Source organism: Paraflavitalea devenefica (genome assembly GCF_011759375.1).
Classification (GTDB): Bacteria; Bacteroidota; Bacteroidia; order Chitinophagales; family Chitinophagaceae; genus Paraflavitalea; species Paraflavitalea devenefica.
The window spans coordinates 1845486-1903156 of sequence record NZ_JAARML010000001.1 but is presented as its reverse complement, the minus strand read 5'-3'; the positions used below and the strand labels follow the sequence as shown (position 1 = coordinate 1903156).

The following is a 57671-nucleotide window of genomic DNA, read 5'->3' as shown; positions in this document are numbered from 1 at the left end:
TCCTTGCCCATGTTCTGCTTTTTATTGCTTTGTGTAAGGTTGGCTTCACTCAGGGTTTCAAAGCCGACAAATACACTGCGCATGCCTGCCCGCGCAGCCTGTTCAATGAGATCGCCCCGCAGGATCGCATCTATGGTAGAAGCGCCCTGGAATACGCGATTCATGCCGCGCATGCCTTCAAACAATGCCCCGGAAAATTTCTTATTGCCCAGTAAATGATCGTCGAGGAAGTACAGGTGGCGGCCGGGCAAGCGTTCTATTTCTGCCAGTGCAGCATCTACCCGTTGTGTATAGAAGGATTTACCGCCTTCGAAAAAAGCATCTTTATAGCAAAAGTCGCAATGATGCGGGCAGCCTCTTGATACCACAATTGAATTGGGTACGAGGTACAGGTTACGTTTGATCAGGTCGCGCCGTACGGGCGGTATGGTTTCAATGCTGCGTTGTTTATTGGTATAGATCTTCTGTGCCCGTTTTTCTTTGAAGTCCTGCAGGAATTGCGGAAAGGTATCTTCGCCCGGCCCGATGAAGATACTATCGGCATGGGGCATTGCTTCATCGGGGAGGGAGCTCACGTGCAGACCACCCAGGCACACATAGCATCCTTTGGCCCGGTAATGATCGGCTATGCCGTAGGCCCGGAAAGCATTGGTGATGTATACCTGGATGATGACAAGGTCGGGCTCATCTTCTATATTGAGCGTTTCCACATGCTCATCCTGTAATGTTATGTCATCCTCCGGTGAGCAGTAGGCCGCCAGGGTGGCCAATCCCAAAGGAGGGAACAGGGAGTATTTGATGGGCCGCCAGTAAGGGCTTTTAGCCTCTGTAAGCGCCGGTAAGATCATTTTTATTTTCATGGCTGTATGGTTTCAAAAGATTCTTCGCGCTCCACTATACGTTTAAAAGACCGGTATTGGGTAGACGTAGCGCTGACACCTGAAAAGATGGCGAGCCATAAGAAATGGAGATCTCCATAGCTGCCCCTGGAAAAGAACGCCGTAAATAATATCCATGCTACTACCGACATGATTAAGGCAGTGATCAATGCTGCCCGGAAAAGTACCATGTGCTTAGTTTCCGAGGTTACATAATAATCAATCATTGCATACATAACTACCAGTGCAGGAATTGAAACGGGTACGCCGAAGAGCAGGCCATAAAAAAAGATTAGTGGGGCCATATCTGTCATTCCATCAAAGGCGGTCAACATGATGGTTCCCCCTAATGTGTTGATAGCAACAGCTATGATCCAGATTTTGAAGGCTAAAGCGAATTTCATATTGTATAGGTTTAAAAAGTGCTTTGCATTTCAAAGTGCAAGGGCAAAAAAAATATTACCGTACTCCCTTGATCATATTCTCCAATGCTTCAATATGTTCCTTAAAAGCTTTTTCACCGGCCTTTGTAATTGAATAGGTTGTATTGGTTTTACGGCCTATGAACCCTTTGTGTACCTTGATAAAACCGTTCTCTTCCAGGTTTACAATGTGCGATGCCAGGTTGCCGTCGGTCACTTCCATCATTTGCTTAAGGTCATTAAAGCTCACCTCCTCATTCACCATGAGGATGCTCATGACCCCCAGGCGTATGCGGCTGTCAAATATTTTATTCAGATTTTCAATCGGGTTCTTCATACATCACAAATAATTTTAAGCTATGAACGGCGAGCTACGAGCTGTGAGCCGTTTGCTTCGATAGGGGTACTCACCACTGACCACTCACTACTCACCTTTCATATTTCCACCACATTACAGCGCCATAGACGATGTGCAATATGCCAAAACCGGCGGCCCAAAAATACAATCCCTCATTAATTATCCAGAGATTAAGTATACCCAATATGATTTGCCCATAACCCAGGTACCGCACTTCACCCAGCGTATACTTGGAAGCATTGACCAGCGCCAGGCCATAGAATATAAGGCAGCCGGGCGCCACCATTTCATAGTAACCCAACTCCAGTGCCCGCAGGATGACGATACCACCCACCGCCATCGGCAATATGGTATTCCAGGCCAACCGTTGCACGGTACGGTCCCACATAGGCACCCCATTACGCCTGGTACGTATATACGTAAAGAAAAAAGCTGATATAAGGGCCGCCGCAAAGGTAATGGCGGCAATGATCATAAGGTCTATGAACAAGTTGTACGAAGCAGATTCTTCTGCATATATTCCCTGGTGTGTACGCCCGGAATGGTATACCAGGAAACCCTTAAGTCGCAGGTAAGCTGCCCAGGCTCCCATTAAGGCGCAAATCCCTGCCGAGATACCACTCCATCCACTCAGGGAAATAAAACGGGACGAACGCTCCATCATGCGTTTAATGTCCTGCAAGGTTTCTAATGGTTGGTGTTGGCTATCCATATAAAGCGCTTTGTAATACAAAGTAGGGGTAATTTTTTCATATTTGCAAACTTTTGACGTTATATACCTGATATTTTGGTGTTTTTAACAATACCGAATAGGGGTCTTAATCGTATTTTTGGTCATATTAGTTCAAATCGCGCCCGTGAAGCAAATTTTATTTAGTATAGCCAGGCTTTGTTTCTTTTTATTGCTACTTCAAACTGCACAAGGACAAACCAAAATCCTGCGGGGTATTATTAAGGATGCCCACAGTGATGAACGTATTCCTTTTGCCTCTATGCAATTCCAGGTGGCCGGAACCGGAAAACTCAGCGACTCCGCCGGTGCATTTACCTTCCGTTTTGACCAATGGCCTACCGATACCATCAAGATTACATATGTAGGCTACCAGGACTTTTTCCTGGCCATTGACTCCAACCTGGCCAAAAAGGCCCAAAACAATGTCATAGATATTACCATCCTGCTGGAAAGGGGGAAATTCACTTCCGAAGTAGTGGTGCGGCAAAAGATTGACCGTGGCCTGCTGATGTGGAAGCGCATTGTACGCCATAAGGCCCGCAATGACCGCTACCGGTTTAGTAATTTCTCCTATGAGCTGTACAATAAACTGGAAGTAGATATCAAGAATATCAAGAAGGAGAAATGGCAAAACCTGCCTTTTATCAAGCGGTTCAATTTCGTACTGAACAATATTGATACGACCGAAGAAGGCAAGACTTTCCTGCCAGTGTACCTTACGGAGGCCATCTCAGATTATTATTACCAGAAATCACCCCGTAAACGGCGGGAGGTATTCAAGGGTATAAAAACGATGGGTATAAACAATGAGAGTGTTTCCCGTTTCCTGGGCGGCATGGACCAGAATATTAATTTTTACAGCAATTTCATCCCGGTATTCGATAAGCTGTTTGTAAGTCCCATCAGTGATAACGGTGATAATTATTACCGTTACCGGGTGCTGGATACCCAGTATGTAAATGGCCGCCGCCTGATACATATGTCATTTACCCCTAAACGCCAAGGCGAAAATACTTTTGAAGGCGATTGCTGGGCCCATGATACCACCTGGGCGATCCAGAAGATGAACCTCCGGCTTTCCAAGGATGCCAATATCAATTTTGTAGACAAACTGAGCCTGATACAGGAGTTTACCCTGATCAATGATACCACCTGGTTCCTCACGCGTGATAAGTTCGTGGTGGATATGTCGCTGACCGGCGAAAAAACCCTTTCGGCCATTGGCAGGAAAAGCACGACCTATAAAAACATCGTGGTCAATGACCAGTCGGTCATTGATGAGCTCGGCAAGAATAAGCTGATTGAAGAGACGATATTACCGCCAACCGCCCAGCAGGCGCCCGATTCCTTCTGGGTAGAGTCGCGCCATGAAGAGCTCAATAAAAGTGAAAAGGCCATCTACCAAACGATTGACACCCTGCTGAAGATGCCGGCTTTCAAAAGAGTTACGCGCACGCTCAATTTCTTAGCCACCGGGTATTTGAATATTGGCAATTATGAGATCGGTCCCTGGTTCAACTGGGCCACGGCCAACGTACAGGAAGGGTTCAGGACCCGTTTTGACCTGGCTACCAACCGCCATTTCAGCAAGAAATTCCTGTTTCACGGATATCTTGCCTACGGTTTCAAGGATCAGGAGTTCAAGTACCAGATGGATGCCATGTACCTGATCAATAAGAATCCGCGTACCTATATCTCCATCCTGCACCGGCACGACTTTGACCGCGGCCAGCAATATTATGATGAGATCAGCCAGGATAACATTTTTGCCCTTGCCATCCGCAAGAATGGCGTGCCCATCAAGTTCCTGATGATGGATGAAACCAAGGTTGATCTTTTCGGCTCCACCAAGTCAGGCTTCTCCGTTACCCTCAGCGGTTCGCATAAGAATTTTGACCCGGTGCGTAATATACCTTACAAGAAGTTTTTTGTAGATGATAAGGGGGATTCATCCATCCGCACAACGGAAGCCTCTATCCGCATCCGCTATGCTTACCTGGAGAAGTTCCTGGAAAGCACTTTTAACCGTTATAGCCTGGGCAGTGATTATCCTATTGCTGAAATACGCTATACAAGAGGTTTAAGCGGTGTATTGGATGGTAAATATGATTACCATAAGCTGAGTGCCAGCATTTCGGATTATTCCAAGATACCGCCCTTCGGCACCCTTTATTATAATGTGTTTGCGGGCCGTACCTGGGGCACTATTCCTTATATGATGCTGGATGTAGCGCCCGGTAATGAGATCTATTATTATAATAAGTATGCCTTCAACCTGATGAACCGCTATGAGTACCTGCATGACCGGTACGCGGGGATCAACATAGAGCATAATTTCGGCAATGGCCTGTTCCGCTTTATCCCGCTGACGAGGAAGTTAAAGTTCCGCCAGTTCTGGACCGCTAAAGCCCTGGTAGGCAGCCTCAGCGAAGAAAATGCCGCGTATAATATGCCCGCAGGGTCAGATTATAAGTTTGAATCACTCAACGGGAAAACCTATGTGGAAGTAGGCACAGGCGTAGACAATATTTTCAAGCTGTTCCGGGTTGATTTTGTGTGGCGCCTGGCGCCAAGGCCCCTGCCTGTTGAAAAGGTGAAACGTTTTGGGGTATTCTTTAGTTTCAGGTTGGCATTCTAAAGGTGCATACAATATTAAAAAAAGGCCTTCCGTGGGGGAGGCCTTTTTCGTTGGGGGAATGTTCACTGCTTAGCAAGGGCCTTCGACAGGCTCCTTTAGACCAGGGTTAGCCGCCCTTAGGGGCGACCCACCCTTCGACAAGCTGACACTGCAAGCTTATTATTGCTCTTCATATTGCTCCTGTTCTTTCAGGTAAGCTTTCAAATAAGTATCTATTTTGGCGGGGTTGTATTCCTGCTCCCAATAGATACCGGTTGCTTTTGTTTCTGTGACCGGTTTGGCAGGTTTTAATCCATAAGGACCGGCTATGCCGAGATGAATGATCTTTTCATCATCATACGACATATCAACCTTGTAGAGAAAGAATTTCTTACGAACGCCTTTATAGAGGGCCACCCGTTCGCCAATAAAGGTTATTTTCTTCACTTCATTATCCTCCGAGGCATAATCATGCAGTTCGCTTTGCCCAAAAGCCTGCTCTGTGAGGTACTGCCTGGGAAACAATGCTTCTTTTTTAATTTTGACCAGGTCTTCATACAGGCCAATACGTTGTTCGTTATCGGCCGCCAGCTTCAGCAGTTCCGCTGCCGCTACCGGCTGGCCATGTTCCAATAAGGCGATAACGGCAACCTGCTTCAGGGAAAGATTGGCTTGCAGCAGGAATTTACGTACCCACTGGTTCGCCACCGGCTCCTTCAATCTGGCCAATACCCTGATGAGCGCAAAGTTGGTATACAAACTGTAGTTCTCCACCTGTTGTATCATTTTTAAAGCATGGGCAGTCATTTGATACAATTCACCTTTATAGTTGGCTATAAGTTTTACATCTACGTAGTTACTGTCCAGCATTCGCGCTGCAAGGGTAATTATTTCCGGAGCAGCCAGGGAATCCTTCAGCAAAGGCAGCAATTCAGGGAAAATGGGCTTCAGCAATTCGAGCGTATCCTCTAAGGAACTAAACAGCTCCCAGGCGTTTCCTTCCCGCGGGATATGACGTAATAACAGGTCTTTTGCCAGTGAAACCGAAGCAGCCGTTCTATACCTCCCCAATAAACCCAGCAGGTTGTAACGCAGTTTTTCCTTACCTGCCGGCAGCTTATCCCATACTTCTTGCACAACTGTAAGCGTACTTTCATCCCGCAGGATGGTTATATAGTCGAAAAGCGTTCCGTTGACAGCATTGTATTCTGCCGAGTCCCGGTACCATTCCAGCATCGCTTTGTGCAGCAAGGGCAGATCGGCTTTGGTAAAATTTACCAGTTTCAATGTTGCCTTAGCCTCTTGAAATACTACCGAATCCGGCGATTGCAAGGCTTGCAGCAAGGCGGCAGCTTTATTGGTAAAGATGGTAGGAGGTGTGGTATGATTCACCCGGAAGCCGGTAAACAGCCGGCGGCTGTTATCAAGCGCCAACACCGCCGGCGGTACAATACCATAGATCGTGAATAACGTATCACCTACGATCAATAGCCGCGCTTTTTTTACATTGTGGTTATCGGCCAGCCTGATCACCACTTCCACCCCACGATGATGGCCATTGGCTACCGGAGTATAGCTCAGCAGGCTGTCACTATACCCCACATAATCATCAACGGTGCGCCGCAATAGTGTCGTATCGCTTTCCGCCCAAAAATTACGGGGGTAAGGAGATTTACTAACATAATAGGTACAGGGTGCTGTGGAATCATAGATCTCGAAGTATATCTCTTTGCTGTTGTCGTTTTCCTCCTCCTCATCAACCGGACCTACATAGCGGGTAACAGCACTGGCCGCCCAAGTGGTAAAGCTGTTATCAGGCGCTTCCTGCTGCGACCATTTCCCTTCTTTTGCCGGCAGGAAGGAGAAGGAAGAGAAATAATTGTTGATATGCTGGCGGGCTTTCAGGCTGTCACCGGCGGTTGCAATGATAAAATAAAGGCGGTTGCCGCGGTGCAGGCTCAATACTTTATTGTAGTAAGTATTTTCATCGCGCGTCATCGTAAAGTCGAGCCACATAGCCGGGTACTGTTGCAGGGTGTCCATCCGCCTGCTCAGCAAATGGGTGGCTTCATTACTATCCAGCGCATTCAGGTAAAGTCGGAACACAGTTGTATCGCCGGTGAGGTAGAAACCTTTTTTCATATCCTGCACCAGGCACTGGAAGAAAATGTCGTTTTTTGTATCGATTGAGCTGTAGAGGGTTGAGATCATGGTGCGCTCATCGCCCGGTCCTTTTCTTACAGCAGGTCTTCCCGGGAACTTCAACGAAAACGCGTGGCGGTCGCCGGTAAAGGTAGACCAGGGTATATAGTCTGACTTCACTTTTTTATGCATGACCAGCGATTTAAAAAAGCGTTCTGCATCTGCCGACCTTACCAATGTATCGAGGGGGGAAGTTATGAGGGCTACATACGCCATTGGTGGACGGTAAAAGCACTGCAGGCGGAAAACAGCCTCATCACTCTTTGCAATGATCTCCTTTCCCCGCACACTGTCTCTTTTTATATCATGGCTTTCCACCACACGGGCCTTCTTGTTCATGTTCTTCACCACCTGGGTCATCATGCTGTCAATATCAAGGTTGTCCTTTTTGTCAACACTCATTGCCAGGTAAACGATATTGGAGGTGATGTCAGCATATATTTTCATATCCATGCTCTCATCTACCAGCCCTGTTTCCTGTGGCTCGCCAGGCAACTGAACGGTGAAGGCGCCTGAACTGGCTGTCACCGTTACCCAAGGCACTTCTTTTACAGGAAAGTGCCAGGTATCAGCAGGAATGCGTTTGGACGAGCTGACCGGCTGCACCGTATAGCCTTTCCTGCGCAAGTAGCTGATGACACCGGAATCGCCGGGCAGGTGACCTGCTCCTACTGCAAAAAACATACTGCGTATATGCGCCAGGCTGTCCATACGGAATGCCATTTTCCGGTTACGGCGCAGCATGCTATTATTGGCTGCCCCATTGCCTGTAGCTTCTTCGATCATTTCAATCCCCTCCAGGTCTTCCTCTTTATAGATATTGATCATCTGATCGAGCATCTGCTTACTTGAGCGGTGATCATTCAAAAAATCGTTAACGTAAAAAGAGAAGGAGAGATTACCGCCAATGTCCCTTTGGTCTTCTGTATCCTCAATACCACCCACCCATTTACCCTGACGACGCGCCGCGCTATAGAACCACGCATCCATGATCACAGGCATGGCATCTTTATTATTGGGGTTGTTTATTTTTTTGGTAAAGTAGGCCTTGAACTCTTTCACCGTCACTTCTTCCGGTTTTTTGTCAAACTGTTCCTTCAGCTTCTTTTTCAGACGGTCAAAAGTTTTAGCGTCCACCACCTGTTTTAACGTTTTTCCATCCCTGGTATCGTTTAAATAGAACGTCGCCATAGAATCGGGCACCAGTTCCATGGCATAGCCTTCGCAGGCTTCGAGTGCGGCATAGAGCGAATCGCCAAAATTAAAGACCCGCTTATCCACGAGGTGAATGGTGCCGTATAACCAGGAGGGCTTGGACAATCCGTTCCCTGAGATGCGCCATAACAGGCTGTTCTTGTCTTTGTTTTGCTGTGCGGAAAGGGCTAAAGGGTACAGGGCTGTGAGCAACAGGGCCAACTGCGCATATAGTAAAAATCGCTTCATATAGGGGAAATAACTTACAACGAAGAAACGAATTGATTAGTACAAGATAAAAAGAAAAAAGGACCCCGCTTACACAGGGTCCTTTACAGGATAAACTCATTGGCTGCGAGGTTCGTCTTACTCTTTAATTCCTGTCGTATTCGCCGGTTTTTCAAATGTCCATTCACTACGTTCCAGCTTACGCGTGGTGGGGTACACTTCGTCGAGTGTGTTGCCGTTATACAAGCGGCCGTTCTTCATTACCATATTGATGGTGTTGGTATTACGGATGTTTTCCAGGGGGTTCTTGTCCATAATGATCAGGTCGGCCAGTTTACCGGCCTGAATACTGCCAATATCGCCATCCAGTCCCAATGCCTGGGCACCCAGGATGGTAGCCGTTTTCAAGGCATCGTGCGTAGTCATGCCACCGCTTTGCATAGACCATAACTCCCAATGGTATCCCAGACCCTGTAACTGACCGTGGCTGCCTATACCGGCCAGCGCACCACTCTCTACCATGGACTTCATTGATTTTGCATGCTTCACAAACATGTGCTCTTCGGGCATGAACCAACCGCCGCGGCGGCGTGTTTTAGGCGCCAGTTCATCATAGGGCGTAAAGAACTGCAGTTTGGGATCATTGTAAGGCATCTCTGTTTCATAGAAATAGTTCTCTGCCCAGGGGCCACCATAAGCTACCAGCAGGGTGGGCGTCACTGCCATTTTCGATTCAGCGATGGCCTTGTATACATCTTTATATAAGGGGAATACCGGGATCGTATGCTCGTGGCCGGGGTAGCCATCGAGCAAGTTCGTCATATTCAGCTTATAGTTCAGGCCGCCTTCCGTGGTAGGCATGAGGCCCTGGTCTTTGGCTGCTTTGATGATCCATTGACGTACCTGGCGCGGCCCGGTGAGGTACATTTTAATGTACTTCGTATGGTAATATTTGCTGTATTGCTGCAAGATGGTGCTGGCCTGTGCTGAATCACGGATGTTGTACATCCAGAAACCAACGCCGGGCCCGGTGGAATATACACGCGGACCTGCCATTTTACCCGCATCTACCATATCGCTATAAGTAAGTACATCGGTGGTAGCGGTTTGCGGATCGCGGGTGGCCGTAACGCCATAGGCCAGGTTGGCGGCATAGATCCAGCACTGGTTTTTCTGAATGCCCCACTGCGGCCACATGTGCGCATGGGTATCTATAAAGCCCGGCACAATGGTCTTCCCGGCCACATCCCTCACTTTTGTATTGGCCGGAACCTGTAAGGTGCCGCTTTTGCCCACCGCTTTGATACGGTTGTTTACGATGAGGATATCGCCATTCTCTATGACTTCATTGCCATTCATGGTAATGATGCGGGCGCCTTTCAACAATACAGACGATTTGGGGAAGTCTTTTTCAAAGTATACTTTGATCGCTACTTCCTGTGGCTTGTATTTAAATTCGTCTTTCTTCTCTACCACTTTCTTTGCCAGCGTGTCTACCAGTTTTTTGGTAGTGTCGGTTTGTATCTTAATCACCGCAGTGATCGCTTTGGCCAGGGAATCAGCTTTTCTTTTAGCTTCTGCTTTTTTTGCCTGCTTTACACTGTCTTCCTGGAATAATGCTTTATCCACATCATATACAAAGTGGGCATTGCCCAGTGACCAGTGTACTTTTTTCCCGTCTGCCTCCCAGGAAGCAAACTCGCCGCCCAGCTCTGTTAACTTCCGGGCAGGAAAGGCCGAGGCGGAAGCTTCTGCCACCGATATAGAAGCTGTTTTGCCGGTGCGGGGGATGGTAATGACATAGATATCATTGTTCACCTGTGCCAGCGCACGGTCGCCATTGGGTGATATATTGATCTGGGCCGCATTGGAGGGCGTTTGCACTTCCATGGCCTGTGCAACTTTTTCCGTGAGCAGGCAAAACTCTGTAGCATTCAGTTCATGCTGGTGGGCTTCATCTTTCAGGTTGCTGATACCATAGGTGGTAACGCCCGAAACACGGGCATGCACTTTCTCATCTGTTCCATCCCAGCGGATAGAGATAAGGCTGCCACCCTGGTTGAGGTAGATGCGGTCTTCATTTTTTACAAAATGGGGATTGCTGCGGAAGTTGGCTTTTTCTATCACGGTAATATCACCGCCATTAACCCCTATCCAGCACAATTCATTTTCACCACCATTGGCTACGGGGCCTATAGACTCCCTGTACCGTTGCATTTTACCACGTATGAAAACAATGCGGTCATTTTTTAAACTGAATACAGCCGAAGAATAGAAGCCTGGTTCTTTGGTCAGTTTCTGTACGGCGGTTTTGCCATTCACATTTACTTTGAACAGGTTGCCGCCTTCGGGTGTCCAGGTGGTGAAAATAATCGTATTACCATCCGGCGACCAGGCAGGTTCTGCTTCTGTGAACTCATGGTTGGTTAACCGTTTGGGCGTACCATTGGGCCAATCCATTACATACAAACGGTTCAATACGGTAAAGGCCAGTTTCTTTCCATCAGGAGAAGGAACAGCATCCCGTATCTGGGTAGCCAATGCATGGGAAGTATCAGATACCGGGTACTTGAAATCAAGCCTTGGGCCCAGCTCCAGTTCCATATCAGCCGTAAAAGGTATTTCAGTGGGCTTGCCGCCATCTACCGGGATGCGGTAGATCTTGCCGCCATAGGAAGCCACCAGGGCTTTACTGTCTGGTGTAAAAGCCATCCCCGGCATTACACCCATGGTGGCCATGGATTCCTGCTCATCACGCTGTACCGGGTAAGCCAGCCACCTTTCATCGCCGGTGGCCAGGTTGCGGATCACGAGGCCGGTCTTGTCCTCAAACCTCGACCCGTATACGATCCATTTACCGTCTTTGGACAATACCGGCGTAAAGGCCGATCCATAACGGGAAGTGATGGTTGAAGTACGTGCATCCTCCCGGTCATATACGCTGATCTGGTATTGGGGCATCGGGGCATTATAGGTCCAGGCGCCATTGCGGGAAGAGAAATAAATATACCGGCCGTCGGCGCTTACTGCAGGATCAATGGTTTTAAAACCGGTAGCTTCTATCAGTTGCACGCCACTGCCTGCATCTTTATGCATCATCCAGAGTTTAATGTCCAGCCGGCCACGTGCAGCAATTACATAATTGCCGTCGGGAGTCCAGGCGGCGCCGGGGAAGTTCTGGTCGCGGTCTTTGGTCAGTTGCACCGTATCTTCTTTCTCAAAGTCTATATACCATATATTCTCACCACCACTTCTGTCGGAGGTAAAAAGGAGTTTTTTACCATCCGGACTATAGCGGGGATGTGTGTCAAATGCCAGTCCTTTGGTCAGCGGTTTTGCTTTGCCACCGGTAATGGGGACCGTATAAATATCGCCCATCAGGTCGAACGCAATCGATTGACCATCGGGACTTACATCTACCGACATCCATGTTCCCTCATTGGTAGTGAATGCAATTTTGCGTTCCGGTTTTAGTGGAAGGCTTTTGTATTCCGTGTACTTCACAGTATCCTTACGGGTTGTATCCGCAGGCATTTCATTCGTTCCTGATACAGGACCGGGGTGGTTTTCCGCAGCAGCCCACACAGTGCCGATCAGCAATACAGCCGGCACAACCAGTAAGCCACGGTTGCGGTTTTTTAAAAAGGAAAAGCTCATAAAAGGTGTGTTTTTAGACTTTACATGCAGAAAATTACAACACTACCTGTAATCTGTTTCTTAATTATTATGAATGGTTAATACATGAGCGATATTTTTATAATTGCGTTTGTAAAATGATTTTGTCAAAGGTTTATTTTCTTATCTTTTGCCTTCAAACCGATTGCATGTCTGATAAGTATATTCTCGCCCTTGATCAGGGCACTACCAGTTCCCGCGCTATCCTGTTTGATCATGCCGGCAGTATTGTTACCGTAGCCCAGAAAGAGTTTAAGCAATGGTATCCCCAACCCGGCTGGGTAGAACATGACCCCGAAGAGATATGGTCATCACAGTTCAGTGTGCTGGCCGAAGTGATGGCCAAGAAAAGTATTACCACCGACCAGGTGGCAGCCATTGGCATCACCAACCAACGTGAAACAACAATTGTATGGGACCGGGAGACCGGCAAGCCTGTGCATAATGCCATTGTATGGCAGGACCGCAGGACGGCTGAGTTTTGTGATCACCTCAAAGCTTCCGGCCATGCTGCTTTGGTACAACAAAAAACAGGATTGATTATTGACGCCTATTTCTCTGCCACCAAGTTAAAATGGATATTGGATAATGTACCTGGCGTCCGTGAAAAAGCCAGTCGCGGCAAACTAGCCTTCGGCACGGTAGATAGCTGGCTGATCTGGAAGCTCACCGGCGGTAAGCTGCATGTGACCGATGTTACGAATGCTTCCCGTACGATGTTGCTGAATATCCATACCTGTGAGTGGGATGAAGAACTGTTGCGCCTGTTTGATATCCCGGCCGGCATTTTACCCGAAGTAAAACCTTCGAGCAAGATCTATGGGGTAACCGAAACGGTGGTAAAACATGCCAATATACCCATCGCAGGTATTGCCGGCGACCAGCAGGCAGCACTTTTTGGACAAATGTGTACCCAACCGGGCATGGTAAAGAATACGTATGGCACCGGCTGCTTTATGCTGATGAATACAGGCACAAAAGCGGTGGTATCTACCAATAACCTGTTGACAACAATAGCGTGGAAGGTGCACAACAAGGTAGAGTACGCACTGGAAGGAAGTATATTTATTGCCGGCGCGGTAGTACAATGGCTGCGCGATGGATTACATATTATACGCGCTTCATCGGAAGTAGAAGCCCTGGCTGCCAGCGTACCGGATACCAATGGCGTTTATATGGTGCCTGCTTTTGCAGGACTTGGCGCTCCCCACTGGAACCAACATGCGAGAGGCTCTTTATTTGGGCTTACCCGTGGCATTACCGATGCACATATTGCCCGCGCTGCACTGGAAAGCATTGCCTACCAAACGAATGATGTATTGAAAGCCATGGAATCGGATGCGGGTATTTCCATCACCGAATTGCGGGTAGATGGCGGGGCTACGATCAATAATGCCCTGATGCAATTCCAAAGCAATATGCTGCAGGTGCCGGTATTACGTCCTAAAGTATATGAGACTACGGCCCTTGGCGCCGCCTACCTGGCAGGACTGGCCGTTGGCTATTGGGATAGCATTGAAGAATTACAAAAGCAATGGCAGGTAGATGCAAAGTTCACACCTGTTATGCCGTCTGATGAAGCACAGCAATTGTTAAAAGGATGGCACCGTGCTGTAAAAGCAGCAGTGGCCTGGGCGGATGATAAGTAAAGAGTGTTAGCTGTCAGCCTTTGGGTATTAGCAATAATCTGTAATCTATATTAATGAAGCGTACTGATCTGATACAACAACTTGAAGCCGATCCTTTTTCCTGGGATATTATCATCATCGGAGGTGGAGCTACCGGCCTGGGTGCAGCCGTAGATGCTGCCGCCAGAGGCTACCGTACTATTCTATTTGAACAGGTGGATTTTGCCAAAGGCACTTCATCCCGCTCTACGAAGCTGGTGCATGGGGGGGTACGCTACCTGCAGCAAGGCAATATTAAGCTGGTGATGGACGCCCTGAAAGAAAGGGGCATTATGAAACAGAATGCACCGCACCTGGTGAAAAACCAGTCGTTTATAGTACCCAATTATAAATGGTGGGAAGGCCCTTATTATGGCCTCGGCTTAAAGGTATATGATTGGATGAGCGGCAGTCTCGGACTGGGCACTTCCGAATGGCTGTCTACCGAAGAAGTGTTGCAACTGGCCCCTACCCTCGATGCAGAAGGCCTTCGCGGCGGTGTATTGTATCACGACGGGCAGTTTGATGATGCCCGGCTGGCCATTAACCTGGCCCAGACTGCTGTGGAACAAAAAGCGGTGGTACTGAATTATATGAGTGTAACCGGCTTGTTAAAAGCACAAAATAAAGTAGCTGGCGTACAGGTAAAAGATGAGCTCAGCGGCAAGGTTTATGAAGTGCGGGGTAAGGTGGTGATCAATGCCACTGGTGTTTTTTCAGATGCCATACAACAAATGGATGATCCGGAAAAACCCACCAGCATTGCTCCCAGCCAGGGCATTCACGTAGTGCTGGACAAAGAATTTTTACCAGGTGAAGCGGCTATTATGATCCCCCATACTGATGATGGCCGCGTACTGTTTGCCGTTCCCTGGCACCAGAAGATCATTGTAGGCACCACGGATACACCTGTGAGCCAGATATTAGCCGAACCGCTGGCACAGGAAGAGGAGATACAGTTTATCCTGGAGCATGCGGCCCGTTATCTTACCAAAGACCCTTCACGCGATGATGTGAAAAGCATTTTTGCCGGCCTGCGGCCGTTGGTAAAAAGCACAGCCAAGAAAACAGCCGAAATATCCCGTGACCATTCTATCCTGGTATCTGACAGTGGCCTTGTCAGTATCCTCGGCGGCAAGTGGACCACTTACCGTAAGATGGCGGCCGATGTGATCAATATTGCTGCTGTGCAGGGTTCCTTACCTTACCAGGAACCAGTGACCAAAGAACTGGCTATTCACGGCGCCATGCCTACTTCTGATTACTCCACAACAGATTATTATTACGGCACTGATAAAACGAATGTTGATCAACTGGTAGCCGGCAACCCTGAACTGGGCGCCCTGCTACACCCTGATCTGCCTTATAAGAAAGCCACGATCGTATGGGCTGTACAGCAGGAAATGTGTATGACTGTGGAAGACGCTTTAAGTCGCCGTACAAGGGCCCTGCTGCTGGATGCCAAAGCGGCCATTGCCGCCGCGCCACTGGTAGCACAACTGATGGCTACTGAAATGAAGCAGGGACAGGATTGGATAGAGCAACAGTTAACAGCATTTTATGCAATAGCAAAACAGTATTTGCCTGAGAAAGTGAGTGGTGAGTAGTGAGTGGTGAGTGGGCGTTTGCTTCGATAGCAGATTTCTCACTCCGCTTCGCTGCGTTCGAAATGACACTAATGGGTGTTACGTTTCACCCTTCAACCTAAAACCTTCAATATTGCCATTATGAATTTATTTATCGGAGAATTTATTGGTACCATGCTCCTTATTATCCTTGGAAGCGGTGTAGTAGCCAATGTATTGCTGAATAAAACAAAGGGGCAGAACAGCGGCCTCCTTGTTATTGCTTTCGGCTGGGCCGTGGCGGTATTTGTAGGCGTGTATGCTTCTGCCAACCTGAAAGGAGAAGGTCACCTCAACCCTGCCGTAACCATCGCACTGGCTTATCTCGGTAAGTTCGACTGGGCCAATGTAGGCATTTATATACTGGCGCAACTGGCCGGGGCCTTTACAGGCGCCGTGATCACCTGGCTGGCTTATCGCCAGCATTTTCAGCAAACAGCCGACGGCAGCCTGAAGCTGGCCGTATTTTGTACAGGCCCTGCCATCCGTAGTACGCCCAATAATATTATTACTGAGATCATCGGCACTTTTGTATTGATGCTGGGCGCTTTACTGATTATTAAAGGTGATTATAAATTAGGCGCCCTTGATGCATTGCCGGTATCCTTGCTGGTATTGGGCATTGGCGTATCCCTGGGTGGGCCTACGGGTTATGCCATCAATCCGGCACGTGATCTTGGTCCGCGCATAGCACATTTTCTATTGCCCATTCCGCAAAAAAGGGACAGTGACTGGAGCTATGCCTGGATACCTGTGGTGGCGCCCATCATCGGGGCACTGCTGGCAGCGATGGTATTTAAATATTTTCTATCTTGAGGATATATGAAAAAGCTCTTTATCCTCCTTATGCTCTTTACTATGGCAGCAGGTCTTCAGGCACAGGATGCCGAACAAAAATTAAAAGAAAAAGGTATCGTACTTACTACTCCTTCTGCACCCGTAGCTAATTATGTGAATGCAGTACGGGTGGGTAATCTCCTGTACCTGAGCGGCAAAGGCCCTACCAAGGCTGATGGTACCCATATCACCGGTAAGGTGGGCAAAGAGCTTACCCTGGAACAGGGTTACCAGGCAGCCCGCCTGGTGGGCATTAATCACCTGGCGGTACTGAAGGCCGAGCTGGGCAGCCTGAATAAGGTAAAACGCATTGTAAAGGTGCTGGGAATGGTGAACTGTGAAAACAGCTTTGGCGACCACCCCAAGGTGATTAACGGTTACTCCGACCTTATGGTAGAGATATTTGGCGATAAAGGCAAACATGCCCGCTCTGCCGTTGGCATGGGTTCCCTTCCCATGAATATTGCGGTGGAAGTAGAAGTCATTGTAGAGATCGAAGATTAATTGCCCCGAGGATCACCTTGCAGGCCCGTTTGATCTCTTTGGGAGATATGGTCAGCGGTGGCACAATGCGCAGGCAGTTGGCAGCAAAGAGGAACCAGTCTGTCAATACCCCTTCGGCTATGCACCTGTCAATAACCTTTTTATTGGTTTCATAGCTGTCAAATTCCACAGCAATCATCAGTCCATTAGAGCGGACGGCCTTAATAGCCGGATGCTGTAATAGTTTTATAAAGAGGGCTTCTTTCTTTTTCACTTCCTGCACCAGCGTTTCTTTCAGCAATACTTTCAGTGCCGCCCCTCCGGCCGCACAGCAAACCGGGTGGCCGCCGAATGTGGTAATATGTCCCAATACAGGATTATCAGTCAGGTGGCCCATGATGTCTTTCCCGGCGATGAAAGCCCCCAGCGGCATGCCGCCGCCCAGGGCCTTACCCAGCAACAGGATATCGGGAGTAATATTAAACTGTTCAAAGGCCCATAAGGTACCGGTACGGCCAAAACCGGTTTGTATCTCATCCAGCACCAGCAGGGCGCCTGTTTCGGTGCATTTTTTACGCAGGGCCTGCATCCATGCTTTGGAGGGTGTATATACCCCCCGTTCAGCCTGTACAGGCTCTGCAATCACGCAGGCGGTACGTTCTGTAATGGCCTCGATTGCCTCCAGGGAATTATGCTCCAGGTGCAATATATCCGGCAGCAGGGGACGGAAAGCCCGCCGCCAGTATTCATCGCCTATAATGCTCAGCGCGCCCTGCGTGGAGCCATGGTAACTTTGGTTAAAGGCAATGACCTGCGTTCTGCCGGTCACCCGTTTGGCCAGTTTCATGGCGCCCTCCACGGCTTCGGCCCCGGAATTGGTAAAATAGACCGAATCCAGGGAGCCCGGCAAATGGTCTGTGAGCAGCTTGGCATATTGCACCTGCGGCGACTCGATCATTTCCCCATACACCAGTATATGCAGGTAATCATCCAGTTGCTTCCGGATGGCCTTAATGACCCGTGGGTGACGGTGGCCCACATTGCAGACACTAATACCCGCAATGAGGTCAATATATTCCTTCCCATCGGCATCCCACAGGCGGCTGCCTTCAGCTTTGACGATCTCCAATGCCAGCGGCGCTGCAGAGGTTTGCGCCACATGACGAAAAAATAACTCCCGTTGATTCATGGAGCAAATATACTGGTTGCTGGCTACTGGTCGCTGGGTACTGGTTGCTGGTTATTGGCCGTATCCGTTGTTAGGTTTAGTATATTTGTATAGGCGTAAAACAGTAAACAATAACTACAAACCATAAACATCAACCTATGCCTGTCATATTACATGTAGATGGAACCTATCCCACCTTTGGCGATAACGTTTTTATAGCCCCCAATGCCACCATCGTAGGTGATGTGGTAATGGGCAATGATTGCAGTATCTGGTTCAATGCCGTTGTACGTGGGGATGTTAACAGCATCCGCATGGGCAATAAGGTAAATATCCAGGATGGCGCAGTGATCCACTGCACGTACAAAAAAACCAAAACCATCATTGGTAATAATGTATCTGTTGGCCATAATGCCATCGTGCACGGCTGCACTATTCACGACAATGTGCTTATTGGTATGGGCGCTATTATTATGGACAATGTGGTCATTGGCAGCCATAGTATCGTTGCCGCCGGCGCCGTCGTACTGGAGGGTACCCAGATACCCGAGGGAACGATCTATGCCGGCGTACCTGCCAAAAGAGTAAAAACTATTGACCAATCTCAAATCCAAGGTGAAATCGACAGAATAGCAAACAATTATGTGAAGTATGCCGACTGGTTTCGCGACCAGGTGACAGAGGAAAAATAGATCGCCTATTGCAACTACGAAATAATATAGTTAGCTTTAAAAAGCGTTTAAAATCCACTGCATTCCAGTTATGAAAATCCATCAAATCGTAATCGTTTTAGTCTGCTCATTCATCATTCTGTTGGGTAGCTCGTGCAGCCTTTTTGGTCCTAAATATGGTTGCCCTTCCAATGGAAAGAATGTAGGCGCTGAACGAATACTAAGTGGAGAGAAGGTACCGAAGGCTAAGAAGTTCAGGTCATAATTCCCGATACGAAGTTTCCTGTTCGTACCCTTTCGATAACATTTAAATCCATACTGTATGAGCCTTACGCTGCGTACCGACTTCGGCTGTACCGAAGCCATCATTGACGACGATTGCGGTCTGAAACGCTTTTATGAAGTGGCCAATATTCTCACCGACGATCTGGCAATACGTTTTACCCAGAAACAGGATGATTTTGATACTTTAACCTGGAACTTCCTGTACAAAGGCCACATTTTAACGCTTCACTACAATATTTACACCGGCATTTCCATTTATCCGTTTAAGTTCCGGGAGGCCCCCCGTAAGGATAATGATGCGGTAATAGAAGTGGCCAAATTCCTGGAGAATAAGTTACTGGTGCACAAGGCAAGGAGATTTGTGTCCTGATCATAATAAGTCTGACAGATCTATTTACACACCAATTTATTAAACAGCGGGGCTCAGCTCAACCTGTCAGATCTTTTCATTCGTTCGCTTACCATACAAAGTTTTACTTCTGAAACGAAAGGGGTCCTGCCATACAGCAGGACTCTTTGTTTTAGTATTCTTTTTCTTCTATGGATTCGAGTATTTTATAGTAGCTGAAGAAACGCTCTTCATAGATAATGCCATCCTCCACCGCTTTTTTTACTGCACAACCCGGCTCATTGATGTGGAGGCAATTGTTGAACTGGCAGTCATTGATGCGCTTAGCCATTTCCGGGAAGTAATGCGACAATTCCTGTTTGGATATATCCACCAGCCCAAATTCCCGCATACCCGGCGTATCAATGATCTTACCGCCAAAAGGCAGGTCAAACATTTCTGCAAAGGTGGTGGTGTGCATCCCCTTACCGCTCCAGCCACTTACATCCTGGGTCTTCAGCTTCAGTTCCGGAAAGATGGAATTGATAAAAGTAGACTTACCTACACCTGAATGCCCACTCATGAGCGTGATCTTATCTTTCAACAGGTCTTTCACTTCTTCTACACCTTCTCCCTTGGGTACCGACATGAGTACAGTGGTATAGCCAATGTCGTTGTACATAGCCTGGAGGACTTCATATTGTTCCTGTTCTTTTTTCTTGTACAGGTCGGCTTTATTAAAGACGATGAGGGCCGGTATATGGTACGCTTCACAGGTGACCAGGAAACGGTCAATAAACCCCTGAGAGGTTTTAGGGTCCCGCAGGGTGGCAAAGAGTAAAGACTGATCCAGGTTGGAAGCTACAATATGGTGCTGTTTTTTATGGGAAGGCGATTGCCGGGTAATGTAGTTCCTGCGGGGCAATATTTCCGTGATCATAACGGTGCCCTCGCCTTCATTTTCTGTTTCCACTTCCACCTCATCGCCCACCGCAATAGGATTGGTGGAAGTAATGCCATCAATTTTAAACACCCCTTTGATACGTGCATTCAATACCTGTCCTGCTTCGGTTTTCACCACATACCAACTGCCTGTTGATTTGTATACTAATGCTTTCATTGTCTCAACCGGAATTGGAGGGATGAATTGAATGTATGAGTTTGAGAATTGTTCATTAAGGGAACTTTCTGAATAGGGTGTAGCGTAATATTATTTCCAGCAAAAGTAAGGCAGCCGCGGCCAATGCAAATGGAAAGAAGCGTTCTGTATAGCGTTTTAAGGTAGTTACCTCAATTTTGGATTTCTCCAGTTTATCAATTTCACCGTAGATGTTCTTCAGGCTTTCATTGTCCCTGGCCCTGAAATACAGTCCGCCGGTTTCTTCAGCAATGAGGCGCATGAGTTTCTCGTCAATGTTCACTTTCTGCCGCCGTATTACGGCCCCACCCATACCATCCGGTACCGGCATAGGTGCATAGCCATCTGTACCCACGCCAATGCTGTACACGCGGATATGGTGCGCCCTGGCCAGGTCTTTACCTGTGAGCGGATCGATCAATCCTCCCTGGTTCTCTCCGTCTGTAAGCAGGATAATGATCTTTGTTTTAGCCGGAGAGCTTTTCAGGCGGTCTACACTCACCCCCAGGCCATCGCCAATGGCTGTTCCATCTTCCAGCATCCCGCGCTGAATGTTGTATATCTGTGATTTTAAGATCTGCTTATCGGTGGTTAAGGGTACCAGCGTAAAGCTCTCTCCCGAAAAGATGACTACCCCGATACGATCGGTGGGGCGCCGGTCTACAAATTCCGCCGCTACCGCCTTGCTGGCTTCCAGCCTGTTGGGCAACAGGTCCTGTGCGAACATACTGCCACTCACATCCAGGCATAATATGATATCAATACCTTCACCCATTTTCAGCTCTTCATCATTGCGGGTTTGCGGGCGCGCCAGGGCAATGATAACACAAGTCACTGCCAATAACCGCAGCACCAGCAAAGCATGCCGGAACGTCTTTTTCCAGGAGCTGCTTTTTCTTATAAATGCGGTGGAAGAAACCATCACGGTAGCCTGCTGTGCAGTATACCTGGTGAGGTACCAATACACCATCAGGGGTAGCAGCAGGAAACCACTGAAAGCCCAGGGATAAGCAAAATCAATATGTTGAAACCAGTCGTATAACAAAGCTTAAGGAATGTTATTAAGTGTTTTAATAGCAGATTCAATGATGGCATAGTTCTTTGCATTGTCCTCAGCGCCTGGTTCATACCGGGCGAACTTTACAAAGTCGGCCATGCGCAAAGCATTTGCCAGCTCACGGAAATAGTCTTCATGCAGGCGTTGCTTCTTCAATTCACTGATCAGCTCTTCATTGGTCTTTTCCAGTGAAGCAATGTTGAGCTTACGGCGCACGAATACCCGCAGAATATCATTGAGACCTGTATAGTAATGTTTTATTTGTCCTTTGCCGGGAAGGTCCTTTTTACGCAAGGCTTCCAGGGCCTGTATGGCCTCGTCGAAAGGTGTAAGCGCTATGGCTACCGGTACAGGCGCCGCTGTTTTTTTCTTCTTCCTGAATAACCAGAACAGGAGAGCGATGGCTACGAGTGTAGCAGCGCCTATGATCCAGGGAATGTAGCCGGTTTCCGTATCAGGTACGTTCTCTATCTCCTTAATGTCCTTATAATCCTGTGAGAGATCGGCATTGGAATAACCCACCTGTACCCCCAGCGAATCAGCATAGTAGGTTTTGTCGCCTACCTTCAGCGATAAAGCGGGTATCTGCCAGTATCCTGAATCATAGCTGGTGATGGTTAGCTGTTGTTGCCATTTTTTTCCATCCACGCCTTCCACCGTGTCTATCTTTCCTTTATCTATAAATTCAAAATGGGGTAGTGTGTCGAGGTTAAACCAGGTAACAGGCTGGCCAAGCGGAGCGCGTACATCGAGCGTGAGGATAATGTCTTCGCCAACGAGTATTTTATCGCGGTCAATATAAGCCTTTACCAATACCTGTGCATTGGTGCCAAGTGTACAGCTCAACAAACAAATCCCAGCTATAATATATCGTACCATCCGGCTCATGTATACTTTAATCCATTACTTATTACGGCCAATAAAGAATTTCTGTAGCACTTTCACATAGTCTTCGTCTGTGCGGATATGCAATAGATCACTACCGGCATGCGTAAAGACGTACTTGCAATAGTTCGTATGCCGGAAGAAAACTTCCTGGTATTGTTGCCGTACCGTAAAATCACTGGTATCAATCCATTGCCGCTCACCAGTCTCCGCATCCTGCAATTCCAGCAGCCCGGCATCCGGCAATTGCATATCCATTTTATCGTATACTTTAATACCTACCAGGTCATGCTTTTTGCCGGCTACTTTCAGGTCATCATTAAAGTCGGGGTCCAGGAAATCACTCAGCAGGAAGGCGATACAACGCTGCCGGGTAGAGTTATTGAGTCGCCGCAAAGCTTCTCCTATTTTCGTTCCCTTCCGGCCGGGCTCCATAGTAAGCAGTGTGCGCACCATGTACAAGACGTGATCGCGTCCCTTCTTGGCAGGAATAAATTTCTCCACCCCGTCGCTGAAAAATATAAGTCCCACCTTATCATTATTACTGATGGCCGAGAAAGCCAGTACAGCCGCCATTTCCGTTACCATATCCTTTTTACGGGCATGGGTAGTACCAAACAATGAACTGGCGCTTACGTCTACCATCAGCATAACCGTCAGTTCCCGCTCTTCTTCAAATACCTTGCTGTAAGGATGGTTGAACCGGGCAGAAACATTCCAGTCAATAAACCGGATATCATCCCCGGCCTGGTAATCCCTCACTTCTTTGAACAGCATACCCCTTCCCTTAAAAGCACTGTGGTATTCACCCGTAAAAATGTGGCGGGTGAGCTTTTTGCTTTTAATTTCCAGCTCCCGGACTTTCTTTAATATTTCTGCTGTTGTCAATGTCATGGAACAGGTATTACACGCAGTACATCATCAATAACGGCTTCTACATTTACGTTTTCAGCTTCTGCCTCATAAGTCAATCCGAGTCGGTGCCGCAGTACGTCTTTGGAAATGCTGCGTACGTCTTCCGGTATGACAAACCCCCGTTTATTCAGGAAGGCATGCGCCTTGGCGGCCAGCGCCAGGTTAATGCTTGCCCGGGGCGATCCGCCATAGGCGATCAAAGGTTTCAGTTTATCCAGTTTATAACGCTCTGGGAAGCGGGTGGCAAAAACGATATCGAGGATGTAGTTCTCCACTTTTTCATCGAGATAAACCTGCCTGGTGAGGTCGCGCGCCTTCAGCACTTCCTGCATGGAAACGACCTGTCCTACTTCGGGCGGTTTTAGTCCCTGCACATTCTGCCGTATGATGATCTGTTCTTCATCTTTGGTAGGATAGTCCACAATTACTTTCATGATAAACCGGTCCTGCTGGGCTTCCGGCAGGGGATATGTTCCTTCCTGTTCCAGCGGGTTCTGGGTGGCCAATACGAGGAAGGGTTCGTCCAGCTTATGAGTAGTGTCGCCAATCGTTACCTGGCGTTCCTGCATGGCTTCGAGCAGGGCACTTTGTACTTTTGCCGGGGCCCGGTTGATCTCATCCGCCAGGATAAAATTGGCAAAAATGGGGCCTTTCCGCACCACAAATTCATTCTTGGGCTGGTTATAGATCATGGTACCGATAAGGTCGGCAGGGAGCAGATCGGGGGTAAACTGGATACGGCTGAACTTTGCGTGCACAGCCTGCGCCAATGATTTAATGGCCAATGTTTTAGCCAGTCCGGGCACACCCTCCAGCAGTACGTGACCATTGCTTAAAAGGCCTATCAGCAGCCTGTCGAGCATATGATGCTGTCCAATGATCACCCGGGCTGTTTCATCCCGCAGGCGGTCAATGAAAGCGCCGTGGTATTGAATTTGATCGTTAAGTTGACGAATATCGTCGGCAGTAGCCACCATATAAAGCTTTTAGCGTGAACGATTGATAATCAGGATATGAAAATACGAACAAAGCCGATGCAAGTTACTTGCCAACTTATTAAAAGCCTTCAAAAAAGCCAAATAAGGCACCTGAAAAACAATAAAATAGGCCTAAAACCGTTATACGGGGAATGATATTACTCACCAAAATCCAACAAATGAAAAAGACCTCTATCCGCCTCCTGCTTATGTTTGCTGTGTCAGCCATTTTATTAGGCGCCTGTAAGAAAGATAAGGACGCTGAGCCGGTGGCCGTTACCAAAGAAAACCTGGCCGGCAAGTACAAAGCAACTGAGATTAAAGGAAAAGCAGCCGGCGTAGACTATGATGTATACAATGAAGTTTTTGAGGCCTGCGAAAGGGATGATATTTATACTTTGAATGCAGACTTCACAGCTAAATATGAAGATGCCGGCACCAAATGTGATGCCAATGGCAGCAGCAGCTACGACACAGAGTGGGAGCTTGATGGAAATAATATCGTGATAAGAGGAAATAGTATGGATTATATAGGAGTCGTTAAGTCCTTTGATGGAACAACACTTGTTATTGAAGGTTCTGCCGACTTTATGGGTATGAGCACATCTTTCCGGGCTGTTCTTAAGAAACAATAACAAATTACTGCTTTTCTAATATAAAAGGCCGGTGTTAAAGCACTGGCCTTTGCGTTTATCTGTCGGTGATACATGGTCATAAGATTTATATAATCAGGCGCTATGTATCATACGTGAAAATTAGTTTTTTTGTGGCCAACCCTCAACTCCTTATACAACATGAAAAACAACTTCGTCCGTTCCCTGTTGGCTTTGCTGTGTATTACCGGTATGCTCACCGGATGCAAAAAAGAGAAAGAAAGCGACTATGATAAGAAGGTAAAATTAATCACCTCAAAGACCTGGAAAATCACCTTCAGGGGATCTGATGCAAACGGAGATGGCACGTTGGACCCCAACGATCTTGATGAGAATATCCTTTGGGGTATAGATTGCATGTTCGATGATATTTATACTTTTAAAACCAACGGGGAGTATACATATGTTACCTATAACAACGAGAACACCAATTGCGGTGTAGGGTCCTATACCAGCCACTGGGAACTAAATGCCAATGGCCAGGATTTTGTTTTGAATACATTGGAAGAAGGCAAACTGGTAACGTTGAATGATACCACCCTGCAGTTTTATGTTCTCCAGGAGGATGGCTCTAAACACTTTTATATTTTCAAGCGCTAATATAACCTCCCCTTCACCTTAGCCGGAGATCATGCTCCGGCTTTTTTATTGCCCGGTTTTCAGGAGAGGTATTTGCCCACGATTGGCACCCGCCTGCCCACGCCAAAGGCCTTGCAGCTTACACGTATGATGGGACAGAACTGGTTACGCTTGTATTCATTGGTATTTACCATTTTCAATATCCTGCTCACCAGGGCTTCATCAATGCCTTTGGCAATGATCTCCTTCGGCCCCTGTCTTCTTTCAATGTACTGGTATAATACTTTATCCAGTAAATGGTATTCGGGGAGGCTATCACTGTCTTTCTGATCAGGGCGCAATTCAGCAGAAGGCGCTTTGTAGATGATGCTTTCTGGGATGACCATGCCATTGCGGTTTATATACCGCGCCAGTGCATATACCTGCATTTTGTATACATCACCCAATACACTTAGGCCGCCCGCCATATCACCATATAAAGTACCGTAACCGGTAGCCAGTTCACTTTTATTAGAGGTATTGAGTAAAATGTAGCCGAATTTATTGGCAATGGCCATGAGCAGGTTGCCCCGCGTACGGCTTTGGATGTTCTCTTCCGCCAGGCTGAAGGGCAAGTCCTTAAATACAGGCTTGAGCGTAGTCAAAAAAGCATCATAGACGTCCTTAATGGGCAGGATGTCATACGGATTGCCCAGTGTTTTACTTAACTGCTCCGCATCGCTTACAGAATGCCCGGTAGAGTATTGTGAAGGCATGAGGATGGCGCGCACGTTTTCTTTTCCCAATGCCTCACAGGCCAGGGCAAGGGTAACAGCGCTGTCAATACCACCCGATGAACCCAGTATGGCTTTGCTGAACCCCATTTTGCGAAAGTAATCACGGATACCCAGTATGAGCGCCTGGTGTATTTCCCGGATATTTTTCTCTGCTGTGAGGTAGTCAATGATCTGTTCAGGATCGCTCACCTTTGACACCCTCATCTCTTTATCGAAGTCATGCGTTGTGAGTGGTGAGTGGTGAGTGGCGGGTTCTGGCTCCGGACTTCTGGCTGCTGACTGCTGACTGCTATATTCCGGTTCGTCCACTATTGCAAAGTCTTCTTCAAAGTATTTCATTTCCTTCACCACTTTGCCCTGCGCATTCATCACGAGGCTGCCGCCATCAAATACAATTTCGGTTTGTGAGCCCACGGCATTGCAAAAGAAGAGGGGCAACTTATATTTTAATACATTGGCGCGGATGATCTCAATACGGTCTACATCGTGATCGTAGTCGAATGGAGAAGCAGATATATTGATGATCAGGTCTGGCTGTTGCTTCACCAGTTCATCCATAGGCGCCATCCGGTATAAGGGATTATCGCCCAGGTTCCACATGTCCTCACAGATCATTAATGCGATCTTTTTCCCTTTAAAAGGAATGACGGCATGCTGATAGGCTGGTTCAAAGTAGCGGTACTCATCAAATACATCATAGTTGGGCAGGAGGGTCTTTTGCGCCACGCCATGTACTTTTTTCTCATACAGCAACCAGGCTGCATTGAAGAGGTCTTTGCCGGCTATTTCCGGGTTGCGTTGCGGGCTGCCTACAATGACGCCAATATCATCGGTATGCTCCTTGATGATATCAAGAGCACGATAGCACTCATTAATAAAATCATTGAATTCGAGGAAGTCGCGGGGGGCATAGCCGCATATACTTAATTCGGAAAATACCACCAGGTCTGCTCCACGCGATTTGGCATATTGAATAGCGCCGATTATTTTCCATGTATTATCTTCAAAATTGCCGATATGATAGTTCTGCTGAGCTAATGCAATCTTCATAGTACAAATTTACGTATTGTGGGCGTAGGCGCAACATTTGGTAAACCTTCCCGGCTAAACGCAAAAGATTGCCTGTTAACGATGTATAACAAAATTTTACATTTATGTTTACAACATAATTACCACTACAACGTTTGTCACACATGAAAAGAACAGGATTTATTGCTTTGCTGTTGTGTACCTTGCTGGCCTGCCGCGATAAAGATACGCCCGATGTATCGGACATTAAAGTAGACCTTACCACACACCGTTTTGACCAGGACTTTTTTGCTGTCGATACCAGTCGACTGATGGCCTCCTTGCAACAACTGGCGCAAAAGTATCCCTGGTTCATAACAGATTATTCCCAGGGCATATTGGGTCTTCCCCCTTTTGCTGATACCAGTACCCAGGCGCCCCAACTGGTAAAGCAATTTTTACGGGACTATCAGCCCATTAAAAAAGCAGTAGATGAAACTTTTGCTTCTACCCGTGCTGCAGAAGCGGAGATTAAGAAGGGATTACAATTTGTGAAGTATTATTTCCCGGCATATAAAACACCGCCACACCTCGTTTTTTACATTGGCCCCCTGGATGCTTATTATGAAACCCCCACAGGCCTGTACGGAGATGCCATTAATCCCGAAAGGTGGCTGGGCGTAGGTTTGCAGCTTCACCTGGGCAAAGATTTCAGCCTGTACCAAAGTGAAATGGGGCGCCAGTTGTTTCCTGCTTATATTTCCCGGCGCTTTACACCGGAAACTATCCCGGTTAACTGCATCAAGAATATCATTGATGATATTTACCCGGAAAAGCTCGCCGGCAAAACATTGGTAGAACAGATGGTAGAGAAAGGAAAGCGCCTGTATGTGCTGGATAAACTGATGCCTGAAACGCCCGACACGTTGAAGATAGGCTATACCGACCGCCAGTTGAAAGGCTGCTATGCTAATGAAGGCAAGATCTGGAATTTCTTCCTGGTCAATAGCCTGTTGATGAATAATGATCCATCCCTTATAAAAGGCTATATGGGAGAAGCGCCCAACACACCAGAACTGGGTGAGGGCTCACCCGGTTATATTGGTCTTTTTACAGGCTGGCAGATCGTGAAGAAGTATATGGAAAAGAATCCCGACCTGAAGCTGCCGGCACTTTTACAAAAGCCTGCCATGGATATTTACCAGCAGAGTAAGTATAAGCCGAAATAGAATACAGAATACAGTATTCAGAATCTTCACTTCTTCCCCATTTTGGTGCGCAGTAACTCACGCACTTCCTGTAGCTCCGTGATGTCTTTAAAGGCTTCTTTGGGCACCAGGAAGAAGGAACGGGGATCAAAGTACAGGTGAAAGAAGTAATGACTTTCTATGAAGTGACTGAAAGCCGACCAGGGCCAGCCTTTGGCGCCGCGCTCTGTTTCCAGTACGACCATATCTTCCTGGAAATGCATAATGAAATGATCCTTGAAGGTAGCAGAACGCCGGTATATGCTGGATGGCAGGATGCGCCAGATGATGAGCATGAGGATGAACCAGAGTATAGAGAATACGAGGAAGGATAATGCCTGGATGTATTTCAGGTACAGCATTATGGCCGATACAATGGTAAATACATTCACGAAAACCAGTAAGATCTTGATCTCAGGACGCATCAGGAAATGATACCGCAAAGCCTGCACCACCTCTTTTTTATCATAGCCGAATTGAATGGTCATTCATACAATGTTAAGGGGGTAAAAATAAGGAATAGAAGGAATACCGCAGTTCCTATAATTTTGAAGCTGCATGAAAAACAGCATGAAATTTTGGTTAATAGCAGCCTTATTCCTGTGTGCCTGCCGGCAGCCTGCTCCCGATCATTCTATTACCCGGGGATTTTACTATTGGAAATCAGCCATCAGCTTATCAGACACGGAGAGAAATGCACTGGAAACATTGCAGGTAAAAAAGCTGTACATCAAGTTCTTTGATGTGGTGTGGGATGCCACTGCCCGGCGCCCCATGCCGGTAGCCAAAATACAATTTACAGATAGTATGGCAGCCTGGCTATCGACCCGTTCCATCGTCATTATTCCTACCGTATTTATTACCAATGAATGTATGCAATCTATTGATAGCAGCGAGGTGCCCGGTCTTGCCAGCCGTGTACAGGAACTGCTGACCGGTATTGCTAATCACTTACCGGCTACCCTGGCCATTCCTGAGGTACAAATGGATTGCGACTGGACCGCCACCAGCAGAAGGAATTATTTTGCTTTTCTCACCAGTTTGCAAACCCTGCCCTTTTTTCAGCAAAAAGAAATATCAGCCACCATCCGCCTGTATCAATGTAAGTATAAACAAAAGACGGGGATTCCGCCTGTACAGAAAGGATTGCTGATGTGCTATAATATGGGCAACCTGAAAAACCAGGCTACCCGTAATTCGATCCTTGAAGTAGCGGAGTTGGAAAAGTATATTGGCAACCTGTCTGAATACCCCCTGCCGCTGGACCTTGCACTGCCGTTGTTTGACTGGAAGGTATTGTACCATGACCGTGTGTATAAGGGACTGATACAGGGCCTGCCCGATTCCCTGCTGCAGCAGGAAGGTATTGCCCGGCAAACCGGTAACACTTTTTCTATGTTGGCAGATACTACCCTGCATGGGTATTCTTTTAAAAAAGGTGACTTTATACGACAGGAAGATGCTAATTTTGAAGAGATTATGCAAGCCACCCGGTTGCTCAGGTCAAAACTGGTTACCCCTCAGATTACAGTAGCGCTTTTTCATCTTGATTCATTAACCCTTCATAAGTACGCAACACATGAACTGGAAGAAATTTTTAATGGTCTGCATTAATGTAGCCTGTCTGGCCATGCCTTATAATATCATTGGCTGTGCAGGCGGCGATCCTGATCCTTACGATTATTTTGTTTCTTTCTTCAACAGGAATAATGCCGGGGTGAAAGGCTATGAGCCCTTTTATTATACCAATTACCGCTTCCTGTACCAGGAAGAAGAACCGGTGAATACCTCCGACCTCACTTCTGCTGAGTGGGTAAAGTATGGGAATAACGGTTTTACTGCCAACGATGCCCGGCAATTTGTAACGGAATATGCCCGTAAAGACCTTTCCAGCCTGTATTATCACCTGGAGAAGAACCAGCCTTTGCAGGTACCTGATTCTGTAAAGAACAATGGTATGACGCAATTTTTTATGACCAGCAAAGACCTGGAAGCACTGGGCTATATTATGTATGCCAAACAGGTGGAGCCCAATGTTACCGGCTACTGGACCTCCTGGGAGCCTATAGAACGTGATACAGCCAGGATGGGTAAGCTCATGAAGAACGGGCAGCAATTGTATGCAGTAGCCAAAAACATTGCCATTAAATTAAGACTGGCCTACCAGGTAATCAGGCTGGCCCATTATAGTAAACGCTATACAGAGTGCCTGCGGTTGTATGATGAGCTGGTGAAACCCAATAACACGCCCGGTGTGTTACAGGACCTGTGCCTGGGCCTGAAGGCAGGCGCCCTGATGCACACGGGCCAGAAGGAAGAAGCAGCCCTTATTTTCAGCCAGCTCTTCAGTAAAAGCGAGCTGAAACGGGTATCCAATTATATGAGCTTTGACTGGTGTGTAAAACGTTTTGAGGAAGAGAACCGTCGCGCCTGCATGGCCCTTGCCCAAACAAATGAGGACAAGGCCAACCTGCTGGGCCTGTTCGTACTTGGCAGTAACAAGGAAGAGTTGAATGCGCTTGAAGAGATCTACGGGTTATCGCCCAATGCCGCCCTGCTGGAAATACTCACGATCCGTGAAGTGAATAAACTGGAAGAATATTATTTCACGCCGGCCCTGGAGTTTGAAAAAGGGAAAAAACAAGCCACTATAAATTATTCTACTGTTGACCCTACAGACAAGACTTTCGTTTCCTGGCAAGAGGAAGGCACAAGCCTTATCCGTTTCTGTCAGGAGGCAGTTGCCAATAAATCGGTCAGCAATAAAGGGCTGTATTCCCTGGCTGCTGCCCATGCCGCCATTATTACCCGCGATTATGCTATGGCCCGTAAGCTGCTGGCTGCCACCAGGAAACTGAAATTGTCGCCCAAACTGGAAGACCAATGGGCTATGAGCAACCTGTTGCTCACCATCAACGCCAAAGACGTCATGGATGACGCCTTTGAAAAACAGCTACTCCCTTCCCTGCAATGGCTGGAAAAGAAAGCTGCGACAGATGCAGAATATGCTAAATTTTACCGTCGTCTCTTTACGGATGTGATCAGCCCCAAGTACCAAAAGAGCAATAATGCCAGGTTTGTACTTTCTGTTGGCGTGGCCGACTGGGTCAATCAACAGTATGTAAAAGAAGGCTGGGGCTATTATGGCAATCATGCACTGACTACGTTGCGTTATAAGATGACGGCACAGCAGGTGGAACAACTGATACAATTGATGGAATCCAAAAAACTGACTGCTTTTGAGCAATACCTGGTAGGCCATAATTCATTTTCCAAAGACGATGTGAATGATGTAGCGGGCACTACCTGGCTGCGCCAGTTTGATTTTGCGGCCGCCCAAAAATGGTTTGCCAAGGTAAGTCCTGCTTATTATCAGGGGGAGACTTACAGCTTTTACCTGGCCGCCAATCCTTTTGCCGACCTGATCCTGGATACCCATGCCTCTACCGAACAGGACACGGCCAAGTATACCAAGCTCAGTTTCTGCCGGAAGATGTGGGGCCTGGAACAGGAAGTGAAGACCAATAACGATCCTGAAAGAAAAGCCAAAGCTTATTATGAACTGGCCAAGGGCCTGTACCAGATGAGCTATTGGGGCAATAGCTGGTTACTGGTACATTATGACTGGAGCGGCAATGACGGCTTGCACCGGGGTGATGATGACCAGCCCGGCGACAAGGAGTATTATGGGGTGTATAAAGCTGAAGAGTATTATATGAAGGCATACAATCTCACCCAGAACAAGAATTTCAAAGCCCGCTGCCTGTTTATGGCGGCCAAGTGTGAGCAGAAGCAAATACCGGTCCCTTCCTGGTCGCAGTTTAAAGATTATAGCGATTATGAGAAAGCCACAGCCGCCTATAGCAAAAGCATTACGCAAAATGCAGCCTATTTCCCTTTACTGGCCAAAGAGTATAGTACGACTGCTTTTTATAAGGAGGCATTTAATACGTGCAGCTACCTGAAAGATTTTGTGAGTAAGAAGAAGTAGTCTTGAAGGCACAAGTATCCTTTGCGTATGGCCCGCCCGACATACTTGCGCCAGTTTTGGTGACATCCGAAGAAACTAAAAGCCCCGGTTTATAAGCCGGGGCTTTTTGATGATAATAAGTTATTCATCCTGTGGTCATAATACGAGTAAGCAACCTCTTAGCGCAATCCGCGACCGCATTTGGCTTTGCCATTGGCAGCCTGATACGGCGTAAGGAAACGATTGCACGAAGTAAAGATCAAAGTAACGATGGCTATTGCCAGTAGTGTTTTCATTTTCATAAACGTCCAGATTGATTGTTGAACAAGGGATAAACGTAACAGCAAATCAAAAAAGTACTTGCCTTATCATAAAACGATGCCAAAATTCCACAAAGTTCTTTTGCTCTTTACAAATGACTGATTGCCCCTTACTTATATTACCCTATTTGACGTATATCAAGTCCCCTTATTGCCTGCCATTCTTCCCTGCAGGGGAAAAGGGTGGGAAAACGCCACCTTACAGGCCTATAAAAAAAAATCCGCCCATGGAAATGAGCGGATGAAGTTTATGATTAATAAACCGTCCAATATTTTTGAGAGACCGACAGGTTTAGGGAAACCTGTCAGGTCTTATCTTTCGCTTTAGCTGCAACCCATGCTGTTGCCACAGTTCAGGCATTTGTAGCAGGTACCACTGCGGATGGTAATATGACCGCAGGTATTACAGGCCGGCGCATCACTCTGCATGCTTTTCGCAGCCGCATTCACTGCATCCAGGCTGGCCTCTGCTTTGGCGGGCGTGGTGCGGTAAGATGATTTAACCGGCTCATTTTCACCGGGCTTATTCGTCTTAGGACCTGCCACGATCCGCACATCACTCAGCTCAGGTGTTTTTTTTTCGTACTCCAATGAGGTGGGGATCTCATCCCAGTCATCCGTGCCTGTATTCTGTACTTCCGGCCTGTCCAGCACATGCACCAGGTCTGTACGGCCCAGGTATTCATACGCCAATGCGCGGAAAATGAAGTCTACAATGGAAGTAGTGCTCTTGATATTCGGGTGGTCCACCATACCGGCTGGTTCAAAGCGGGTGAACACGAATTTCTCTACAAACTCTTCCAGCGGCACGCCATATTGCAGACCAATGGAGATGGAGATAGCAAAGCAGTTGAGCATACTACGCATGGTAGCGCCTTCTTTTGCCATATCAATAAAGATCTCCCCTACTGTTCCATCGGAGTATTCACCCGTGCGCAGGAACATGGCCTGACCGTTGATCTTGGCCTTTTGGGTAAATCCTCTGCGTTTGGCCGGCAAGGTCCTGCGTTCCACGATTGTTGCCAGCTTACGTTTCAGCTTGGTATCGGGTGATGACTGAACACGCTTTTGTACTTCTTCCAACAGTTCCTCGATGGTTAGCTTGCCCAGGTCAACAATGTTGGACTGAGGCGTTTCTTTTACTGAAGTTTCCTCGGACTTTGCTTCTTCGGGACTCTCGGACTTTTTCTTTTTATCGCTCTTATTGCTCAGCGGCTGGCTCAGTTTGGAACCATCGCGGTACAGCGCGCAGGCTTTCAGGCCCAGTTGCCAGCTCATCATATAAGAGTCGGCAATTTCTTCCACGCTGGCCTCATTGGGCAGGTTGATGGTTTTGGAGATAGCACCGCTCAGGAAAGGCTGTGTGCCTGCCATCATGCGGATGTGACCATGCGCATGGATGTAACGCTGACCTTTCTGACCACATTTGTTGGCGCAGTCAAATACCGGCAGGTGTTCGGCTTTCAGGTGAGGCGCTCCTTCTACTGTCATAGTACCGCATACATAGTCATTGGCGGCCTCTATCTGCTCATCGGAGAAGCCCAGTGCTTCCAGCAGGCTCCATTCGAAGTTGAAGTATTGCTCTGGTTTGAAACCAAGGCGCTGCAGGCATTCTTCGCCCAGGTTATATACATTGAATACAAATCCTATTTCGAAAGCGGAACCTACAGCGGTATCCAGCTTTTTGATCTCTTCTGCAATAAATCCTTTTTCACTCAGGGTTTGGTGATTGATGTGCGGCGCACCGGCGAAAGTACCTGCACCCACTGCATATTTTACAATGGCGTCAATTTCTTTGGAACTGTATTTCAAGTTCTTCAGGGCAGTAGGAACAGATTGGTTGATGATCTTAAAATAACCACCACCACTCAGCTTTTTGAATTTCACCAGGGCAAAGTCGGGCTCTACACCGGTAGTATCGCAATCCATTACCAGGCCAATGGTACCGGTAGGCGCAATAACCGTGGTCTGTGCATTGCGGTAGCCATGTTTTTCACCCAGTTGTACGGCATCGTCCCAGGCCTTGGTAGCTGCCTTCAGCAGGTAAGCAGGGCAATACTGTGCTTTAATGCCCACCGGTTTGATGCTTAATTTTTCATACTCACCGGCATCATAGGCTGCCAGGCGGTGATTGCGCATTACGCGCAGCATATCCTGCTTGTTCTCTTCATACTTTGCAAAGGGTCCCATAATGGAAGCCAGCTCTGCAGATGTTTTGTAAGCAATACCCGTCATGATTGCCGTGATAGCGCCGGCAATTCCACGGGCTTCTTCGCTGTCATAGGCAATTCCCATTACCATTAACATAGAACCGAGGTTGGCGTAGCCAAGACCCAGTGTTCTATAATCGTAGCTAAGCTGGGCTACTTCTTTGGAGGGGAATTGTGCCATCAATACGGATACTTCCAACACCACTGTCCACAGGCGGCAGGTGTACTCGAATCCTTCTACATCGAAGGTGTTGGTAGCTTCATCATAGAACTTACGGAGGTTGGCAGAGGCAAGGTTACAGGCCGTATTATCTAAGAACATGTACTCGCTGCAGGGGTTGGACGCATTGATGCGGCCACCCTGCGGGCAGGTATGCCATTCATTGATGGTAGTGTCGTATTGCGTGCCGGGATCAGCGCAACGCCAGGCAGCATAAGAGATCTGGTTCCATACTTCTTTGGAAGGTATGCGCTTCATAACGCGGCCATCTGTTCTTGCCTTCAGTTCCCAATCCTGACCAGCTTCCAGTTTCTCAAAAAATTCATTGGGTATACGTACAGAGTTGTTGGAATTCTGTCCGCTCACCGTGCGGTAAGCCTCTCCTTCATAATCGCTGGCATAGCCGGCATTGATCAGGGCAGCCACCTTCTTTTCTTCCTCTACTTTCCAGTTGATGAAGTCCATGATCTCGGGGTGATCGAGGTCGAGGCACACCATTTTGGCGGCCCGGCGGGTAGTACCACCGCTCTTGATAGCGCCGGCAGCGCGGTCGCCTATTTTCAGGAAGCTCATCAGGCCGCTGGAGGTACCACCGCCACTCAGTTTCTCTCCCTCTCCACGCACCTGGGAGAAGTTGGTACCTACACCACTGCCATATTTGAAAATGCGGGCTTCACGTACCCAGAGGTCCATGAGGCCACCATCATTAACGAGATCGTCACTAACACTTAATATAAAGCAGGCATGCGGCTGTGGACGTTCGTAAGCCGAAGTAGATTTCTTTAATTGACCATCTGCAGGATCTACAAAGTAATGTCCCTGTGGCTTGCCGGTAATACCATAGCTTTCATGCAGGCCGGTATTGAACCATTGGGGACTATTGGGCGTGCAAGCCTGGTTAATAATACAGTACACCAATTCCTCATAAAATACCTGGGCATCTTTGGCGGTTGCGAAGTAACCATAGCGTTCGCCCCATACGCGCCAGCAATTGGCCATACGGTGCGCTACCTGTTTAATAGAAGTTTCACGTCCCAGGGAACCATCGGCCTGGGGAACGCCTGCCTTACGGAAATATTTTTGAGCAAGGATATCAGTAGCAATCTGGCTCCACTGTTTCGGCACCTCTACATTGGTCATTTCGAAGACAACCTCTCCACTCGGATTCCGGATTACCGACGACCGATAATCATACTCAAACTGGTCAAACACACTAATATCATCACGGGTAAAGCGGCGGCTAAACTGCAAGCCCTTTGGAGATTGCTTCTTATTAGTCATAAGGTTAGTAATTAATAAGTTTACAATTAATAAAAATGATTGCTATCAGGCAGGGTAGGGAAACGAAAATATCTTCCTCTACTCAATTTTCAATCCTTGAAATATGCACATCTTGTGGAAAAAGGAGGTGGAAAAATTCATAGTTCACACTGGTATTGCGTTCCTTGATTTTTGCACATCCAATCTGCATTTCAGGATAAATTTTATTTGGTTTTGATCGATAAAAAAAGTATGTTGATAGAGGCTTTTGACCGTAATTTCCCCATACTTCCAGCGTACATTTTCTCGCTTGGTTTTACGATCAGCAACACCAAAGTCTATGAGTAACAACAAGCTCGGGAAAACATAGTTTGATACTTCTTTATGTATATTTTGCCTGTTAGCTTAACACGATTTTAATTTTATCCTTCCTGCTCATTTCACGGCTTTCCTGCTTTTGTTGTTTTTTTGCACGCATGAACTACAGGAACCTTTTCATCATTGGCTTGCTATTGCTCAGCTTTGACCGCACGATTGCACAAACCCAGTTTGCCGGCTGGATAGCAGATTTTAATACATTCAAAATCAATACCAAACTAAGCGTACACGCAGATTTTCAGTTAAGAAGCACTGACCAATTGAAACATGTGCAAACATTGCTATTACGTGCCGGATTAAATTATCATATGAATAAGAAGCTGGTACTTACTACTGGCTATGCGTTTATCCATAACCGGAGTGTACAGGCCGGCATAAGCGGGCATGTTCCTGAGCACCGTATCTGGGAACAAGTGCTGTTTACCCATCCGTTGACCATTAGTCCAGGTATTCATGGTACACTGGCACACCGATTGCGATTGGAACAGCGGTTTCTTCCGAGGCCCTACGTGCAAAATCATGAACTGAAGCACGATGGTAACCTGTATGCCAACCGGTTGCGGTATTTTATCAGGAATGTAACGCCACTGATCTCTTCGGCGACAGGTAAGGCACCTTTCCTGGCCCTGCAAAATGAGGTATTTGTGAATATTGGTGATAAATCGGCCGTCAACCGGAAGTTCTTTGATCAGAACAGGGCTTATATCGCCCTGGGTTATCGATTTAACAAGCAATTTGACGCCGAGCTTGGCTATATGAACCAGTATATCAATGGCCGGAATGAGACTTTTACGAATAATCACATCGTTCAGTTGGCCACTTACGTACGTTTATGAGTGATTATCCACATAGTGAATTAACTGCGTGAAAGCCAAAAACTTTTCGCATTTTTGTACAAGATCCAATAGCTAAGGCATGACGAATCGTATTTACCAATCTCTATTACTACAGAAAGCGAAAGGACACAAGTCGTTTGCCGTACTCATTGATCCTGATAAGGTAACGACAGAAAAGACGGATGAGCTTACCACCCTGGCGGTGGAAGCAGGGGTAGACTACCTGTTTATCGGTGGTAGCTTGGTCATTTCCAACCAGTTAGACGAAGTCGTACAACAGGTAAAGCGGAATTGTGATATACCCGTGATCCTGTTTCCGGGAAGTCCTTCCCAGGTATCCCGTTATGCAGATGCCTTATTATATCTTTCTGTTATTTCAGGCAGGAATCCCGAACTATTGATTGGCCAGCACGTGATATCAGCCCCATTTGTAAAGCAGAGCGGGCTGGAGATCATTTCTACCGGTTATATGGTCATTGATGGCGGTGCTCCTACCACGGTATCTTACATCAGCAATACGGCGCCCATCCCGGCCGACAAGAATGAGATTGCCATGTGTACCGCTATGGCGGGGGAGATGCTCGGCATGAAACTGATCTATATGGATGCAGGCAGCGGCGCCCGCCGGGCCATTACCGAAGACATGATTGAAAAAGTATCTCAGGTTATAGAAACACCCCTGGTTATTGGCGGCGGCATTACCGACCCCGAAAAAGCCTACCGCAATTGCAAGGCCGGCGCCGATGTGATTGTCATTGGCAATGCCATTGAGAAAGATGCTTCCCTCATCAAAGAAATGAGCGCAGCGATCCATTCCGTGCCGGTGAAGGCTTCGCGATAAAGTACAGGGTCTTTGCATAAATTGATCTTATGTGTATTTCATCAGATGTTTCGAAATTACCAGGTTCCTCCGGGTGAAAATAAGAATTCAAGATTCGATTCAGTATCATATAACCACTGATAACCACTTGTTCTATTATTACAGAATGGTTCTATCAGTTCTGCCATCCGAATGTATAACGTATGGGTTAAGTAGCAGATAAAGTTTACATTATTTTCAGTGGTTAGCCCAATATCTGTGTCTGCTAACTGAAGCGTTACTTTGCAATTCTGTGATGTAATGAATTCCAGTTTGCTTAATTCTAATGTTTCACGATCATCCACGATGGTTCGCTGAATTGCCTGCCTCAGCAGACTTGCTTCAGCAGAATCAAAATCATATAAGCGGACCAACTGATTGGCTACAACATTTGTAAAGCGACCACCATCACTTATATCGGAAAGAAATTCAAGTTTCATATTTATTCATCTTTGATCAGATCAGTATAATTCTTTTTAATAAACGCGTACTGCTTTGAGGTAAGGAAAATATGTCCCCCTTCCTGACCATTATCCATGCAATAACGAATTTCCCCATCTATCTTATTCTCTTTCATGGCCTGTCTTAATAAATCAATAAACTTGGGATCGAGCCAGTCGCCATGAAAATCAAGCATGGTCTCATATTTCTTTCCATTCATGGTAAAACCATATTTTACCTTCTTAGCACTATCCCATGATTTTTCAAACTCATCAATAATATCTGTTACCGAAAATACCCCTCTGGAGGCTTTTTCAAATCGCTTTGTTAAGTCCTCATATGGATTTCGCAGGTTGCCAGTCTCCCAATCAAATATTACTACGGTATGGGGGATGCGCATACACACATCCAATGGTGATGTAATATCGCTAGCGAAAATGGAAGCTTTCGTACGGTCAATTTCCTTATTTGATAAATGGGCAAAAAAACCATGATCCGTCAGGTCCTGTATAAACTTATTGATGCCTGCCCGGTTCAGACGTACATCAAAAGTTTCATGGCTTAATACATAGTTTTCTTTGTTGATTACTTCAGCCTCTCCTTTTTTCAATAACAGCAAGCCTACTTTCTTTTCGCCGTATACCATTTCCCCTTCTTCAGGAATATTCACTGTATACAACCTGTAAGATGAATTAATATCTGCCAGCCATTTATTAACGCCTTTATGAAAATCGCGGCTAACCCTCGCAGGAGGATCTTCCGGGTAATTGGGATCAGGTTCAACCTTTACATAATCATAAAAGAAAACATGTTCGTAAAGCTGCCCGTTTATAGTAAAGCTGAGTTTCAGATCCTGCCTGATCATGTCGTCTTCTTTCTGCCGATCTATTACAATATGTAGGTTTTCATATTTAAAATCGGGGATCAACGCTGCAACAGCCTGAAAAATGACCGGATAAGTAATATGGGGATTAGCTTCAAGACGCGTAAGGTCAACAAACCTGTAACGCTCGCTATAAGAAAGTATCTGTGCAATATCCTTCAGCTCATATGGCTTATACGATTCCAATAACGCTTCCTTTTTTTCTTTGGTCAATATGCCCTTGTTTGCGAGATCATCAATATGCTGCTGTTGCTTTTTTAATTCAGTATCATAAGACTTGTAATAGTAACTTCTTTTCAACAGGAATCCTACCAGCGCTAACTCGTCGTCTATAGTAGCATCCTGTATTCCTTTTTTAGCTTCTTCGTATACCATTTCACTGATGAGTCCCAATACCTTGAAGTCTTCAAGGGTCCGCGTCCTTGTACGGCCAATGGTACTTCTTTTGGGATGAATGAGATCTTCGTTACCTCGGCTGCCCAGCGGTGGATAGGCTGTCCACCCTCTTTCAATCACAGCGTCTTCAGCAACAATTTTATCTTCTACTCCTGTCTGGTTGAGCAGGCGATGCATTTGGGAGTCAAAAAAAGCCTGGTTACAAAACCATAGAATGGTTTCTTTTGAAAGTCTCGAAGCGTGGTACATCTTGAGGTCTTCCTGATCATCCGATGTCACGTTTTTATGATGAAAGGCATTCAGCAAGACTTCTTTACCCTTGGTGTTTAAGATCTCTTTCTGTTCCAATTGTGCGGCATAAGCCTCGGCATCCTGGAGGGTGATCGTTTGTGCGTTCATAAGAAAGGGGGAAGAGGTTAAAATGATCAGTAAAACGTTGATTCTCATACCTCCTAAATTTAGCGAACATTCCATAAACTACCAGCATAAAACACCTTGATTATTATTTCCGGCCTGGCTGCCTCCTTTCTCCAATGTTTGAATTTTGCAATAGATGGTTTGAAAACTGTAACTTTCGGGAGGGCGCGGTGTTTTAATTTTGTAGGGTCATTGGATTACTCCGCTTTATCACTGCTAATATCCCGGATTATGGAAAAGACAGAAACCTTAGAGGATTTTTACCAGAAGAAGTTGAATTACCTGCCGCAGAACCTGAAACAGGATATCGGGCATTTTAATGTATTTAAAACCGAGGACTGTGTAGGTCCCGGCTCCACGCCGGTGAAATACAGCCGCCGCGACTTTTACAAGGTAAGCCTGATGCGGGGAGACTTCATTTTCCACTATGCCGATAAAAGCATTCCCGTTTCGGGCAGCACCCTGCTGTTCTTCAATCCCAAAGTGCCCTATACCTGGGAAGGCAATACAGAGACCAATACCGGTTTCTTCTGCATTTTCAAGGAAGGCTTCTTTAGTGAAAAGCTGCGGGGCAGCATCAACGAATTTCCCATGTTTGCCCCGGGCGGCAAGCCAGCTTACCCCCTCAGTAAAGAGCAGGATAAAGACGTAAGTCAGATCTTCCTGAAGATGATGGAAGAGATTGGTTCTGATTATGCCTATAAGTATGACCTGCTGCGGAATTATGTTACGGAAATGATCCACTATGCGTTGAAGATGCAGCCTTCCGAGAATATTCACCAGCATACAAATGCCAAATCGCGCATTACCGCGGTATTTACCGAATTGCTGGAGCGGCAATTTCCGATAGATTCGCCTTCTCAACGCTTTTCCCTGCGTTCAGCCAACGACTTTGCCAAAGAACTGGCCGTACACGTTAATCACCTGAACAGGGCCATTAAAGAAACTACCGGTAAAACCACCACCGAACATATTATGGAAAGGCTGATCAGCGAAGCAAAAGCATTGCTGAAACATACCAACTGGAATATTTCAGAGATCAGTTATTGCCTGGGCTTTGAAGAGCCTTCCCATTTCAATAACTTTTTTAAGAAACAGGTGGCGCTCACCCCTTCTGCCTTCAGAAGCATTTAATACATAGCATTACACTTGTCCATTAGCGGTGACACCTTTCGTTTGCGTTGCAAGCAAAAGGCGTCACCGTTCTTTTTGTGATTATATAAGGCCCCTTGAAAAGCTTATTTTCTCCCGGTTTGAATTTCGTAATTATTGCTTTGAATGCTGCAACAAGATCGGGTGCACCGCACCGTAGCTTTGTGTTATCAAAAACAAATCAATTATGAAACACAGTAAAGTATGGTTCGTAACCGGCGCCTCCAAAGGCTTAGGTTTGTCACTGGTACAACAGTTATTGGCACAGGGCTATAACGTAGCCGCCACCTCAAGAAGCAAAGAAGAATTGATCAGGGCCGTGGGTTATAGCAGCAGCTTTCTGCCCCTTACGGTTGACCTTAACAGTGAAACCAGTATTCAGAAAGCGATTGACGAAACGGTTAATCTTTTCGGTCAGGTAGACGTAGTCGTAAACAATGCAGGTTATGGCCTGGCAGGCAGCCTGGAAGAGCTCACAGATGCAGAAGCCAGGAAGAATTTTGACATCAATGTATTCGGCACCCTGAATGTGATCCGCCGGGTAATGCCTTATTTACGGGCACAACAATCCGGGCATATTTTCAACATCTCTTCCATTGGTGGCTTTATCGGTACTTTCCCTGGCTTTGGTATTTATTGCGCTACCAAGTTTGCCGTAGAAGGATTTACAGAAGCACTGTCGGCCGAGATCAAGTCTTTTGGTATTAAGGCTACCATTGTTTCTCCCGGTTATTTCAGAACGCAATTCCTTGCTGCCAGCTCCCTGAATGTGCCTGCCCATCCGATAGAAGCTTATAAGGAAGTAAGGGAAACACAGGCTTTTCACCAGGAGATCATGAATGGCAACCAACTGGGCGATCCCGATAAAGCAGCCCTTGCCCTGATACAGGTAGCAGAAGCCCCGGAAGCTCCCCTGCATTTATTCCTAGGCAGTGATGCCTATGAACTGGCCTATAACAAGATCAATTCCGTCCGCGAGGAACTGGAAGCCTGGAAATCCGTGACCATTTCCACCGCTTTTGAGCATCAACCGGCAGAAGCATAGTTGCCACCCCAGATAACAGGACCATGAACTATGCGAAGCAATTTTATGTATTCAGGCTGGAAGAAAATGGCAACACCGTCACCCCTCAGCAGCAGGCTGATTATTTCACTATCAGCCTCGTAAGCAACAATACACCGGGCACGAAAACCATGTTGTGTTTTTATGGCCCCCAGGCTCCACAGGCAGCAGGATCATTACCCGGCAACCCGGCGGGATTCTCCTGCCTGTTTAACACCGCTTTTCTGTCTGGTAAAATGCAAAGCATTTTCCGCGCCTTGCCGATGTTCAGGCAGAACGCCAACCCGGTGTATTTTTTAAATCAGCGGCAGGATAAGCGCATCCGGGAGTTATTTGAAAAGATGCTGGAGGAGGTGAATAACAACTATACCTTCAAGTATGAATTGCTGGGTAATTACCTGGCAGAGATCATCCACTACGCACTTAAGATTCAATCGGCCACTTTTCCCGGGAATAGCTGGCCGATTTTTTAGAAATACTTAATGCGGGGATCAACAGAAGCAAAGCACATTTGTTTAGATTTGGACAATGACACGTGCAAGATATACCGTGATCCTGCTGACAGGGTGGCTGTTTTGTTCTGGTTGTTTTGGACGTTGGGTAATGACCGACCGGGAGGTGAAGAAGTATTATGCCAACAAACCGGTAAAGCCCACGTTCTTTACCATCCAGAATGATTCAGCTTCGCTGTTTTGTGCCACCACAGGCGCAGATACCCTTCCTCCCCTGCTCATGATCCACGGCGCGCCGGGCGCCTGGTATGGCAGCCGGATCCTGCTGGACGATCCTATCCTGCAACAACATTTTCACCTGATCGCAGTAGACCGGCCGGGATACCATAAGTCGCGCTTTAAAGGCAAGCGCCATGCAGTTACTTCCATTACTTCCCAGGCCACTATTATCCATGAAGCGCTTCGTCTCAACCGGTCACGCAAGCCCGGGGTAGTGATGGGAAGCTCCTATGGTGCCCCTATTGCCGGCAAGATGGCCCTTTTATATCCCCATGACTTTAACCACCTGATAATGCTGGCCGCCGCCATTGACCCGGACAAGGAGAAGTTCTGGTGGTTCCATCCCTGGGTTAAAAGCGGCTTCCCCTATATACTGTTCCCCCGCTTCATCAAAAGCGCTACCAACGAGAAATTCACCCATGTGGACGAGCTCAGAAAGCTGGCGCCGGAATGGCAATACCTTACCATACCTGTCACCGTCGTACAAGGCGGTTCGGACGATATTATTGAACCGGCCAACCTGGACTTTGCCAAAAAAGTGCTGCAGGGAAAACCTGCCAATTTTATCTTCCTGCCCAATGCAGGGCACCTCATTCGTATGCAAAGACCTGATATTGTGCGCTCTATCCTGCTCAATCCCCTGCCGGGCATATCTACCAGCATCGGTGCAGGTAAATAAGCGCCGGGAACCTGCCCCGAATGTACAAGATGATACTTTAATAAGCGAGGTATACTCAGGTAGTTGTCTGGGAATGGTCTAAGAGTGCTCTGGGATAGCTCTAAGATAGTACTATAGCAGTAGTAGTCCTGTACTGTTCCCAGAGCAGTCCCGTACCATGCTTAGAGCAGTCCCCCTACATTCCCTGAGCATTCCACTACCACTTGACGCTACACTTGTCTACTTTTCACGAAATACGGCTTTGCCCGGCTTTTACGGGCATCTGGCTGCCCCACAGGAAGCCCAGGAAGCCCCTACGAACGCTTGTTCTCTGGTTTTTACGGAATTAGCTAAAATTTTACATTAAAAATCCCCCTGCATCCCAAAAAATGTTTTTCTTTGCGGTGTCAAAAGCATTTGAGTAAAAAGCTTATTCATCATTTGAAATGCAAAAAAATCTCACCATACAACTCGCTGATGTAGTAGCGCAAAGCGTTATTACTATAGTGCGTGGGGTTTTTGCTGTACAACTCCGTACAGTTTTTGTTAGTCGTCCTGTCCCCGTCAGGGTACGACGTTGATACCATCCTACCATAGTATCCCCTATTGTAACGGAACTATGCCCCAAGCCGGGGATTCGTGTCTTTAGCAGTGTTTATATCCGCTGCATTTGTTCACATTTTATAGTCTTGTCAAACAATGGAAACGCAACATCACTTCCAGATAATTGTAGCCAATGAAACCCATCTCAGTTTCGCACAGATCATTTGCGATGAGATGGAATCTTCTGCCAAAGCACGTGGCACCGGCATTGCCAAGCGCTCGCCGGATTATATTAAACAGAAAATGCGCGAAGGGAAAGCGGTGATCGCCTTCAACCAGGATGGCATCTGGGCAGGCTTTTGTTATATCGAAACCTGGAGCCATGGCGAATATGTAGCCAACTCGGGCCTGATCGTATCGCCTGTGTTCAGAAAGGGCGGACTGGCCAAGGCCATTAAGAAGAAGATCTTCGAACTGAGCCGCAAGCTGTACCCCGAAGCCAAGATATTCGGACTTACCACCGGCCTGGCCGTAATGAAGATCAACAGTGAGCTGGGCTATGAACCAGTGACCTATTCTGAACTTACGCAGGATGATGCTTTCTGGGCCGGCTGTAAAAGCTGTGTGAATTATGAGATCCTGATGAGCAAGGAAAGGAAGAATTGTATGTGTACCGCCATGCTCTATGATCCCAAAGACCACTATGAGCCGGAAGAGACCAAACAGTTCTTCGAGGAGAAGAAGGGCATTCTTGAACGCCTGCTGCGCATTAAGCAGTGGAAGTTCTTACAACCCTTTCTGAAGAAGGATAAAGAGGATAACAGCGCTAAGATGGTACAGGCAAGCAAGCGGAGGTCTTTGCTGCACTACTTCTTTAATTTGTAATCGTTAATCACTAATTATAACTACCATAATACAGCAATGAAAAAAATAGTATTAGGATTCAGCGGCGGACTCGACACTTCGTTTTGTGTAAAGTACCTGAGTGAAGACAAAGGTTATGAAGTACACAGCATCATCGTTAATACCGGTGGTTTCAGTGAAGAAGAGTTGCAACAGATAGAAGCCCATGCCTATAAACTGGGCGTTAAAACACATACTACTGTTAATGCCGTAAAGTCCTATTACGACCGTATCATTAAGTACCTGATCTACGGAAACGTATTGAAGAATAATACTTATCCCTTAAGTGTAAGTGCCGAAAGGTTGAGCCAGGCCGTTCATATTGCCGAGCATGTGCAAAAGCTGAAAGCAGATGCCGTAGCGCATGGCAGTACCGGCGCCGGTAATGACCAGGTACGTTTTGACATGATCTTCCACATCATGATCCCCGGTGTTGAGATCATTACCCCCATCCGCGACCTGAAGCTGAGCCGTGAAGCAGAGATCGAATACCTGAAAGGCAAAGGAGTAGATATGAACTTTTCCAAAGCGATGTATTCTATCAATAAAGGTTTATGGGGTACGAGTGTAGGTGGTAAAGAGACTTTATCCTCCAAAGGCATGTTGCCCGAAGAAGCATGGCCTACACAGGTTACCAAAACCGGCAGCGAAGAAGTAAAACTGAGCTTTGTAAAAGGGGAACTGAAAGCTGTAAATGGCAAATCATTCGATCACCCTTCAGAAGCCATCCAATACCTGCAAACCATTGCAGGCCCTTATGGCGTAGGCCGTGATATCCACGTAGGTGATACGATTATCGGCATCAAGGGACGTGTAGGCTTTGAAGCTGCCGCTCCCATGGTAATCCTGAAGGCCCACCACGCCCTGGAAAAACACGTGCTGACCAAGTGGCAACTGAACTGGAAAGATCAACTGGCACAGTTTTATGGCAACTGGTTACATGAAGGCCAGATCCAGGACCCTGTGATGCGTGATATTGAAGCGTACCTGGAAAATTCCCAGCAAAACGTAACCGGCGACGTATTTGTACAACTGTTGCCTTACCGCTTCCAGGTCATTGGCATTGAATCGTCCTATGACCTCATGAGCAGCAAGTTTGGCAAGTATGGTGAAATGAATACCGGGTTTACCGGCGAGGATGTACGTGGATTCAGCAAGATATTCGGCAACCAGACCTCTATCTGGACTGCTGTGAAGGAAGAGAATAAGAAATAAGCCGCGAGCCGTGAGCTACGAGCCGCGAGCAAAAAGACTCGTAGCTCATAGCTCGTAGCTCAAAGCTCTTTGAAGTCATTACAGACTTCAGAACATTGATCTCTGTATATATGAACAAAAATATTAAAGTAGGTATCGTTGGAGGAGCAGGTTATACCGGTGGTGAACTGATCCGTTTGTTGGTTAATCACCCGTATGTAGCTGTTTCTTTTATTCATAGCCGCAGTAATGCCGGCAAGCCCGTATATGCCGTACATGAAGACCTGATCGGTGAAACAAAACTACAATTCACCGGCGAGCTGAGCCAGGATATTGATGTATTGTTCCTGTGCGTAGGTCATGGTGAGGCGAAGAAGTTCCTGGCAGAGAATCCTGTTAATGACAATATCAAGGTTATTGACCTGTCGCAGGATTTCAGGCTTGGCAAGCATTCGGCAGTCGGCAATCGGCAGTTTGTTTACGGTCTTCCGGAACTGAACAGGGATGCCATCCGTACCGCATCCAACATAGCCAATCCCGGCTGTTTTGCTACTGCTATTCAACTGGGTTTATTACCCCTGGCCAAAGCAGGTTTGCTTGACCATGTGTACACTACCGGCATCACCGGTTCTACCGGCGCCGGGCAAAGCCCTAGCTCCACTTCTCATTTTAGCTGGAGGGCCAATAATATACAGGCCTATAAAACGCTGAACCATCAGCACATGAATGAGATCGGCGAGTCTATGCTGCAGTTGCACCCTGCCGGAAAAATAGACATCAACTTCATTCCCTGGAGAGGCGATTTTGCCCGCGGTATATTCATCAGTTCACAACTGGATTGTGACCTTACTGAAGCACAACTGAATAACCTGTATACTGAATTTTATGATGGTCATCCGTTTACCATCGTGAGTAAGCAGCCTATCTTTTTAAAGCAGGTAGTGAATACCAACAAATGTATTGTCCAGTTGGAGAAGGTAGGCACCAAGCTGGTAGTGCATTCTATCATTGACAATTTACTGAAAGGCGCTTCGGGCCAGGCCGTACAGAATATGAATCTTTTATTTGGTGTGGATGAGTGTGCAGGATTGAAACTCAAGGCTAATTATTTTTAAATACAAGCTGCCGGCTTATAGCCTGCAGCCCAAACAAGTAGACCATGAAGCTATTTGACGTTTATCCCATTAATGACATTACCATCGTAAAAGCCAAAGGCTCTTATGTATGGGATGCAGCCGGTGAACAATACCTTGACCTGTATGGCGGTCATGCGGTAATATCTGTTGGCCATACCCATCCCCATTACGTACAGCGAATTACTGATCAACTCAATAAAGTAGGTTTCTATTCCAACTCCATCCGAATACCCCTGCAGGAAGAACTGGCCACCAAGCTGGGTAAGGTTTCCGGCAAGGAAGATTACCAACTGTTCCTGTGTAACTCAGGTGCAGAAGCCAATGAGAATGCGCTGAAGCTGGCTTCTTTTTTCAATGGCCGCAAGAAGATCATTGCCTTTAAAAAAGCTTTCCATGGAAGAACGTCACTGGCTGTAGCGGCCACCGATAACCCGTCTATCGTGGCTCCGGTGAACCAGACTTCCAATGTGATATTCCTTCCTTTCAACGATGAGGAAGCCCTGGAAGCCTGTTTTAAAGCACAGGGCAGTGATATTTCGGCTGTTATTATTGAAGGCATACAAGGGGTAGGTGGTATCAATGTAGCTTCTGTATCCTTTCTGCAAAAGATCCGGCAGTTGTGTGATGCCCATGGCACAGTTTTTATTGCCGACAGTGTGCAGTGTGGCTATGGCAGAAGCGGTAAGTTCTTCTCCCACGACTTTGCCGGTGTAAATGCTGATATTTATTCTATGGCAAAGGGGATGGGCAATGGCTTCCCGGTAGCGGGCATTATCATCTCTCCGAAGATACCTGCCAAACATTCCATGCTGGGCACCACCTTTGGTGGCAATCACCTGGCCTGCGCCGCTGCACTGGCTGTGCTGGAAGTGATCGAAAAAGAGAACCTGATGGCCAATGCTGCTGAGGTGGGCAACTACCTGATAGAGCAATTGAAAGCCATCCCTGAGCTGAACAATGTACGGGGCCGTGGCCTGATGATCGGGTTTGATGTTCCTGAAGAGCTAAGAGACCTGAAGAAGAACCTGCTGTGGAAACATAAAATGTTTACCGGCGAAGCAAAGCCCAATGTGATCCGCTTACTGCCTTCACTGGCGCTTTCTAAGAAAGATGCTGACCAGTTCCTGGAAGCCGTGAAAGAAGAGATCGCGGCACTGGCGCCGGCACACTAATATCATTATACTTTATCACTAAAAACGTTCTTCGGGGAAATGAGAAATTTTATTTCTGTACACGATGTGTCCAATATCAATAACCTGGTAGCAAAGGCATTAAGCTACAAGGCTGATCCATTAAAAGACAAAACGCTGGGCGCTCACAAACGCATTGGATTATTGTTCCTCAATCCCAGTATGCGTACCCGCCTCAGCACACAGATAGCGGCGCAAAACCTGGGCATGGAAGCCATTGTGTTTAATGTAGGACAGGAAGGCTGGGCGCTGGAGTTTGAAGAAGAAGCCATCATGAGCGGCAGCACGGTAGAGCATGTAAAAGATGCGGCGCCCATCATGGGTAAATATTTTGATATCCTGGCCATCCGCACCTTTCCTTCCCTGAAGAACCGTGATGATGATTACAGCGAATTATTCATTAAGCAATTCATTAAATATGCCGGCATCCCGGTAGTGAGCCTGGAAAGCGCCACCCTGCACCCCCTGCAGAGCTTAACAGATGTGATCACTATCCAGGAAACCCTGAGCCTCCCTGCTTCAACGGTGAAAGGCAAGAAACCAAAGATCGTACTTACCTGGGCGCCCCATGTGAAGCCATTGCCCCAATGCGTGGCCAATAGTTTCTCCCAATGGATCAATGCCTGGGGACAGGCCGATTTTGTGATCACGCATCCGGAAGATTATGAACTCGACACCCAATTCACCAAGGGTGCTACGATTACCCATGACCAGGATGCAGCCCTGAAAGATGCCGACTTTGTGTATGTGAAGAACTGGAGCACTTTCAATAATGAATACGGCCGCATTTACACAAACGATCCTGCCTGGATGCTGACCAATGAAAAGCTGGCCCTTACCAATAATGCCAAAGTAATGCATTGCCTGCCGGTAAGAAGGAATGTGGAGCTGAGTGATGAAATACTGGATGGTCCCAACAGCATCGTTACCCAGGAGGCCTCCAACCGCGTATGGGCTGCCCAGGCAGTATTGTCGGAGATATTAAAAGCAAACTATTAAACAGGGAATTTGGAAAAGTTATTCATCGTTAAGATTGGCGGAAATATTATAGATGATGAGGCAAAGCTGTCTGCATTCTTAACTTCCTTTGCGGCCCTGCCCGGAAAGAAAATACTGATCCATGGTGGTGGTAAGCTGGCTACCCGGCTGGCCGAAGAGATGAAGATACCCCAGCAACTGGTAGATGGCCGGCGCATTACCGATGCAGAGACCCTGAAAGTAGTGACGATGGTGTATGCCGGCTATATCAATAAGAATATTGTAGCCCAATTACAGGCCCGCGGCAATAATGCCATTGGTCTCAGCGGCGCCGATGGCAATGCCATCCAGGCGCATAAAAGGGTACACCCCACGATGGACTATGGATTTGTGGGTGATGTAGACCAGGTAAATGCCGGATTGCTGAAGTCCCTGCTGGACCAGGAGCTGGCCATTGTACTGGCGCCTATTACGCACGATAAACAAGGATTGTTACTCAATACCAATGCCGATACCATTGCCCAGGAAACCGCCAAAGGCCTGAGCGGGCATTATGATGTGCAACTCATCTATTCATTTGAAAAGAGCGGTGTATTGCTGGATGCCAATGACGACAGCACGGTGATCAGCTCCATTACGCCCACTTATTACCAGCAGTTAAAAGGAGAACAAAAGATCTTTGCCGGCATGATCCCCAAGCTCGACAATGCCTTTGCCGCCCTCAACAGCGGTGTAAAGAAAGTGATCATCGGAAAAGCAGAACAGTTACAACAATTAATTGCCGGCACGGCCGGTACAACCATTATCAATGAGCAGTGACCATATAACCATATTACAGGAAGAAGCCATCGCCTTGCTGAAACAACTGATTGCTACGCCCTCGTTCAGCAAAGAGGAGGAGGAGACTGCAAAGATCATACACCATCATCTCGATAAATACACTACCAATGTAAAGACCCTGAAGCATAATGTCTTTGCCTGGAACCATTATTTTGATGATTCGAAACCTACCCTCCTGTTAAATTCCCACCACGACACGGTAAAACCCAATAAGCATTATACACTCGATCCATTCACGCCCATTGAGAAAGACGGGAAATTATATGGCCTCGGAAGCAATGATGCGGGTGGGCCCCTGGTAGCATTGATCGCTACTTTTCTCTATTATAACCGCCGGGAAGATTTAAAATACAACTTGATCTTTGCTGCTTCTGCCGAAGAAGAGATCAGCGGTAAAGAAGGCATAGAATTACTCTTACCGGAATTAGGCTCTATCGAATGTGGCATCGTAGGTGAACCTACGCAAATGCAGATGGCGGTGGCCGAACGCGGCCTCATGGTACTGGATTGCCTCTCGCACGGCAAGGCCGGTCATGCCGCCAGGGAAGAAGGGGAGAACGCTATTTATAAAGCACTGGCCGATATAGAGTGGTTCAGGAATTACCGCTTCCCCAAAGTATCTGATTTACTGGGGCCGGTGAAAATGAGTGTTACGGTCATTGAAACAGATAATAAAGCGCACAATGTAGTGCCCGCCCAGTGTAAGTTTGTAGTAGATGTACGGGTGAATGAGCTGTATACTTTTGAAGAGGTACTGGAAGTGATCCGGGCCCATGTACAGTGTGACGTGCAGCCCCGCAGTACGCGCCTGCGCTCTACGTCCATAGCCTTAGACCATCCGCTTACCAAAGCAGGTATTGCTTTGAACAGAACTTATTATGGTTCTCCCACAACCTCCGACAAAGCACTGATGCCATTCCAGACCCTGAAGATGGGCCCGGGTGATTCGGCACGCAGCCATACAGCCGATGAATTTATTTATGTAAATGAGATTAAGGAAGGCATCCAATTGTACATCCAACTTTTAAACCAGGTATTATGAAACTGTGGTCCAAGCAAAACACCTCCACCTCTGAGTTGATAGAAAAGTTCACCGTAGGGCGTGATAAGGAGTTTGATATCCTGCTGGCAAAGTATGATGTAGAAGGCTCTATTGCCCATGTGACCATGCTGGGTGAAGTGGGGCTGATGAGCAAGGAAGATGCAGCTACTGCTGTAAAGGGCTTACAAACCATACAACAGGAAATTGTGGAAGGCAAATTCAGTATTGAAGAGGGCGTGGAAGACGTGCACTCCCAGGTGGAGCTGCTGCTTACCCAGCGTATTGGCGAAGCCGGCAAGATGATCCACAGCGGCCGCAGCCGCAATGACCAGGTAGCAGTAGATATTAAACTGTACCTGCGGGCAGAAGTACTGGCAGTGAAAGCCGAAGTGAAAGAACTGTTTGACCTGCTGATTGCCCAGAGCGAAAAATTCAAACACCACTTATTACCGGGATATACCCATCTCCAGATCGCCATGCCCTCATCGTTTGGTCTATGGTTAGGCGCCTACGCTGAAGGTTTGGTGGATGACCTGGAGCTGTTGGCTGCCGCTTATGCAGTAGCCAATAAAAACCCGCTGGGCAGCGGGGCAGGCTATGGTTCTTCTTTTCCGTTGAACCGTACCCGCACGACCCAACTACTGCAATTTGGCGCCCTGAATGCCAATTCGGTATATGCCCAGATGAGCCGGGGCAAAACAGAACGCGTTGTGGCCACCGGCATCAGTGCTGTAGCCGCCACCCTGAGCCGCCTGGCGATGGATTGCTGCCTGTACATTAACCAGAACTTCGGGTTCATTTCTTTCCCGCCGGAATTAACTACCGGCAGCAGCATTATGCCGCATAAGAAGAATCCGGATGTATTTGAGCTGATCCGCGCCAAATGCAACCGTATCCAGAGCACTCCCAATGAACTGACGCTGCTGGTGAACAACCTGCCTTCCGGCTATCACCGCGATCTGCAACTGACCAAGGAGATCCTGTTCCCGGCTATTGAAACCCTGAAGGATTGCCTGCAAATGACACGCCTCATGCTGTCGAACATGACGGTAACAGAAAACATCCTGGATGATGCGAAATACAAGTACCTGTTCAGCGTAGAGGCCGTGAATGAGTTGGTGAATAAAGGCATCCCTTTCCGCGATGCTTATAAACAGGTAGGCAATGATATTGAAAAAGGAACTTTCGCTTTCAATTATAAGCAACAACTGCACCATACCCATGAAGGAAGCATCGGCAACCTGTACAATGACTACATTGTGCAGGCCATGGATAAGGTGACCGGCAAGTTCTGACAAGAACAAAAGCTAAACGAAAAATCCCTCTCTGTCAATAGACCTGAGAGGGATTTGTATTTTGAGCCAGTGGTGCGAATACTTAGATATCCAGCTTGGCGTATTTCGCGTGGCTTTCGATGAATTCACGGCGTGGCGCTACTTCATCACCCATCAGCATACTGAAGATACGGTCAGCTTCTGCCGCACTTTCAATCGTTACCTGCTTCAGCGTACGGCTATTGGGATTCATGGTAGTATCCCATAACTGGGTAGCGTTCATTTCTCCCAAACCTTTGTATCGCTGAATGTTTACGCTGTCATCTTTACCGGCGCCGAATTTAGCTACCCATCCTTTACGCTGCTCCTCATTCCAGGCATAAGCCTGCTCTTTACCTTTTTTCACGAGGTATAATGGCGGCTGGGCAATGTATACATAACCCTGCTCCACCATGGGGGCCATATAGCGGTAAATAAAGGTCAGGATCAGCGTGGCAATATGGCTACCGTCTACGTCGGCATCGGTCATGATGATGAGCTTATGGTAACGCAGCTTTGCCAGGTTCAGCGCCTTCGGATCTTCCGGCGTACCTACTGTAACCCCCAGGGCGGTGTACATATTCCGGATTTCCTCATTCTCATAGATCTTATGCTCCATGGCCTTTTCTACGTTCAGGATCTTACCACGCAATGGCAGGATGGCCTGGAAGGAGCGGTCGCGGCCCTGCTTGGCAGTACCACCCGCCGAGTCTCCTTCGACGAGGAACAGCTCACAACGCTCCGGGTCACGGTCCGAACAGTCGGCCAGCTTACCGGGTAAGCCGCCGCCGCTCAATACGCTCTTCCTTTGTACCAGCTCACGGGCCTTACGGGCGGCTGCCCTTGCCTGTGCGGCCAGGATCACTTTGGAAATAATATTCTTGGCCTCTTTGGGATTCTCTTCGAGGTATTTTTCCAGCGCTTTGGATACGGTACTGTCTACCACACCCATTACATCGCTGTTACCGAGCTTGGTCTTAGTTTGGCCTTCAAATTGTGGTTCGGGTACTTTTACAGATATGATGGTGCTGAGACCTTCACGGAAGTCATCGCCTTCAATCTCTACCTTGGCCTTTTCAAAGAGGTTCTCACGGTCGCCGTATGATTTGAACATACGCGTCAGCGCCCGGCGGAAACCACTCACGTGGGTACCACCCTCGATGGTATTGATGTTATTAACGTAGGAATAGATATGTTCGTTGTAGCTGTCGTTGTAAGTAAGGGCTACTTCTACGGCTACATTGCTCTTTTCATCGCGACCTTCCACATAAATGACTTGCGGTATAAGATTGTTCCTGCCAGCATTCTTATCCAGCATCTCAACAAACTCCACGATACCGCCTTCGCTATAAAAAGTTTTTGTATAAGTAGCGTCGGCCTCATCCTTTTCACGAAGATCATTCAGCACGATCCGGATGCCTTTATTCAGGTAAGCCAGCTCACGTAAACGGCCTTCGAGGATGTCTTTCTTATAAACACTCACTGTAAAAATGCTCGTATCGGGCCAGAAGTGAACCTTTGTTCCTGTTTGATCAGAGATACCAATTTCCCTTACCGGATACTGGGGAACACCAATGCGGTACTCCTGCTCGAATATTTTACCCTCCCGTTGAACAGTTACCTGCAGGAGTGTACTCAGGGCGTTTACGCAACTCACACCCACACCGTGCAAACCGCCGGAAACCTTATAGGTATCTTTATCAAACTTACCACCGGCGTGTAACACTGTCATTACAATTTCCAGCGCACTTTTCTTTTCCTTTGTATTGATGCCGGTAGGGATACCACGACCATCATCTATTACAGAAATAGAGTTGTCTTCGTATATCGTAACAACAATATTTTTACAATATCCGGCAAGCGCCTCGTCGATCGAGTTGTCTACGACCTCATATACCAGGTGGTGAAGGCCCTTTTCGCCAACATCGCCAATATACATGGCAGGACGCTTACGTACCGCTTCCAAACCCTCCAGGACCTGTATACTATCTGCTCCATATCCATTGGTAGCGGGGGTAAGAATTTCATTGGTTTCTGTAGCCATAAATGCTTGTGAAAATGCTTGTGTGAGTTAAGAATGTTGATTCCCGCAAATGTACGAAAATTAAGGCTTTCGGCCGCTTTTGGAGGGGCATTTTATGCACCTTTTTTCACCGTTTAAACCCTTGTTTCTGAAGCCTTGAAATAACTATTTTAACACCTCTTTTCAACAAGGTTTCTTACCCTCTTTTAACCTTCGTAGTTTTACTGCACGATATTTGTTATGAAATAACCGCTACCCATTCAATAACTATGGATTCAAAAAACCTCTCCCAAATAACCTTTGATTTTTCCGAAGCTCAGGCACAGGAAAATGCCTCTGTAGGCATAAGGGTAAAGTCCCTGAAGCCGGTGGTTGAGCCGCCTAAGGAAGAGCCGCCTGCCGAAAAGGCCGTTACCACTACGGCTAAGCCGGTTGTCAAAAAATCTACGCGTGGCCGTAAATCCCTCAAAGCACTGGATGCAGAAGCCGACCTGGTCAATATTCCCGTGGACGAGGTACTCTTCCAACGGCAGTATTATGCCATTGGTGAAGTAGCCGAAATGTTTGGGGTGAACCAGTCATTACTCCGCTTTTGGGAAAACGAGTTTGATATCATTCAACCGCGTAAGAACCGCAAGGGCGACCGCCATTTCAGGCCTATAGACATCAAAAACCTGGAACTGATCTATGACCTGCTGCGCCGCCGCAAGCTCACCATTGAAGGCGCCAAAGCCTTCCTGAAGAAGAATAAGCAGGGACGGGAAAGCTTTGAAATGATACAATCACTGCAAAAGGTAAAAGAGTTCTTATTAGAGATAAAAGCGTCTTTGTAGAAGCCGCGAGCTTTGAGCTGCGAACTAAACCCGCAAAGCAGCATTCCGGCTCGTAGTTCGTTGCCCACAGCTCGTAGCTGTTTTTCATCCTTCTTTGGTAATCACCACGCCTGCTTCTTTCGAAGCCAGTTTAATGTTCATATCTCTGAGCAAGCCAATCAGCAACAGGTTGATCTCCTGCCGGAGGGCATTGAAATCGGCAACAGGGATGGTAGCCGTAAAGAACTCTACATTTACCAGGTAGGTATCCTTAACAATATCAGACAGAAATACAGTATAATTTTCTACTACATTATTCCGCACTTGAAAAAGCTGCTGTACACGCAGTATCAACTGATTGATGGCTTCATGGGAGGTATCACTGCTCAGCTCCAGTTGTACAAAGGCCCGCCGCTGCGTACGTAGCGTAAGGTTATCCATAATACTGTCTACCATCTGCTTATTGGGCATCGTTACAAAAGTCTTCTGGTCGGTGCGTATACGGGTACTGCGTAAACCGATCTTTTCCACGGTACCGGTAATCGTTTGCACCTTAACCAGGTCGCCCACCATAAAGGGTTTATCAAAAAAGATAATAAAAGAGGCAATCAGGTTTTCCAGGCTTTCCCGGGTAGCCAGTGCGATGGCCGCACCACCGATACTTAATGCGGTGATCAGGTTGGTAATGGGATAACGAAAAGCCAGTTTCAATACCATCAGCACGCCCAGGATCACCAGCAGCGCCTTAAAGAAATCCTTGAAGAAAACTACCAGTTGATTGTCCGTCTGGTCGGGCGTAAGATCTGCTTTCTGTTGCAGGATCATAGCCACAAAATCTATGATGCGTAACAGGAGCCAGATAAAAGTGAGGATCAGTACAATGATCGCGACACCATCAATCAGGTCATGTACGTGTATCTTGTAAATATTTACATTCAGCCGTTTGGGGAAATTGAGCTTGTCCAGGGAAATGATTACTACCAGCAGGAGCAGGAATGTTTCCAGCGGCGAAACCACCAGGTTCACAAACGATTTCTTATCAACACCACGGGCCAACCGGTGCACAATCCTGTACAGGAGGCCGGCAATATAGCGGGAAAGGTAGCGCTTGAACAGGACAGCTAACAGTATAGAACCGCTCACCAGCAAATAACTCCGGATCGTATTCTCCAGAAAAACTCCATCCAAAAATTTGTCCATGCTGCAAATTTAAATAAATCGGCATGCACTATAACAGCTACTTTGATAAGACTTGTTAAAAGTAATAATCAACGGTAAGAATATACTTCCAGTTGGT

Annotated in this window: 48 protein-coding genes (2 of these 48 cut by a window edge); 27 read left to right on the top strand and 21 right to left on the bottom strand. The window is 47.2% G+C overall.

The genetic code is table 11. The features are described from left to right. The 4 genes from HB364_RS07790 to HB364_RS07775 form a co-directional block, all read right to left on the bottom strand. Positions 1-860, bottom strand: the 5' portion of a protein-coding gene (locus tag HB364_RS07790) for a B12-binding domain-containing radical SAM protein (protein WP_167287293.1). The gene continues 541 nt to the left of window position 1, outside the view; 860 of the gene's 1401 nt are visible here — the first part of the coding sequence; its start codon is at positions 858-860; the stop codon falls past the left edge of the window. Then, entirely contained in the window at positions 857-1282 is a 426-nt protein-coding gene (locus tag HB364_RS07785) for a hypothetical protein (RefSeq protein WP_167287292.1), read from the bottom strand. The genes HB364_RS07790 and HB364_RS07785 overlap by 4 nt, the downstream gene beginning before the upstream one ends. A gap of 55 nt (positions 1283-1337) precedes the next feature. Then, entirely contained in the window at positions 1338-1637 is a 300-nt protein-coding gene (locus tag HB364_RS07780) for a winged helix-turn-helix domain-containing protein (protein WP_167287291.1), read from the bottom strand. A gap of 91 nt (positions 1638-1728) precedes the next feature. Beyond that, a complete protein-coding gene (locus HB364_RS07775; RefSeq protein ID WP_246228355.1) occupies positions 1729-2370 on the bottom strand; it encodes a hypothetical protein in 642 nt (213 codons plus the stop codon). Between the two features lie 145 nt (positions 2371-2515). Between HB364_RS07775 and HB364_RS07770 the strand changes: the two genes are divergently transcribed. Then, entirely contained in the window at positions 2516-5029 is a 2514-nt protein-coding gene (locus HB364_RS07770; protein ID WP_167287289.1) for a DUF5686 family protein, read from the top strand. Between the two features lie 159 nt (positions 5030-5188). Here the strand turns inward: HB364_RS07770 and HB364_RS07765 are convergent, their stop codons facing one another. Both HB364_RS07765 and HB364_RS07760 read right to left on the bottom strand, forming a co-directional pair. Continuing rightward, positions 5189-8653, bottom strand: coding sequence for a TraB/GumN family protein (locus HB364_RS07765; protein WP_167287288.1), 3465 nt, complete (start codon positions 8651-8653; stop codon positions 5189-5191). 117 nt (positions 8654-8770) lie between these two features. Next, positions 8771-12289, bottom strand: coding sequence for an amidohydrolase family protein (locus HB364_RS07760; protein WP_208419870.1), 3519 nt, complete (start codon positions 12287-12289; stop codon positions 8771-8773). A gap of 167 nt (positions 12290-12456) precedes the next feature. On the opposite strand from HB364_RS07760, the gene glpK reads away from it, so the two are divergent. The 4 genes from glpK to HB364_RS07740 all read left to right on the top strand — a co-directional run bounded on the left by glpK (position 12457) and on the right by HB364_RS07740 (position 16940). Next, positions 12457-13956 (top strand): glycerol kinase GlpK, encoded by a 1500-nt coding sequence (gene glpK, locus HB364_RS07755; RefSeq protein WP_167287287.1) that lies wholly within the window; start codon positions 12457-12459, stop codon positions 13954-13956. Between the two features lie 53 nt (positions 13957-14009). Next, positions 14010-15581 (top strand): glycerol-3-phosphate dehydrogenase/oxidase, encoded by a 1572-nt coding sequence (locus HB364_RS07750; protein WP_167287286.1) that lies wholly within the window; start codon positions 14010-14012, stop codon positions 15579-15581. A gap of 120 nt (positions 15582-15701) precedes the next feature. Beyond that, on the top strand, positions 15702-16415 hold the full coding sequence (locus HB364_RS07745; protein ID WP_167287285.1) for an MIP/aquaporin family protein: 714 nt from the start codon (positions 15702-15704) through the stop codon (positions 16413-16415). Between the two features lie 6 nt (positions 16416-16421). Beyond that, the gene (locus HB364_RS07740; RefSeq protein ID WP_167287284.1) at positions 16422-16940 is read left to right on the top strand and encodes a RidA family protein; all 519 of its coding nucleotides are present in this window, start codon (positions 16422-16424) and stop codon (positions 16938-16940) included. On the opposite strand, the gene HB364_RS07735 is transcribed toward HB364_RS07740, so the two are convergent. Then, on the bottom strand, positions 16918-18108 hold the full coding sequence (locus HB364_RS07735; RefSeq protein ID WP_167287283.1) for an aspartate aminotransferase family protein: 1191 nt from the start codon (positions 18106-18108) through the stop codon (positions 16918-16920). The genes HB364_RS07740 and HB364_RS07735 overlap by 23 nt on opposite strands. Before the next feature lie 137 nt (positions 18109-18245). Here HB364_RS07735 and HB364_RS07730 point away from each other — a divergent pair, with 137 nt between their 5' ends. Together HB364_RS07730 and HB364_RS07725 are read left to right on the top strand one after the other, a co-directional pair. Then, positions 18246-18779, top strand: a complete 534-nt coding sequence (locus tag HB364_RS07730) for a gamma carbonic anhydrase family protein (RefSeq protein ID WP_167287282.1) — start codon at positions 18246-18248, stop codon at positions 18777-18779. 301 nt (positions 18780-19080) lie between these two features. Further along, positions 19081-19413, top strand: a complete 333-nt coding sequence (locus tag HB364_RS07725) for a hypothetical protein (RefSeq protein ID WP_167287281.1) — start codon at positions 19081-19083, stop codon at positions 19411-19413. Between the two features lie 151 nt (positions 19414-19564). On the opposite strand, the gene rsgA is transcribed toward HB364_RS07725, so the two are convergent. Genes rsgA through HB364_RS07700 form a run of 5 tightly spaced genes read right to left on the bottom strand, consistent with a single transcriptional unit; the run spans position 19565 to position 24343 of the window. Continuing rightward, complete coding sequence (gene rsgA / locus HB364_RS07720) at positions 19565-20491, bottom strand: ribosome small subunit-dependent GTPase A (RefSeq protein ID WP_167287280.1); 927 nt, start codon at positions 20489-20491, stop codon at positions 19565-19567. Positions 20492-20546: 55 nt separating this feature from the next. Then, entirely contained in the window at positions 20547-21554 is a 1008-nt protein-coding gene (locus HB364_RS07715; RefSeq protein ID WP_167287279.1) for a vWA domain-containing protein, read from the bottom strand. Between the two features lie 3 nt (positions 21555-21557). Next, a complete protein-coding gene (locus tag HB364_RS07710) occupies positions 21558-22445 on the bottom strand; it encodes a pepsin/retropepsin-like aspartic protease family protein (RefSeq protein ID WP_167287278.1) in 888 nt (295 codons plus the stop codon). Between the two features lie 24 nt (positions 22446-22469). Continuing rightward, positions 22470-23345 carry a DUF58 domain-containing protein gene (locus tag HB364_RS07705; RefSeq protein ID WP_167287277.1) on the bottom strand — a complete coding sequence of 292 codons (876 nt, stop codon included), beginning with the start codon at positions 23343-23345 and terminating at the stop codon, positions 22470-22472. After that, a complete protein-coding gene (locus tag HB364_RS07700) occupies positions 23342-24343 on the bottom strand; it encodes an AAA family ATPase (RefSeq protein WP_167287276.1) in 1002 nt (333 codons plus the stop codon). The genes HB364_RS07705 and HB364_RS07700 overlap by 4 nt, the downstream gene beginning before the upstream one ends. A 179-nt stretch (positions 24344-24522) precedes the next feature. On the opposite strand from HB364_RS07700, the gene HB364_RS07695 reads away from it, so the two are divergent. Further along, entirely contained in the window at positions 24523-24978 is a 456-nt protein-coding gene (locus tag HB364_RS07695; protein ID WP_167287275.1) for a lipocalin-like domain-containing protein, read from the top strand. A 159-nt stretch (positions 24979-25137) separates the two neighbouring features. Further along, positions 25138-25596: a lipocalin family protein gene (locus HB364_RS07690; protein ID WP_167287274.1), complete on the top strand. Its 459-nt coding sequence runs from the start codon at positions 25138-25140 to the stop codon at positions 25594-25596. A gap of 59 nt (positions 25597-25655) precedes the next feature. On the opposite strand, the gene HB364_RS07685 is transcribed toward HB364_RS07690, so the two are convergent. After that, entirely contained in the window at positions 25656-27401 is a 1746-nt protein-coding gene (locus HB364_RS07685) for an NAD+ synthase (RefSeq protein WP_167287273.1), read from the bottom strand. A 143-nt stretch (positions 27402-27544) separates the two neighbouring features. Here HB364_RS07685 and gldB point away from each other — a divergent pair, with 143 nt between their 5' ends. After that, complete coding sequence (gene gldB, locus HB364_RS07680) at positions 27545-28588, top strand: gliding motility lipoprotein GldB (protein WP_167287272.1); 1044 nt, start codon at positions 27545-27547, stop codon at positions 28586-28588. 26 nt (positions 28589-28614) lie between these two features. Here the strand turns inward: gldB and HB364_RS07675 are convergent, their stop codons facing one another. Further along, positions 28615-29094, bottom strand: a complete 480-nt coding sequence (locus HB364_RS07675; protein ID WP_167287271.1) for a YcxB family protein — start codon at positions 29092-29094, stop codon at positions 28615-28617. A gap of 82 nt (positions 29095-29176) precedes the next feature. Here HB364_RS07675 and HB364_RS07670 point away from each other — a divergent pair, with 82 nt between their 5' ends. Further along, complete coding sequence (locus HB364_RS07670; protein ID WP_167287270.1) at positions 29177-30220, top strand: hypothetical protein; 1044 nt, start codon at positions 29177-29179, stop codon at positions 30218-30220. After that, the gene (locus tag HB364_RS07665; protein WP_167287269.1) at positions 30186-32597 is read left to right on the top strand and encodes a hypothetical protein; all 2412 of its coding nucleotides are present in this window, start codon (positions 30186-30188) and stop codon (positions 32595-32597) included. Before HB364_RS07670 ends, HB364_RS07665 begins: the two co-directional genes overlap by 35 nt. A 158-nt stretch (positions 32598-32755) precedes the next feature. Here the strand turns inward: HB364_RS07665 and HB364_RS33300 are convergent, their stop codons facing one another. Beyond that, positions 32756-32878, bottom strand: coding sequence for a hypothetical protein (locus HB364_RS33300; protein WP_262889757.1), 123 nt, complete (start codon positions 32876-32878; stop codon positions 32756-32758). Positions 32879-33220: 342 nt separating this feature from the next. Further along, the gene (locus tag HB364_RS07660) at positions 33221-36607 is read right to left on the bottom strand and encodes a vitamin B12-dependent ribonucleotide reductase (RefSeq protein WP_167287268.1); all 3387 of its coding nucleotides are present in this window, start codon (positions 36605-36607) and stop codon (positions 33221-33223) included. A gap of 455 nt (positions 36608-37062) precedes the next feature. On the opposite strand from HB364_RS07660, the gene HB364_RS07655 reads away from it, so the two are divergent. Continuing rightward, positions 37063-37800 (top strand): DUF2490 domain-containing protein, encoded by a 738-nt coding sequence (locus HB364_RS07655; protein WP_167287267.1) that lies wholly within the window; start codon positions 37063-37065, stop codon positions 37798-37800. A 79-nt stretch (positions 37801-37879) separates the two neighbouring features. Continuing rightward, a complete protein-coding gene (locus tag HB364_RS07650; protein WP_167287266.1) occupies positions 37880-38641 on the top strand; it encodes a geranylgeranylglyceryl/heptaprenylglyceryl phosphate synthase in 762 nt (253 codons plus the stop codon). Positions 38642-38697: 56 nt separating this feature from the next. Here HB364_RS07650 and HB364_RS07645 read toward each other — a convergent pair whose 3' ends face one another. Both HB364_RS07645 and HB364_RS07640 read right to left on the bottom strand, forming a co-directional pair. Beyond that, a complete protein-coding gene (locus HB364_RS07645; protein WP_167287265.1) occupies positions 38698-39099 on the bottom strand; it encodes a hypothetical protein in 402 nt (133 codons plus the stop codon). Between the two features lie 2 nt (positions 39100-39101). Further along, positions 39102-40826 (bottom strand): hypothetical protein, encoded by a 1725-nt coding sequence (locus HB364_RS07640; protein WP_167287264.1) that lies wholly within the window; start codon positions 40824-40826, stop codon positions 39102-39104. Between the two features lie 201 nt (positions 40827-41027). Here HB364_RS07640 and HB364_RS07635 point away from each other — a divergent pair, with 201 nt between their 5' ends. From HB364_RS07635 to argH, 12 genes are all read left to right on the top strand, one after another. After that, entirely contained in the window at positions 41028-41930 is a 903-nt protein-coding gene (locus HB364_RS07635) for a helix-turn-helix domain-containing protein (RefSeq protein WP_167287263.1), read from the top strand. A gap of 205 nt (positions 41931-42135) precedes the next feature. Further along, positions 42136-42993, top strand: coding sequence for an oxidoreductase (locus HB364_RS07630; RefSeq protein WP_167287262.1), 858 nt, complete (start codon positions 42136-42138; stop codon positions 42991-42993). A gap of 23 nt (positions 42994-43016) precedes the next feature. After that, positions 43017-43484: a hypothetical protein gene (locus HB364_RS07625; RefSeq protein ID WP_167287261.1), complete on the top strand. Its 468-nt coding sequence runs from the start codon at positions 43017-43019 to the stop codon at positions 43482-43484. A 55-nt stretch (positions 43485-43539) separates the two neighbouring features. Continuing rightward, positions 43540-44421, top strand: a complete 882-nt coding sequence (locus HB364_RS07620; RefSeq protein ID WP_208419869.1) for an alpha/beta fold hydrolase — start codon at positions 43540-43542, stop codon at positions 44419-44421. Between the two features lie 678 nt (positions 44422-45099). Further along, on the top strand, positions 45100-45828 hold the full coding sequence (locus tag HB364_RS07615) for a GNAT family N-acetyltransferase (protein ID WP_167287260.1): 729 nt from the start codon (positions 45100-45102) through the stop codon (positions 45826-45828). 36 nt (positions 45829-45864) lie between these two features. Then, positions 45865-47061 (top strand): argininosuccinate synthase, encoded by a 1197-nt coding sequence (locus HB364_RS07610; RefSeq protein ID WP_167287259.1) that lies wholly within the window; start codon positions 45865-45867, stop codon positions 47059-47061. Positions 47062-47171: 110 nt separating this feature from the next. Then, positions 47172-48155, top strand: a complete 984-nt coding sequence (gene argC, locus HB364_RS07605) for an N-acetyl-gamma-glutamyl-phosphate reductase (protein ID WP_167287258.1) — start codon at positions 47172-47174, stop codon at positions 48153-48155. A 44-nt stretch (positions 48156-48199) separates the two neighbouring features. After that, on the top strand, positions 48200-49348 hold the full coding sequence (locus HB364_RS07600) for an aspartate aminotransferase family protein (protein WP_167287257.1): 1149 nt from the start codon (positions 48200-48202) through the stop codon (positions 49346-49348). Positions 49349-49387: 39 nt separating this feature from the next. Next, on the top strand, positions 49388-50365 hold the full coding sequence (locus tag HB364_RS07595) for a Rossmann-fold NAD(P)-binding domain-containing protein (protein WP_167287256.1): 978 nt from the start codon (positions 49388-49390) through the stop codon (positions 50363-50365). Positions 50366-50374: 9 nt separating this feature from the next. After that, complete coding sequence (argB, locus tag HB364_RS07590) at positions 50375-51163, top strand: acetylglutamate kinase (protein WP_167287255.1); 789 nt, start codon at positions 50375-50377, stop codon at positions 51161-51163. Beyond that, entirely contained in the window at positions 51153-52226 is a 1074-nt protein-coding gene (locus HB364_RS07585; RefSeq protein ID WP_167287254.1) for a M20 family metallo-hydrolase, read from the top strand. The genes argB and HB364_RS07585 overlap by 11 nt, the downstream gene beginning before the upstream one ends. Further along, complete coding sequence (gene argH, locus HB364_RS07580) at positions 52223-53521, top strand: argininosuccinate lyase (protein ID WP_167287253.1); 1299 nt, start codon at positions 52223-52225, stop codon at positions 53519-53521. The genes HB364_RS07585 and argH overlap by 4 nt, the downstream gene beginning before the upstream one ends. Before the next feature lie 82 nt (positions 53522-53603). On the opposite strand, the gene gyrB is transcribed toward argH, so the two are convergent. Beyond that, positions 53604-55583: a DNA topoisomerase (ATP-hydrolyzing) subunit B gene (gyrB, locus tag HB364_RS07575; RefSeq protein WP_167287252.1), complete on the bottom strand. Its 1980-nt coding sequence runs from the start codon at positions 55581-55583 to the stop codon at positions 53604-53606. Between the two features lie 248 nt (positions 55584-55831). Between gyrB and HB364_RS32895 the strand changes: the two genes are divergently transcribed. Beyond that, a complete protein-coding gene (locus tag HB364_RS32895; RefSeq protein WP_208419868.1) occupies positions 55832-56395 on the top strand; it encodes a MerR family transcriptional regulator in 564 nt (187 codons plus the stop codon). A gap of 84 nt (positions 56396-56479) precedes the next feature. Here HB364_RS32895 and HB364_RS07565 read toward each other — a convergent pair whose 3' ends face one another. After that, positions 56480-57574 carry a mechanosensitive ion channel family protein gene (locus HB364_RS07565; RefSeq protein ID WP_167287251.1) on the bottom strand — a complete coding sequence of 365 codons (1095 nt, stop codon included), beginning with the start codon at positions 57572-57574 and terminating at the stop codon, positions 56480-56482. 68 nt (positions 57575-57642) lie between these two features. Next, positions 57643-57671, bottom strand: the end of a protein-coding gene (locus tag HB364_RS07560; protein ID WP_167287250.1) for a hypothetical protein. 817 nt of this gene lie beyond the right edge of the window; the window shows 29 of its 846 coding nt (coding positions 818-846); its start codon lies beyond the right edge, outside the window; its stop codon occupies positions 57643-57645.

Bases quoted from the DNA above. Each gene is read 5' to 3' on its own strand.
- HB364_RS07705 (WP_167287277.1), bottom strand. From the start codon at position 23,345: ATGACATTGACAACAGCAGAAATATTAAAGAAAGTCCGGGAGCTGGAA.
- HB364_RS07585 (WP_167287254.1), top strand. From the start codon at position 51,153: ATGAGCAGTGACCATATAACCATATTACAGGAAGAAGCCATCGCCTTG.
- HB364_RS07615 (WP_167287260.1), top strand. From the start codon at position 45,100: ATGGAAACGCAACATCACTTCCAGATAATTGTAGCCAATGAAACCCAT.
- glpK (WP_167287287.1), top strand. From the start codon at position 12,457: ATGTCTGATAAGTATATTCTCGCCCTTGATCAGGGCACTACCAGTTCC.
- HB364_RS07765 (WP_167287288.1), bottom strand. From the start codon at position 8,653: ATGAAGCGATTTTTACTATATGCGCAGTTGGCCCTGTTGCTCACAGCC.
- HB364_RS33300 (WP_262889757.1), bottom strand. From the start codon at position 32,878: ATGAAAATGAAAACACTACTGGCAATAGCCATCGTTACTTTGATCTTT.
- HB364_RS07725 (WP_167287281.1), top strand. From the start codon at position 19,081: ATGAGCCTTACGCTGCGTACCGACTTCGGCTGTACCGAAGCCATCATT.
- HB364_RS07645 (WP_167287265.1), bottom strand. From the start codon at position 39,099: ATGAAACTTGAATTTCTTTCCGATATAAGTGATGGTGGTCGCTTTACA.
- argH (WP_167287253.1), top strand. From the start codon at position 52,223: ATGAAACTGTGGTCCAAGCAAAACACCTCCACCTCTGAGTTGATAGAA.
- HB364_RS07610 (WP_167287259.1), top strand. From the start codon at position 45,865: ATGAAAAAAATAGTATTAGGATTCAGCGGCGGACTCGACACTTCGTTT.
- HB364_RS07660 (WP_167287268.1), bottom strand. From the start codon at position 36,607: ATGACTAATAAGAAGCAATCTCCAAAGGGCTTGCAGTTTAGCCGCCGC.
- HB364_RS07710 (WP_167287278.1), bottom strand. From the start codon at position 22,445: ATGGTACGATATATTATAGCTGGGATTTGTTTGTTGAGCTGTACACTT.
- HB364_RS07785 (WP_167287292.1), bottom strand. From the start codon at position 1,282: ATGAAATTCGCTTTAGCCTTCAAAATCTGGATCATAGCTGTTGCTATC.
- HB364_RS07595 (WP_167287256.1), top strand. From the start codon at position 49,388: ATGAGAAATTTTATTTCTGTACACGATGTGTCCAATATCAATAACCTG.
- HB364_RS07740 (WP_167287284.1), top strand. From the start codon at position 16,422: ATGAAAAAGCTCTTTATCCTCCTTATGCTCTTTACTATGGCAGCAGGT.
- gyrB (WP_167287252.1), bottom strand. From the start codon at position 55,583: ATGGCTACAGAAACCAATGAAATTCTTACCCCCGCTACCAATGGATAT.
- HB364_RS07620 (WP_208419869.1), top strand. From the start codon at position 43,540: ATGACACGTGCAAGATATACCGTGATCCTGCTGACAGGGTGGCTGTTT.
- HB364_RS07695 (WP_167287275.1), top strand. From the start codon at position 24,523: ATGAAAAAGACCTCTATCCGCCTCCTGCTTATGTTTGCTGTGTCAGCC.
- HB364_RS07750 (WP_167287286.1), top strand. From the start codon at position 14,010: ATGAAGCGTACTGATCTGATACAACAACTTGAAGCCGATCCTTTTTCC.
- gldB (WP_167287272.1), top strand. From the start codon at position 27,545: ATGAAAAGAACAGGATTTATTGCTTTGCTGTTGTGTACCTTGCTGGCC.
- HB364_RS07700 (WP_167287276.1), bottom strand. From the start codon at position 24,343: ATGGTGGCTACTGCCGACGATATTCGTCAACTTAACGATCAAATTCAA.
- HB364_RS07655 (WP_167287267.1), top strand. From the start codon at position 37,063: ATGAACTACAGGAACCTTTTCATCATTGGCTTGCTATTGCTCAGCTTT.
- argC (WP_167287258.1), top strand. From the start codon at position 47,172: ATGAACAAAAATATTAAAGTAGGTATCGTTGGAGGAGCAGGTTATACC.
- HB364_RS07735 (WP_167287283.1), bottom strand. From the start codon at position 18,108: ATGAATCAACGGGAGTTATTTTTTCGTCATGTGGCGCAAACCTCTGCA.
- HB364_RS07650 (WP_167287266.1), top strand. From the start codon at position 37,880: ATGACGAATCGTATTTACCAATCTCTATTACTACAGAAAGCGAAAGGA.
- HB364_RS07565 (WP_167287251.1), bottom strand. From the start codon at position 57,574: ATGGACAAATTTTTGGATGGAGTTTTTCTGGAGAATACGATCCGGAGT.
- HB364_RS07745 (WP_167287285.1), top strand. From the start codon at position 15,702: ATGAATTTATTTATCGGAGAATTTATTGGTACCATGCTCCTTATTATC.
- HB364_RS07670 (WP_167287270.1), top strand. From the start codon at position 29,177: ATGAAATTTTGGTTAATAGCAGCCTTATTCCTGTGTGCCTGCCGGCAG.
- HB364_RS07665 (WP_167287269.1), top strand. From the start codon at position 30,186: ATGAACTGGAAGAAATTTTTAATGGTCTGCATTAATGTAGCCTGTCTG.
- HB364_RS07775 (WP_246228355.1), bottom strand. From the start codon at position 2,370: ATGGATAGCCAACACCAACCATTAGAAACCTTGCAGGACATTAAACGC.
- HB364_RS07625 (WP_167287261.1), top strand. From the start codon at position 43,017: ATGAACTATGCGAAGCAATTTTATGTATTCAGGCTGGAAGAAAATGGC.
- HB364_RS07780 (WP_167287291.1), bottom strand. From the start codon at position 1,637: ATGAAGAACCCGATTGAAAATCTGAATAAAATATTTGACAGCCGCATA.
- HB364_RS07685 (WP_167287273.1), bottom strand. From the start codon at position 27,401: ATGAAGATTGCATTAGCTCAGCAGAACTATCATATCGGCAATTTTGAA.
- HB364_RS07635 (WP_167287263.1), top strand. From the start codon at position 41,028: ATGGAAAAGACAGAAACCTTAGAGGATTTTTACCAGAAGAAGTTGAAT.
- HB364_RS07690 (WP_167287274.1), top strand. From the start codon at position 25,138: ATGAAAAACAACTTCGTCCGTTCCCTGTTGGCTTTGCTGTGTATTACC.
- HB364_RS07640 (WP_167287264.1), bottom strand. From the start codon at position 40,826: ATGAGAATCAACGTTTTACTGATCATTTTAACCTCTTCCCCCTTTCTT.
- HB364_RS07630 (WP_167287262.1), top strand. From the start codon at position 42,136: ATGAAACACAGTAAAGTATGGTTCGTAACCGGCGCCTCCAAAGGCTTA.
- HB364_RS07730 (WP_167287282.1), top strand. From the start codon at position 18,246: ATGCCTGTCATATTACATGTAGATGGAACCTATCCCACCTTTGGCGAT.
- rsgA (WP_167287280.1), bottom strand. From the start codon at position 20,491: ATGAAAGCATTAGTATACAAATCAACAGGCAGTTGGTATGTGGTGAAA.
- HB364_RS07675 (WP_167287271.1), bottom strand. From the start codon at position 29,094: ATGACCATTCAATTCGGCTATGATAAAAAAGAGGTGGTGCAGGCTTTG.
- HB364_RS07600 (WP_167287257.1), top strand. From the start codon at position 48,200: ATGAAGCTATTTGACGTTTATCCCATTAATGACATTACCATCGTAAAA.
- HB364_RS32895 (WP_208419868.1), top strand. From the start codon at position 55,832: ATGGATTCAAAAAACCTCTCCCAAATAACCTTTGATTTTTCCGAAGCT.
- HB364_RS07760 (WP_208419870.1), bottom strand. From the start codon at position 12,289: ATGAGCTTTTCCTTTTTAAAAAACCGCAACCGTGGCTTACTGGTTGTG.